Origin of the sequence: Micromonospora sp. CB01531 (genome assembly GCF_001905095.1) — a bacterium.
Taxonomy (GTDB): Bacteria; Actinomycetota; Actinomycetes; order Mycobacteriales; family Micromonosporaceae; genus Micromonospora.
The window spans coordinates 1-55,719 of the sequence record NZ_LWLS01000065.1 but is presented as its reverse complement, the minus strand read 5'-3'; the positions used below and the strand labels follow the sequence as shown (position 1 = coordinate 55,719).

56 protein-coding genes (1 of these 56 only partly in view) are annotated in these 55,719 nt (G+C 73.5%); 21 read left to right on the top strand and 35 right to left on the bottom strand.

The window, feature by feature from the left end; all coding sequences use genetic code 11:
• From A6A27_RS15870 to A6A27_RS15860, 3 genes are all read right to left on the bottom strand, one after another.
• Positions 1-200: the 5' portion of a VOC family protein gene (locus A6A27_RS15870; protein WP_073835387.1), read on the bottom strand. 187 nt of this gene lie to the left of the window's left edge; only the first 200 of its 387 coding nucleotides appear in the window; its start codon is at positions 198-200; its stop codon lies beyond the left edge, outside the window.
• A 217-nt stretch (positions 201-417) separates the two neighbouring features.
• Positions 418-1,569, bottom strand: a complete 1,152-nt coding sequence (locus tag A6A27_RS15865; RefSeq protein ID WP_198940316.1) for a sensor histidine kinase — start codon at positions 1,567-1,569, stop codon at positions 418-420.
• Positions 1,566-2,234, bottom strand: coding sequence for a response regulator transcription factor (locus tag A6A27_RS15860; RefSeq protein WP_073835386.1), 669 nt, complete (start codon positions 2,232-2,234; stop codon positions 1,566-1,568). Before A6A27_RS15860 ends, A6A27_RS15865 begins: the two co-directional genes overlap by 4 nt.
• Before the next feature lie 128 nt (positions 2,235-2,362).
• Between A6A27_RS15860 and A6A27_RS15855 the strand changes: the two genes are divergently transcribed.
• A complete protein-coding gene (locus A6A27_RS15855; RefSeq protein ID WP_143194014.1) occupies positions 2,363-3,556 on the top strand; it encodes a peptidase C39 family protein in 1,194 nt (397 codons plus the stop codon).
• Positions 3,557-3,616: 60 nt separating this feature from the next.
• Here the strand turns inward: A6A27_RS15855 and A6A27_RS15850 are convergent, their stop codons facing one another.
• The gene (locus A6A27_RS15850; RefSeq protein ID WP_073835438.1) at positions 3,617-4,900 is read right to left on the bottom strand and encodes an outer membrane protein assembly factor BamB family protein; all 1,284 of its coding nucleotides are present in this window, start codon (positions 4,898-4,900) and stop codon (positions 3,617-3,619) included.
• Positions 4,901-4,992: 92 nt separating this feature from the next.
• Between A6A27_RS15850 and A6A27_RS15845 the strand changes: the two genes are divergently transcribed.
• The gene (locus A6A27_RS15845; RefSeq protein ID WP_073835385.1) at positions 4,993-6,849 is read left to right on the top strand and encodes a hypothetical protein; all 1,857 of its coding nucleotides are present in this window, start codon (positions 4,993-4,995) and stop codon (positions 6,847-6,849) included.
• 22 nt (positions 6,850-6,871) lie between these two features.
• Here A6A27_RS15845 and A6A27_RS15840 read toward each other — a convergent pair whose 3' ends face one another.
• Positions 6,872-8,659 carry a hypothetical protein gene (locus A6A27_RS15840; RefSeq protein WP_073835384.1) on the bottom strand — a complete coding sequence of 596 codons (1,788 nt, stop codon included), beginning with the start codon at positions 8,657-8,659 and terminating at the stop codon, positions 6,872-6,874.
• Positions 8,617-10,488 carry a hypothetical protein gene (locus A6A27_RS15835; RefSeq protein ID WP_073835383.1) on the bottom strand — a complete coding sequence of 624 codons (1,872 nt, stop codon included), beginning with the start codon at positions 10,486-10,488 and terminating at the stop codon, positions 8,617-8,619. The genes A6A27_RS15840 and A6A27_RS15835 overlap by 43 nt, the downstream gene beginning before the upstream one ends.
• A 160-nt stretch (positions 10,489-10,648) precedes the next feature.
• Between A6A27_RS15835 and A6A27_RS15830 the strand changes: the two genes are divergently transcribed.
• Positions 10,649-11,842 (top strand): hypothetical protein, encoded by a 1,194-nt coding sequence (locus tag A6A27_RS15830; RefSeq protein ID WP_073835437.1) that lies wholly within the window; start codon positions 10,649-10,651, stop codon positions 11,840-11,842.
• A gap of 67 nt (positions 11,843-11,909) precedes the next feature.
• Here A6A27_RS15830 and uppS read toward each other — a convergent pair whose 3' ends face one another.
• The 4 genes from uppS to A6A27_RS15810 all read right to left on the bottom strand — a co-directional run bounded on the left by uppS (position 11,910) and on the right by A6A27_RS15810 (position 18,212).
• On the bottom strand, positions 11,910-12,692 hold the full coding sequence (gene uppS / locus A6A27_RS15825; RefSeq protein ID WP_083672631.1) for a polyprenyl diphosphate synthase: 783 nt from the start codon (positions 12,690-12,692) through the stop codon (positions 11,910-11,912).
• Positions 12,693-12,854: 162 nt separating this feature from the next.
• Positions 12,855-14,801 (bottom strand): 1-deoxy-D-xylulose-5-phosphate synthase, encoded by a 1,947-nt coding sequence (dxs, locus tag A6A27_RS15820; protein WP_073835381.1) that lies wholly within the window; start codon positions 14,799-14,801, stop codon positions 12,855-12,857.
• 118 nt (positions 14,802-14,919) lie between these two features.
• Entirely contained in the window at positions 14,920-16,161 is a 1,242-nt protein-coding gene (locus A6A27_RS15815) for a class I SAM-dependent RNA methyltransferase (RefSeq protein WP_073835380.1), read from the bottom strand.
• A complete protein-coding gene (locus tag A6A27_RS15810; protein WP_073835379.1) occupies positions 16,158-18,212 on the bottom strand; it encodes an APC family permease in 2,055 nt (684 codons plus the stop codon). Before A6A27_RS15810 ends, A6A27_RS15815 begins: the two co-directional genes overlap by 4 nt.
• A gap of 158 nt (positions 18,213-18,370) precedes the next feature.
• Here A6A27_RS15810 and A6A27_RS15805 point away from each other — a divergent pair, with 158 nt between their 5' ends.
• Both A6A27_RS15805 and A6A27_RS15800 read left to right on the top strand, forming a co-directional pair.
• Complete coding sequence (locus A6A27_RS15805) at positions 18,371-19,036, top strand: potassium channel family protein (protein WP_073835378.1); 666 nt, start codon at positions 18,371-18,373, stop codon at positions 19,034-19,036.
• A gap of 3 nt (positions 19,037-19,039) precedes the next feature.
• On the top strand, positions 19,040-19,729 hold the full coding sequence (locus tag A6A27_RS15800) for a potassium channel family protein (protein WP_073835377.1): 690 nt from the start codon (positions 19,040-19,042) through the stop codon (positions 19,727-19,729).
• Between the two features lie 48 nt (positions 19,730-19,777).
• Here the strand turns inward: A6A27_RS15800 and A6A27_RS15795 are convergent, their stop codons facing one another.
• The 4 genes from A6A27_RS15795 to dut form a co-directional block, all read right to left on the bottom strand.
• Positions 19,778-20,461: a DUF3159 domain-containing protein gene (locus tag A6A27_RS15795; RefSeq protein ID WP_073835376.1), complete on the bottom strand. Its 684-nt coding sequence runs from the start codon at positions 20,459-20,461 to the stop codon at positions 19,778-19,780.
• Positions 20,458-20,838 carry an OB-fold nucleic acid binding domain-containing protein gene (locus A6A27_RS15790; RefSeq protein ID WP_073835436.1) on the bottom strand — a complete coding sequence of 127 codons (381 nt, stop codon included), beginning with the start codon at positions 20,836-20,838 and terminating at the stop codon, positions 20,458-20,460. Before A6A27_RS15790 ends, A6A27_RS15795 begins: the two co-directional genes overlap by 4 nt.
• A 191-nt stretch (positions 20,839-21,029) precedes the next feature.
• Positions 21,030-21,713 (bottom strand): DUF3710 domain-containing protein, encoded by a 684-nt coding sequence (locus A6A27_RS15785; RefSeq protein ID WP_073835375.1) that lies wholly within the window; start codon positions 21,711-21,713, stop codon positions 21,030-21,032.
• Positions 21,714-21,738: 25 nt separating this feature from the next.
• Positions 21,739-22,236 (bottom strand): dUTP diphosphatase, encoded by a 498-nt coding sequence (dut, locus tag A6A27_RS15780; protein WP_073835374.1) that lies wholly within the window; start codon positions 22,234-22,236, stop codon positions 21,739-21,741.
• A gap of 92 nt (positions 22,237-22,328) precedes the next feature.
• On the opposite strand from dut, the gene A6A27_RS15775 reads away from it, so the two are divergent.
• Positions 22,329-22,823, top strand: a complete 495-nt coding sequence (locus tag A6A27_RS15775) for a DUF3093 domain-containing protein (RefSeq protein WP_338013287.1) — start codon at positions 22,329-22,331, stop codon at positions 22,821-22,823.
• 105 nt (positions 22,824-22,928) lie between these two features.
• Here A6A27_RS15775 and A6A27_RS15770 read toward each other — a convergent pair whose 3' ends face one another.
• The gene (locus A6A27_RS15770) at positions 22,929-23,807 is read right to left on the bottom strand and encodes a hypothetical protein (protein WP_083672630.1); all 879 of its coding nucleotides are present in this window, start codon (positions 23,805-23,807) and stop codon (positions 22,929-22,931) included.
• 133 nt (positions 23,808-23,940) lie between these two features.
• On the bottom strand, positions 23,941-24,237 hold the full coding sequence (locus tag A6A27_RS15765; protein WP_073835372.1) for a DUF4193 domain-containing protein: 297 nt from the start codon (positions 24,235-24,237) through the stop codon (positions 23,941-23,943).
• 435 nt (positions 24,238-24,672) lie between these two features.
• Between A6A27_RS15765 and A6A27_RS15760 the strand changes: the two genes are divergently transcribed.
• Positions 24,673-25,191 carry a LytR C-terminal domain-containing protein gene (locus A6A27_RS15760; protein ID WP_198940319.1) on the top strand — a complete coding sequence of 173 codons (519 nt, stop codon included), beginning with the start codon at positions 24,673-24,675 and terminating at the stop codon, positions 25,189-25,191.
• Here A6A27_RS15760 and A6A27_RS15755 read toward each other — a convergent pair whose 3' ends face one another.
• Positions 25,192-26,013, bottom strand: coding sequence for an inositol monophosphatase family protein (locus A6A27_RS15755; RefSeq protein WP_073835370.1), 822 nt, complete (start codon positions 26,011-26,013; stop codon positions 25,192-25,194).
• Between the two features lie 284 nt (positions 26,014-26,297).
• Here A6A27_RS15755 and A6A27_RS15750 point away from each other — a divergent pair, with 284 nt between their 5' ends.
• The gene (locus A6A27_RS15750) at positions 26,298-27,908 is read left to right on the top strand and encodes an RNA polymerase sigma factor (RefSeq protein WP_073835369.1); all 1,611 of its coding nucleotides are present in this window, start codon (positions 26,298-26,300) and stop codon (positions 27,906-27,908) included.
• A 247-nt stretch (positions 27,909-28,155) separates the two neighbouring features.
• On the top strand, positions 28,156-28,389 hold the full coding sequence (locus A6A27_RS15745; protein ID WP_073835435.1) for a DUF7455 domain-containing protein: 234 nt from the start codon (positions 28,156-28,158) through the stop codon (positions 28,387-28,389).
• A 264-nt stretch (positions 28,390-28,653) separates the two neighbouring features.
• Here A6A27_RS15745 and A6A27_RS15740 read toward each other — a convergent pair whose 3' ends face one another.
• The 3 genes from A6A27_RS15740 to A6A27_RS15730 form a co-directional block, all read right to left on the bottom strand.
• Positions 28,654-30,378: a DEAD/DEAH box helicase gene (locus A6A27_RS15740; RefSeq protein WP_073835368.1), complete on the bottom strand. Its 1,725-nt coding sequence runs from the start codon at positions 30,376-30,378 to the stop codon at positions 28,654-28,656.
• Positions 30,379-30,557: 179 nt separating this feature from the next.
• The gene (locus A6A27_RS15735) at positions 30,558-31,208 is read right to left on the bottom strand and encodes a trimeric intracellular cation channel family protein (RefSeq protein ID WP_073835367.1); all 651 of its coding nucleotides are present in this window, start codon (positions 31,206-31,208) and stop codon (positions 30,558-30,560) included.
• Positions 31,209-31,248: 40 nt separating this feature from the next.
• Positions 31,249-31,467 (bottom strand): DUF3039 domain-containing protein, encoded by a 219-nt coding sequence (locus tag A6A27_RS15730; RefSeq protein ID WP_073835366.1) that lies wholly within the window; start codon positions 31,465-31,467, stop codon positions 31,249-31,251.
• An 87-nt stretch (positions 31,468-31,554) separates the two neighbouring features.
• Between A6A27_RS15730 and A6A27_RS15725 the strand changes: the two genes are divergently transcribed.
• Both A6A27_RS15725 and A6A27_RS15720 read left to right on the top strand, forming a co-directional pair.
• Complete coding sequence (locus tag A6A27_RS15725; protein ID WP_073835365.1) at positions 31,555-32,490, top strand: pseudouridine-5'-phosphate glycosidase; 936 nt, start codon at positions 31,555-31,557, stop codon at positions 32,488-32,490.
• A gap of 13 nt (positions 32,491-32,503) precedes the next feature.
• A complete protein-coding gene (locus tag A6A27_RS15720) occupies positions 32,504-33,403 on the top strand; it encodes a carbohydrate kinase family protein (RefSeq protein WP_073835364.1) in 900 nt (299 codons plus the stop codon).
• 35 nt (positions 33,404-33,438) lie between these two features.
• Here the strand turns inward: A6A27_RS15720 and A6A27_RS15715 are convergent, their stop codons facing one another.
• On the bottom strand, positions 33,439-33,789 hold the full coding sequence (locus A6A27_RS15715) for a DUF3099 domain-containing protein (protein WP_073835363.1): 351 nt from the start codon (positions 33,787-33,789) through the stop codon (positions 33,439-33,441).
• A gap of 105 nt (positions 33,790-33,894) precedes the next feature.
• On the opposite strand from A6A27_RS15715, the gene A6A27_RS15710 reads away from it, so the two are divergent.
• Both A6A27_RS15710 and A6A27_RS15705 read left to right on the top strand, forming a co-directional pair.
• Positions 33,895-34,206 (top strand): hypothetical protein, encoded by a 312-nt coding sequence (locus A6A27_RS15710; RefSeq protein WP_073835362.1) that lies wholly within the window; start codon positions 33,895-33,897, stop codon positions 34,204-34,206.
• Positions 34,196-34,507: a hypothetical protein gene (locus A6A27_RS15705; protein WP_073835361.1), complete on the top strand. Its 312-nt coding sequence runs from the start codon at positions 34,196-34,198 to the stop codon at positions 34,505-34,507. The genes A6A27_RS15710 and A6A27_RS15705 overlap by 11 nt, the downstream gene beginning before the upstream one ends.
• A 91-nt stretch (positions 34,508-34,598) precedes the next feature.
• On the opposite strand, the gene A6A27_RS15700 is transcribed toward A6A27_RS15705, so the two are convergent.
• Both A6A27_RS15700 and A6A27_RS15695 read right to left on the bottom strand, forming a co-directional pair.
• A complete protein-coding gene (locus tag A6A27_RS15700) occupies positions 34,599-35,174 on the bottom strand; it encodes an HhH-GPD-type base excision DNA repair protein (RefSeq protein WP_073835360.1) in 576 nt (191 codons plus the stop codon).
• A gap of 110 nt (positions 35,175-35,284) precedes the next feature.
• Positions 35,285-36,505 (bottom strand): S8 family peptidase, encoded by a 1,221-nt coding sequence (locus A6A27_RS15695; RefSeq protein WP_073835359.1) that lies wholly within the window; start codon positions 36,503-36,505, stop codon positions 35,285-35,287.
• Positions 36,506-36,683: 178 nt separating this feature from the next.
• On the opposite strand from A6A27_RS15695, the gene A6A27_RS15690 reads away from it, so the two are divergent.
• Positions 36,684-38,168: a DUF7782 domain-containing protein gene (locus tag A6A27_RS15690; protein ID WP_198940315.1), complete on the top strand. Its 1,485-nt coding sequence runs from the start codon at positions 36,684-36,686 to the stop codon at positions 38,166-38,168.
• Complete coding sequence (dtd, locus tag A6A27_RS15685; RefSeq protein WP_073835357.1) at positions 38,168-38,590, top strand: D-aminoacyl-tRNA deacylase; 423 nt, start codon at positions 38,168-38,170, stop codon at positions 38,588-38,590. Before A6A27_RS15690 ends, dtd begins: the two co-directional genes overlap by 1 nt.
• A gap of 92 nt (positions 38,591-38,682) precedes the next feature.
• Here the strand turns inward: dtd and A6A27_RS15680 are convergent, their stop codons facing one another.
• Positions 38,683-39,471, bottom strand: coding sequence for a sporulation protein (locus A6A27_RS15680; RefSeq protein ID WP_073835356.1), 789 nt, complete (start codon positions 39,469-39,471; stop codon positions 38,683-38,685).
• A gap of 222 nt (positions 39,472-39,693) precedes the next feature.
• Between A6A27_RS15680 and sigB the strand changes: the two genes are divergently transcribed.
• The gene (gene sigB, locus A6A27_RS15675) at positions 39,694-40,710 is read left to right on the top strand and encodes an RNA polymerase sigma factor SigB (protein ID WP_073835355.1); all 1,017 of its coding nucleotides are present in this window, start codon (positions 39,694-39,696) and stop codon (positions 40,708-40,710) included.
• Positions 40,711-40,801: 91 nt separating this feature from the next.
• Here the strand turns inward: sigB and A6A27_RS15670 are convergent, their stop codons facing one another.
• From A6A27_RS15670 to A6A27_RS15660, 3 genes are read right to left on the bottom strand one after another with little or no spacing between them, the layout of a single operon-like run.
• Complete coding sequence (locus A6A27_RS15670) at positions 40,802-43,357, bottom strand: bifunctional acetate--CoA ligase family protein/GNAT family N-acetyltransferase (protein WP_073835354.1); 2,556 nt, start codon at positions 43,355-43,357, stop codon at positions 40,802-40,804.
• 24 nt (positions 43,358-43,381) lie between these two features.
• Positions 43,382-44,563 carry an acetoin utilization protein AcuC gene (locus tag A6A27_RS15665; RefSeq protein ID WP_073835353.1) on the bottom strand — a complete coding sequence of 394 codons (1,182 nt, stop codon included), beginning with the start codon at positions 44,561-44,563 and terminating at the stop codon, positions 43,382-43,384.
• A gap of 47 nt (positions 44,564-44,610) precedes the next feature.
• Positions 44,611-45,468 (bottom strand): sulfurtransferase, encoded by an 858-nt coding sequence (locus A6A27_RS15660; RefSeq protein ID WP_073835352.1) that lies wholly within the window; start codon positions 45,466-45,468, stop codon positions 44,611-44,613.
• Between the two features lie 160 nt (positions 45,469-45,628).
• Between A6A27_RS15660 and A6A27_RS15655 the strand changes: the two genes are divergently transcribed.
• On the top strand, positions 45,629-46,324 hold the full coding sequence (locus A6A27_RS15655) for a metal-dependent transcriptional regulator (RefSeq protein WP_073835351.1): 696 nt from the start codon (positions 45,629-45,631) through the stop codon (positions 46,322-46,324).
• Positions 46,325-46,357: 33 nt separating this feature from the next.
• Here A6A27_RS15655 and A6A27_RS15650 read toward each other — a convergent pair whose 3' ends face one another.
• The 5 genes from A6A27_RS15650 to A6A27_RS45895 all read right to left on the bottom strand — a co-directional run bounded on the left by A6A27_RS15650 (position 46,358) and on the right by A6A27_RS45895 (position 49,821).
• Positions 46,358-46,906: a hypothetical protein gene (locus A6A27_RS15650; RefSeq protein WP_073835350.1), complete on the bottom strand. Its 549-nt coding sequence runs from the start codon at positions 46,904-46,906 to the stop codon at positions 46,358-46,360.
• Between the two features lie 81 nt (positions 46,907-46,987).
• On the bottom strand, positions 46,988-47,230 hold the full coding sequence (locus A6A27_RS15645; protein ID WP_073835349.1) for a DUF5522 domain-containing protein: 243 nt from the start codon (positions 47,228-47,230) through the stop codon (positions 46,988-46,990).
• Positions 47,231-47,285: 55 nt separating this feature from the next.
• Positions 47,286-48,263 (bottom strand): asparaginase domain-containing protein, encoded by a 978-nt coding sequence (locus A6A27_RS15640; RefSeq protein ID WP_073835348.1) that lies wholly within the window; start codon positions 48,261-48,263, stop codon positions 47,286-47,288.
• Positions 48,260-48,916: a class I SAM-dependent DNA methyltransferase gene (locus A6A27_RS15635; RefSeq protein WP_073835347.1), complete on the bottom strand. Its 657-nt coding sequence runs from the start codon at positions 48,914-48,916 to the stop codon at positions 48,260-48,262. Before A6A27_RS15635 ends, A6A27_RS15640 begins: the two co-directional genes overlap by 4 nt.
• Positions 48,917-49,032: 116 nt before the next feature.
• Positions 49,033-49,821, bottom strand: a complete 789-nt coding sequence (locus A6A27_RS45895) for a hypothetical protein (protein ID WP_143194013.1) — start codon at positions 49,819-49,821, stop codon at positions 49,033-49,035.
• A 183-nt stretch (positions 49,822-50,004) separates the two neighbouring features.
• On the opposite strand from A6A27_RS45895, the gene A6A27_RS15625 reads away from it, so the two are divergent.
• Both A6A27_RS15625 and A6A27_RS15620 read left to right on the top strand, forming a co-directional pair.
• Positions 50,005-50,346 carry a YciI family protein gene (locus tag A6A27_RS15625; RefSeq protein ID WP_073835345.1) on the top strand — a complete coding sequence of 114 codons (342 nt, stop codon included), beginning with the start codon at positions 50,005-50,007 and terminating at the stop codon, positions 50,344-50,346.
• A 65-nt stretch (positions 50,347-50,411) separates the two neighbouring features.
• Positions 50,412-51,644: an RNA polymerase sigma factor gene (locus A6A27_RS15620; RefSeq protein WP_073835434.1), complete on the top strand. Its 1,233-nt coding sequence runs from the start codon at positions 50,412-50,414 to the stop codon at positions 51,642-51,644.
• A gap of 135 nt (positions 51,645-51,779) precedes the next feature.
• On the opposite strand, the gene A6A27_RS15615 is transcribed toward A6A27_RS15620, so the two are convergent.
• From A6A27_RS15615 to A6A27_RS15605, 3 genes are all read right to left on the bottom strand, one after another.
• On the bottom strand, positions 51,780-52,715 hold the full coding sequence (locus A6A27_RS15615) for a DUF2332 domain-containing protein (protein WP_073835344.1): 936 nt from the start codon (positions 52,713-52,715) through the stop codon (positions 51,780-51,782).
• Positions 52,712-53,440, bottom strand: coding sequence for a nucleotidyltransferase domain-containing protein (locus tag A6A27_RS15610; RefSeq protein WP_073835343.1), 729 nt, complete (start codon positions 53,438-53,440; stop codon positions 52,712-52,714). Before A6A27_RS15610 ends, A6A27_RS15615 begins: the two co-directional genes overlap by 4 nt.
• 162 nt (positions 53,441-53,602) lie before the next feature.
• The gene (locus A6A27_RS15605) at positions 53,603-54,229 is read right to left on the bottom strand and encodes a hypothetical protein (protein ID WP_143194012.1); all 627 of its coding nucleotides are present in this window, start codon (positions 54,227-54,229) and stop codon (positions 53,603-53,605) included.
• 372 nt (positions 54,230-54,601) lie between these two features.
• Here A6A27_RS15605 and A6A27_RS15600 point away from each other — a divergent pair, with 372 nt between their 5' ends.
• Positions 54,602-55,006, top strand: a complete 405-nt coding sequence (locus A6A27_RS15600) for a transposase (RefSeq protein ID WP_073835341.1) — start codon at positions 54,602-54,604, stop codon at positions 55,004-55,006.
• Positions 55,006-55,719, top strand: a 714-nt coding sequence (locus tag A6A27_RS15595; protein ID WP_073835340.1) for an IS3 family transposase, incomplete at its 3' end; no start/stop codon positions are given. The genes A6A27_RS15600 and A6A27_RS15595, both read left to right, overlap by 1 nt.

Here is a 55,719-nt window from a genome sequence, read left to right as displayed (position 1 = left end):
AACGCGCCCTTGCCGTGCCGCTCCCCGACCGACACGAAGAGCAGGTCGGGGCCGTGCCCGTCGGGCGCGACGAGCACCGCCTCGGGGTCGCCCGGGTGGTCGTCGTCGTGCAGCTTCCGGTCGAGCACCCTCGCCCACCAGCTCGCCAGGGCGTACGGGTCGTCGGTCTCGACAGTGACGCAGTGGATCTGTGCACTCACGGTGCTACCTCCAGGTTGGAGTGCGCCCCGCGAAGTTGGCGGACGTCAGCGGCGGCTGCGGGGCGCGGGATTCTTCACGGTGGACATCGACCACACCCCCTTCCGCATTTCGAGCTGACGCCGAGCATCATGTCACCGCCCCGGCCGTCCGCACAAACCCGCCGCCGGCCCGGCCCCTGAGCTGCGGGGCCGAGCCGGACGGCCGGACGCCCGCCGGTCAGGTGGCGGCGGGAGCGTCGGCGGACGGCAGGGTGACGGTCACCTCCAGGCCGCCGCCCGGCTGGGCCACCGCCGTCACCGTGCCGCCGTGCGCATCGCAGACCGCCCGGACGATGGAGAGCCCCAGGCCGGAGCCACGGGCGCCGGTGCGCTCCTGGCCGCCCCGCCGGAACGGCTCGAACAGCCCCGGCACGTCCGCCGGGGCGACCTCGAAGCCGGTGTTGCCCACCACCAGCCAGGAGCGCTGCCCGTCGGTGCCGGTACGCACCCAGAGACGCCCGTGCAGGTGGTTGTAGCGGACCGCGTTCTCCACCAGGTTGCCGGCGAGCCGGTCGAGCAGCCCCGGGTCGCCGACCACCGGGGCCGGGCGCAGCGCGGTGTGCACCTTCAGCCCGATCCGCTCCACCTCGCCGGACATCGCGGAGAGCGCGTTGGCGGTGCCGGCGGCCAGGTCGCACTCGGCCCGGCGGGCCAGCCGGCGACCCGTCTGGGCCTCGCTGCGGGCCAGCACCAGCAGCGCATCGACCAGGCCGTTGGCCCGCTCCGAGGCGTCCCGGACCACGGTGGCCATCCGCCGGTACTCGGCCCGGTCCGCCTCGTCGTCGCTGAGCGTCACGTCGATCTCGGTCCGCATCACCGCCAACGGGGTACGCAGCTCGTGCGAGGCGTTGGCGACGAACCGTTTCTGCGCCTCGAACGCCGCGGCGATCCGGTCCAGCATGGCGTCGAAGGTGCGGGCCAGCTCGGCGACCTCGTCGTCCGCGCCGGACCAGCCGATCCGCTGGTCCAGGGTGGCCTCGCCAAGCCGCCGGGCGGTGGCGGTCACCTGGTGCAGCGGGCGCAGCGCCCGGCCGGCCACCAGATACGCCCCGGCGACCCCGACCACGCTGATCACCAGCAGCGCCACCAGGCCCTTGACCAGAAGCTCCGTCGAAGCGGCGCCGACCAGATCATGCTGCCACTGCCCGGCGTCCAGGGTGCGGCCGTCGGCGAGCACCACCGTGGTGCCGGGCCGCAGCTCGTCGGTGGGGCGCAGCGCGTCGCGGACCAGCAGCCAGGCCAGCACCACCAGGATCGCCCCGGCGCCGACGAGCAGCACCCCGTTGAGCAGGGTGAGCCGCAGCCGCAGCGTGGGGCGCAGGCGGATCATGCGACGACCTCGGCGGTGCGGTAGCCGGCGCCGACCACCGTCTCGATCAGGGGCGGGTCGCCGAGCTTCTTGCGCAGCGTCATCACGGTGACCCGGACGATGGTGGTGAACGGGTCCGTGTTCGCGTCCCAGACCCGTTCCAGCAGTTCCTCGCTGGAGACCACCGCGCCGCGCGCCTTGAGCAGCTCGGCCAGCACGCCGAACTCCTTGTTGGTCAGGTCGACCGGCACCCCGCCGCGGGTGACCACCCGGCGGGCCGGGTCAAGCACCAGGTCGGCGACCGCCAGCACCGGCGGGGCGGCCGGGGTGGCCCGCCGGCCCAGCGCCAGCACCCGGGCGACCAGTTCGTCGAAGGCGAACGGCTTGGGCAGGTAGTCGTCGGCGCCGAGCTGCAGGCCCTCCACCTTGTCGGCGACGGTGCCGCTGGCGGTCAGCATCAGCACCCGGGTCAGGGTGCCGGAGGCGGCCAGGTCGGCGCAGATCTGGTCGCCGTGCACGCCGGGCAGGTCCCGGTCGAGGATCACCACGTCGTACCGGGTGACGAAGGCGGCCTCGTGCCCGGCGGAACCGTCGTAGGCGACGTCCACGGCCATCCCGCGCTTGCGCAACCCGCGCGCGATCGCGTCGGCGAGGTTCCGCTCGTCCTCGACCACCAGTACCCGCATCCCCGGCCTCCCAGCTCGTGACCTCCCGACAACCTAGTGCCGGCCACCAAACCAGCATCCCGCGCCGCCGTTGCAAAGAACCTTCGCGTACGCCATGCTTCCCGGCACCTGGCGACAAGGAGCTGCCGATGACCGCAACCCCCACCGGGCGGGACGTGGCCTACCACCGCTTCCGCTTCCCGCACGAACTGGGCCGCGGGGCGCCCGACGGGGTGATCGCCGGCCCGGGCGGCCTGCTGGTCGGCCCGGCGGCCGGCCGGATCGAGCACACCGATCCACACACCGGCGTCACCGCCGGCTACGACCTGGCGACCTGGACGTCCCCGCCGCTCCGGCTGGGTTTCCCGGCGGCCGAGATCGTCCCGTCGTGGACCGCGGACACCCCGCCGGGCTGCTGGCTGCGGGTGGAGCTGCGCGGCTGGGCCGAGACGGGCCCGTCGACCGGCTGGTACATGCTGGGTGACTGGGCGGCCGACGAGGCGACGATCCGCCGCAGCTCGGTGCCTGGCCAGGCGGGCGACGACGCGCGGGTGGCGGAGGACACCCTGCGGATCACGGACGCGGTGGTCACCGGCTGGCAGGTCCGGGTCAGCCTGTTCCGCCGCCCCGGCGCCCCGGCCGGCCCGGTGCTGCGCACGATCGGCGCGGTCGCCTCCGGCAGGGCCGCGGCCGGGTCGGTGGACGCTGCGGCACCGCCGCCGACCGGCGCCCGGGGGCGAGTGCTGGACGTGCCCCGCTACTCGCAGCGGCTGCACGCCGGCGGGGAGACCCGCTGGGGCGGCGGTGGGGACTCATGGTGCAGTCCCACCTGCACGTCGATGGTGCTGGACTTCTGGGGCACCGGACCCGCCCCCGACCGGTACGCCTGGGTCGACCCGCCCGGCCCGCGGCCGGTGGTGGTGCACGCTGCCCGGCACTGCTACGACCACGCGTACGCGGGGGCCGGGAACTGGGCGTTCAACACGGCGTACGCGGGGCTGCACGGGGTGGACGCCTTCGTCACCCGGCTGCGTTCCCTCGCCGAGGCGGAACGGTTCGTCGCCGCCGGCGTACCGCTGATCCTGTCGGCCGCCTTCGCGGCGGGGCAGGTGCCCGGGCTGGACTACGACACCCGGGGGCACCTGATGGTGCTGGTCGGCTTCACCGCCGACGGCGACCCGGTGCTCAACGACCCGTACGCCCCGGACGACGAGGGGGTCCGCCGGACGGTGCCCCGAGCGGCGTTCGAGGCGGCCTGGCAGGCGGGCAGCGGCGGCGTCACGTACGTGGTCCGGCCGGCGTCGGTGCCACTGCCACCGGCACCCGCCCAAGCCAACTGGTGAACGGCGGCCCACCGGCCGAGGCCGGCCCGGCACCGGCCGGTGCGGCGTCGGCGGGCCGAGTCAGGGCAGCCGCCACACCCCGAACCCACCGGCGCTGCGCCGGCAGACCAGCACCCGCCGGCCGTTCCGGCAGTCGCCGAGCACGTCGGGCAGCGCGTCGAACACCCTCGCCCGGGCGGCCGCCACGTCCAGCTCCGCCACGAGCAGTCGCCCGTCCCCACCCCGCCGGACGCCGATCAGCGGGTCGCCCGGTTCGTGCCAGCTCGCCAGTTCCCAACTGCCGAGGTCGGCGACCGGCTGGCCGGTCGCCGCGTCGGCCACCACGAACCGGGGCCCGCCAGGGTCGTCCGAGCCGACCAGGAACCGGCCCTGCTCCGCCCACAGCACCGCCTGCCAGCGCGGATTGCTCCACCGCACGGCGCCGGTCGCCGGGTCGAGCACCCACATCCCCCCGGTCTGCCGGTAGGCGCAGAGCAAGTCGCCGCAGTCGGTCAGATAGCCGACCTGGGCGAGCCGGGCCGTCCAGCGCTGGTCCAACCGATCCAGGCCGTAGCCGGTCACCGTGCCGCCGTTGTCACCGATCACCAGCAGCAGGTCGCCGACGATCTGGTTCCGCTGCCAGCTCGGCAGCTGACCGGGGCGGATGTTGCGGGCGGCCAGCAGGGAACCGCTGGCGGGGTCGCGCACCTCGACCTCGCCCGAGGGCGCCACCAGCACGATCCGGTCCACGCCGTCGGGGCCGAAGCGCAGGTTGGGGCCGTCCAGCGGGGTGGGCACCGACCACAGCGTCCGGCCGGACGCCGCGTCAACCCGGCGCAGCGAGCCCGCGCCGGAAACGTCGAGGTTCTGGAGGAGCACGCCGTCGCCCGCCGGGTAGCTGGCCCCGGGTTGCTGCCAGCCCGACCGGCCGGTGCCGGCGTCGAGGGCGGTCGTCCGGAACACGCCCTCGGGGCCGCCCACCGGGCGGCCGCTGACCAGCACCGTCCCGCCCTGCTGCAGCAGCCACACGTCGCCGCCGCCGGCCGGGAGCGAGGTGCGCCACAGGACGGCGGGCGGCCCCTGCGCCGGGATCCGGTACGCCACCAGCAGCCGCCCCGTACCCTGCTGCGGGTCCAGCGGATCCACCACGTAGAGGCGGTCGGCCGCCAGGAAGACGTCCGCGCCGAGCCGGGCCGGCACGATGGCCACCACGCGCTCCGGGCGCGGGGCTCCGCCGGCGACCACCCACAGGACGGCCAACAGCACGGCCAGCACCCGGTACGGCCGGCCGACGGCGCGCGGCGGGCGAGGCGGCGGTTCCGGCGCCGGGTCGCGGCGGAGCTCGCCCAGATCGATGACCGTCACGATCACCCCTTCCCGGGCAGCCGCCCGGCGCACCAGCGCCGGGCGTACCGGCCGGCCGGGGTGACGCCGGGTCGCCTGTACGATGGCCCGTCGTGGCTGTGCCGGTGGTAGACCCCTCGCTGAACCCCTCGCCCGTCGCGGTCGAGGCGGTCCCGCCACGCCGGCCGCGACGCCGGCCGGCCCGCGCCGACGTGCTGGCCATCGGAGCCTATGCGTTGCTCGGGGTTCTCGTCTGCCTCAACTACTGGGGGGACGTGCAGCACCGGGTCTCCTCGCACCTGCCGACGGACCACAGCTGGTTCGAGTGGCTCTTCGCGCACGGCGCCTACTCGTTGCGTCACCTGGAGAATCCGCTCTTCACCGCCCGGCAGAACGCCCCGGACGGGGTGAACATGATGGCGAACACCTCGCTGCTCGGGGTCACCCTGCCGCTCGCGCCGCTCACCCTGCTCCTCGGCCCGCAGGTGATGTACGCGCTCTACCTGGGCGCGGCCCTCTCGGCGACCGCGGCCACCTCGTACTGGATGCTCTCCCGGCACCTGGTCCGCTCCCGCGCGGCGGCCTTCGTCGGCGGGGTGTTCCTCGGCTTCGCCCCCGGCATCGTGCACCACGCCAACGGGCAGCCGAACTTCGTCTCCAACTTCCTGCTGCCGCTGATCGTGGCCCGGGTGCTGCGCCTCGGCGAGCCGGGCCGCCGGCTGCGCAACGGCGTCGCGTTGGGGCTGCTGGTGGCGTACCAGATCTTCATCAACGAGGAGATGCTGCTGCTGACCGCGCTGGCCTGCCTGGTCATCGTGGTGGCGTACGTGGTGCAGCGGCCACGCGCGGCGCGGGAGCGGGCGGCGACGTTCCTCGGCGCGCTCGGCGTGGGCGGCGGCCTGGCCCTGCTGCTGACCGCCTACCCGATCTGGTTCCAGTTCAACGGGCCGCAGTCCTACCGGGGCCTGCAGGGCGGGGTCTTCCACAACTGGGGCGAGGACCTGATGGCCTTCGTCACCTTCGCCCGGGACACGGTGGCCGGTGACGAGGCGGTCGAGCAGACCATCGGGCTGACCGAGCAGAACACCTGGTTCGGCTGGCCGCTGGTACTGGTCGCCCTGGTCGCCCTGGTGCTGCTGGTACGCCGGTCGCTGCCGGCCCGGATCGTCGCCGTGCTGGTGGTGGTCTTCGCGGTCGCCGCGATCGGCCCGAAGGTGCGCTTCGACGGGGTCGAGACCACTGTCGACGGCCCCTGGGCGTTCGTGCCGGACGACCTGCCGCTGGTCGAGATGATGATGCCGACCCGGCTGGCCCTGGTGGTGGCCGGCGCCGTCGGCGTGCTGCTCGCGCTGGCCTGGAACGCCCTGGCCGGGGCCGGCCGCCCGCCGGTGCCGAGGCCGCGCGCCGGGGCGGCCACCGGGACGCCGCCGGCCGCCGGCCCGCGTCGCCGCTGGCTGCGCGGCATCGGGTACGCGGCGATCGTGGCGGCCCTGCTGCCGCTCTTCCCGCGCCCGCTGCCGGCCGAGCGGATCGACCCGCCGCCGCACTTCATCACCGCGGGCGGCTGGCGGCCGTACGTGCCGGGCGGCCGGACGCTGGTCCCGGTGCCGATCCCGAGCAACGTGCACGGCCTGTCCACCCTGCGCTGGAGCGCGCTGACCGGGCAGGAGTTCCCCATCCCCGCCGGCTACTTCATCGGCCCGAACGAGAACGGTGCGGGGGTCTTCGGCGCGCCGAACCGGCCGACCAGCACGCTCATCTACACCACCATGGACGCGAACAAGGTCCCCGCGATCACCGCGGAGCACCGCCGTCAGGCGGTCGAGGACCTGCGCTTCTGGAAGGCGTCGGTGGTGGTCCTCGGCGCGAACCCGCGCGAGGCGGTGCTGCGCGACCTGATGACCGCGCTGCTCGGGCCGCCGCAACGGATCGACGACGTCTGGCTCTGGGACGTCCGCGACCGGCTCTGAACCGACCTCGCCATGCTCCCGGTCAGCCGACCAGGGGGCGGACGTCCCAGACGTACGCGCCGGCCACGTCGCGGCCCGGGCCGACGAGGGCGTCCACCGTGGTCCGGACCGGGTCGCCCGGGAACGAGCCGGCCTGCACCAGCACCGCCGCCCGCCAGTGCCGCAGGTCCGCGACCGCCTGGCGGCGCTCGGCGGCGCCCACCGGCGGCACCTGACCGGTCTCGGCGGCCCGCCGCAGCAGCAACGAGGTGGGGCGGTCCGGGGCGCCCCAGTGGGCGGTCGGGTCGTCCGCGCTCCGGGGCCCGATGAAGTAGCCTCCCGGCGCGTGGAACGCCAGCCCGGTGCGGGCCGACCAGAAGGTGGCCGGGCTCTTCGCCGCACCGGTCACCGGCGGCACCGGCACCAGCGTCCGGCCCGGCGGGACGTACGCCCGCCAGCTGCCGTCGGCGACGAAGGCCGGCACCGGCACCACCGGCACGGTCCGGATCGGGGTGGGGACCAGCGGCAGCAGGGCGGCGGCGACCGCCCCGGCCCAGGGTGCCCAGGTCCGGGCCGACCGGTGGCGGAGCCGGTCCAGCGCGAGGGCCAGCAGCACCCCGAGGACCGGTACGCAGACCAGCGCGAACCGGGCCGGCACCACCAGGTCGAGCAGCGGCACCCCGGCGACCAGCCGGTACGGCCCGGGCAGCCCGGTGTCGTTCCGGTTCACCACGATCGTGGTACCGAGGGAGAGCAGAGCGAACAGCAGCCCGCAGACGGCGAGGGCGCGGACCAGCGGCCGCCGCCACAGCCGGACCACCACCAGCAGGGCGAGCAGCGGCAGGAACGGCCCGAAGAAGGAGGTCTGCTCGGTGGCGTTCGGCGCCAGCAGGCGCGAGTGACGGTCGTCCCCGGCCACGCTCTGCCGGGCCCCCGCGGTGAACGAGGCGACGTCCAGCCGGTAGCCCTGGGCGAAGAACGGCATCCCCGCGTAGTGGCCCGGGCCGCGGAACTGGAACCACAGCGGGTACGCCAGCAGGGCCCCCGCCACCAGCGCACCGACCCCGAGCCGGCGCAGCACCACGGGTGCCAGCCGGCGCGCGGCCGCCCGGTCGGCCAGCGCGTACGCCCCGGCGACAACCCCGGCGGCCAGCGCCACGAAGACCAGCACCTCCTCGCCGAGGAAGACCTGGTAGGCGACGGCCAGCCCGAGCAGCACCCCGTCCCGGCGTACCCGGTCGGTGGCCGGGCGGAACACCAGCGCGAGGATCACCGGGACCAGGAACTGGGCGGCCATGTGCAGGTGCGCCCCGGCCTGCGACACCATGCCGGGCGCGAACCCGCAGAACAGCCCACCCAGTGCCGCGGCGGCCCGGGACCGGACCAGCCGGCGGGCCAGCAGCGCGTACCAGGCGGTGGCGGTGCCGGCGAGGCAGGCGACCACGGCGACGAGGAAGGCCGCCTGGGAGCCGAGCAGCAGGGTGATCGGGGTGAGCGGCAGGCCCAGCCCGAGCACCGAGGTGTTTGCCATCAGGTTCACCCCGTCCGGGGCGTTCAGCGCGGTGCTGTGCAGCGGGTTCTCCCCCGCGGTCACCGCCCGGGCCGCCCGGGCCAGCATCCACTCGAAGAGCATCTGGTCGCCGGCCTGGTGGAACAGCCGCTCCGGCCGCCGCCACTGGTCGCCGGTGAGCAGGATGGCCAGGCTGAGGTAGCCGACGACCACCAGGGCGTCGCCCAGGCGGAGACGCCGACGCCGCGACCGGGCCGCCGGCGGGTCCGGCGGGGCGGTCAGGCCGACCGGCTGGTCAGTGTCCGGACGTCCCACAACCACACGTCCAGCTCCTGCCGGGCCGGCCCGATCAGCTGCTCGACGGTCTGCCGCAGCGGGTCGGCGTTCGGCTGGTCGAGCGGCAGCACCACGACGGCGGCCCGCCAGTGCCGCAGCTCGTCCAGGAAGCGCCGGCGCTGCCGGTCGTCGAGTTCCGGCGTACGGCCGGTGGCGGCGACCTCCGCGAGCAGGTCGCCGATGCCGCTGGGCCGACCGCCGAAGCGGCCCGGGTCGCCGGTGACCCCGTTACGTGGGGCGAGGAAGTATCCGCCGGGGATCTTGAAGGCCAGGTCGGTGCTGGCCGCCCAGCGCATCGGGTTGGTGTTGCCCATGCTCGGCACCGGCACCGACACGAGCGTCTGGTCCGGGCCGACGTACCGCCGCCACCGGTCGGCGGTGATGAACCGGGGCACCTCCGGCCGGGTGGTGACCTCCAACGGCATCGGCGCGATGGGCAGCAGCGCCAGCACCAGACCGGCGACCGTCAGGGTCCGTACGGTCCGGTGTTCGGCGGTCCGCAGCGACCAGGCCCGCTCCACGGCGAGGGCCAGCAGGATCCCGATGACCACGGTGGTGATCAGGCCGAACCGGGTCGGCACCACCGCGTCGAGCAGCGGCAGCCGAACCAGCAGCTCCCACGGGCCGGTGAACAGCTCCCGGTCCCACCAGGACACCCGCTCACCGAGGGAGAGCACCGCGAAGAACAGCCCGGTCACCGCGAGCGCCCGGACGATCACCTCCCGGCGGAGCCAGACCACGATGCCGACGGCCAGCAGGGACAGGCTCCAGCCGAAGAAGGCGTTCTCCTCTGAGTAGTTCGGGGCGAGGTTGACGTTCGCCCGCTCGTGGCCGCCCAGCGTGGGCGAGCCGGGGGCGAAGAACGAGGCGATGTCGTTGCCGTAGTCGCGGACCGCGTCGCTGAGCCCGTGGTACGCCATCGGCCCGGCGAACTGGACCCAGAGCGGGTACGCCAGCAGCGACCCGGCGAGCACCGCGCAGACCGCCAGCCCGGTCCCCAGGGGACGCCACGCCGCGGCCCACCGCTCCCGCTGCTGCGCGACCACCGCCAGCAGGAACACGCCGCAGGCCAGCGCGGTGAAGAGCAGGATCTCCTCGTTGATGAACGCCTGCGCGGTGACCAGCAGGGCGAGCAGCGCACCGTCGCGGACCGGGCGGGTGGAGCGGGTCAGTACCAGCACCCGCCAGACGATGAACGGCAGCAGGAACTGGGAGATGATGTTGGGGTGCCAGTTGGCGTGCGACAGCATCGCCGGTGAGAACCCGCAGAACCAGCCGCCCACGGCGGCGGCCAGCCGGGTACGCACCACGTGCCGGGAGAGCACCCGGTACCAGGCGGCGGCCGTGCCGGCCAGGCCGAGTGTCACCAGCGTGATGAAGGAGACCGACGGTCCGAACAGGACGGTGATCGGCACCATCGGGATGCCGAGGGCCAGGATGGCGGTGTTCGCCATCAGGTTGACCCCGTCCGGGTAGTTGAACTGGTCGGTGTAGAACGGGAACTCGCCGTGCAGCACGACGCGTACCGAGTGGGCGAGGAAGAACTGCACCTGTGCCGGGTCGCTGCTGTAGAGGGCGGCCACCCGGCCGGCCGGGTCGACCCAGATCCGGCTGGTCACCCAGAGCGCGGCTAGCAGGAAGATGCCGTACATGGCGAGGTCCTGCCGGCGGGGCGTCCAGCGTGGGCGCGGCCGGGCGACCGGCCGGCCGTTGCCGGGGGCGGGGTCGGGCGGGGCCATGGTGGTGACGGAGGCGGAGCCCGTCGGGGCGTCGGCGTCCGCTGGCGAGTCGCCACGGGGCTCGGCAGGCGTCACAGTCGGCGGAGTCTACCGGAGCCGGAAATGGCCACGAAACGCACACCACCGTCCACTGTGGCGGGCGTCCAAAGGGGTGAGCCGGGCGCGGCCGGACGGCCGGGCGTCTCGTACCATGTGGCTCGCAAACACGACCAACGACGCGATCGGGGGCGTACAGGTGGCTTCAGTCCGCCGACGCGGCACGGTGGCCACCGCGCTGCTGACCCTGCTGCTGGCCGCACCCGGGTGCGGGCCCGTCGCCGGGCGCCAGTCGGCGGACCTGCGGGTCGGCTACGACAGCCTGGACGGGCCGCTGACCGTCTGGCCGGCGCGCGGCAGCCTGGCCGGCGACGCCACCGCGACCGCCGCGATCAGCGCGGCCGTAAGGGACTGGCGCTCGCCGGTCAACGACCGGGCGCACCTGCCCACCTCCGGCATCCTCTACTCCGGTGAGGTGGCCGGGTCAGCGCTCGCCCTGGTCGCCGCCGACGTGCCCGGCGAGAGCGCGTCCTGGCTGCTGCAGCTCGACCGCGCCGAGGACCACTGGCGGGTCGCCCACGCCACCGAGTACACCGACCCCGGCTACCTGGTCTACTCGGATGTGCTGCCGGTGCGGCTCCCGCAGGGCCGGCGCTACCTCACCTCGGCCCGGGTGGAGCGGCTGCTCGGGCCGGACGGCCGCGCGCTGGCCAGCATGGACGGCCTCACCGAGCCGCTCGCCGTGCCGGCCTGCCAGGCCGTGGAGCTGACCGCGGCGCTGCGCCCCACCCGGTCGCTGCCGCGCGGCCGGGCCGCCGACCGCGTCCTCGACCTGGGTACGGCCACCGCCGACCCCCGCTATCCCCTGGTACGTGACGAGACCGGCACCGGCAAGCGAGCCCTGGCCGGGCTGGACACCTGCGTTCTCGCCGAAACCACCGGACCGTTCGGCAGCGTGCCGCGCCGCATCGGCGATCGGCTGGCGCCCCGCTCCGCGCCGGAGTCCTGGCCGATGGCGAAGGTCGCCGTCCGGTCGCTGGGCGAGGTGGCGCTGGCCGGCGGCGAGCCGGGCGACCTGCAGCAGCTCACCTGGGAGAGCGCCACCGGCACGATGACCGCGCTGGTCTACCGCCCCGGCGACGGCGGCGCCCCGGTGGTCTCCGCCGCCGACCGGTCCACCACCCTGCAGGCGTACCACCTGCCGATGCCGGGCCAGCCGCTCGCGGCGCTGACCTGGCGGGCCAGCCGGGACACCTCGTTCGCCGCCCCGCCCGGGGCGTCGCGCCTGGTCGACCGGCCGGGCCTGGTCGTGATGCCGCAGCCGGGCTCTCGTCAGACGTTCAGCCTGGCTGGCACTGACAAGACCTGGTACCGCTCCGTGGGCGGACGCTGACCTTCGCGCCCCGAGCGCCACCCTGGGCCACACGCCCGTACTCCCGGGTTGCCGGCTCTCGTGATGATCATCCGCCGAATCGCCGGCTGCGTGCCGCGTAGGAACGCAGGGCGCGAAGGAAGTCGACCTTCCGGAAGCCGGGCCAGTACACGTCGCAGAAGTACAACTCGGAGTAGGCGGCCTGCCAGAGCAGGAAGCCCGACATCCGGCGTTCTCCACTCGTGCGGATGACGAGATCCGGGTCGGGCTGGCCGCCGGTGTACAGGTGCGCCGCGATGTCCTCGGCGGTCAGGCGCTGCGCGACGTCATCGACGGTAGCGCCGGTCTGCGCCTCCTCCTCCAGCAGCGAACGGACCGCGTTGACGATTTCTTCGCGGCCGTCGTAGCCGACGGCCACGGTGAGATGGAAGTTGCCGCCGCGCGCACCGGTCGCCTCCTCGGCCAGCTTCAGTGCGTGGCGCGTCGAGTCGGGCAGCACGTCCGGGCGACCGGCCACATGAAGCTGCCACGGGTTGCCCGGCCGCAGCAGTGGCTCCGCCACCACCTCCTCGATCATCCGCATCAGGTGCTCCACCTCGTCGGAGGCCCGCTTACGTACGTTGTCGACAGAGGCGACGAACAGGGTGACGTGCTGAATGCTCAACTCGGCGCACCAACTCAGCACCTCGTGCATGTGCTCCGCCCCGTACCGGTGCCCCAGTCGTGGGTCGTCGAAGCCCATCTGCCTGGCCCACCGCCGGTTCCCGTCCATCGCCATGGCAACGTGCCGAGGCAGTGAGACGTCGGCCAACTGCGCTCGCAGGCGGCGGGCGTACAGCTGATAGGCCATGCGACGAACGGGCTCGATCATGACCAGATGAAACCACGCGACGGCCCCTGCTGCCCGTGCACCTCCGGGTCGCGCTGCAATCTTGGTAGGAAATGGCTCCTCCAGGGGCCACTTCCTACCAAGATCTTCCCTAGCTGCGACGGGTGGCCTTGCTGCTGCAGGGCCACCCACTCGCGTGCCGAGTCAGTTCTTGGCGGTGGCCTCGGAGGCGGCCGGCTCGACGGGCTGGGCGTCCAGGCCGGAGATCCAGCCGGTGACGTCGCGGGCCACGTTCTGCGCGGTCAGGCCCAGGTCGGCCAGGATCTGCGCCCGCGTGCCGTGCGGATGCCAGTCGGCCGGCACCCCCAGGTCCTTCAGCGGCACCCGGACGTCGGCGTCCCGCATGGCCTGGCCGAGCGCGTCGCCGACACCGCCGACCCGGACACCGTCCTCGACGGTGACCACGAGCCGGTGCGCGGCGGCCAGCTCGACCAGCTCGGCCGGGATCGGGCGGACCCAGCGCGGGTCCACCACGGTGACCCCGTAACCCTGCTCGGCCACCCGGGCGGCGACCTCCATGCCGAGCTGGCCGAAGGAGCCGACCGCGACGAGCAGCACGTCGGTACGCGCCGACTCGGCCAGCACGTCGACCGCACCCACCCGGCGCACGGCCGGCAGGTCGGCGGCCACCGTGCCGGTCGGGAAGCGGACGATGGTCGGGCCGTCGTCCACGGCGACCGCCTCGCGCAGCTCCTCGCGGAGGCTGCCGGCGTCGCGGGGCGCGGCGATCCGCAGGCCGGGCACCACGCCGAAGACGGACATGTCCCAGACGCCGTAGTGGCTCGGGCCGTCCGGGCCGGTGATGCCCGCCCGGTCCAGCACGAAGGTGACCGGCAGCTTGTGCATCGCCACGTCCAGCAGCACCTGGTCGAAGGCCCGGTTGAGGAACGTGGCGTAGACGGCCACCACCGGGTGCAGGCCGCCCATGGCGAGGCCGGCCGCCGACGTGGCGGCGTGCTGCTCGGCGATGCCCACGTCGTACACCCGCTTCGGGTGCTTGCGGGCCAGCTTGGCGATCCCGGTCGGCTCGGCCATCGCGGCGGTGATGCCGACCACGTCCGGCCGCTCGTCGGCGATCTTGACCAGCTCGTCGGCGAAGACGTGGGTCCACTTCACCGAGGGCGCGGCGACCAGTTGACCCGTCTCGACGTCGAAGGCGCCGCCGGGGCCGTGCAGGCAGTCCGCCTCGTCCTCCTCGGCCGGGCGGTAGCCGTAGCCCTTGCGGGTGACCGCGTGCACTATCACCGGGCCGCCGAAGTTCTTCGCCGCGCGCAGTGCGGACTCGACCGCGGCGACATCGTGGCCGTCGACCGGGCCGACGTACTTGATGCCGAGATCCTCGAACATGGCCTGCGGCGCGACCGCGTCCTTGATGCCCTTCTTGACCGCGTGCAGCACCTCGTACATCGGCTTGCCGACCAGCGGGGTCGAGCCGAGGGCCTCCTTGACGGTGTCGAGCACCTTCTCGTAGCCGGGGTTGAGCCGCAGCGAGGAGAGGTGGTCGGCGAGGCCACCGATGGTCGGCGCGTACGACCGACCGTTGTCGTTCACCACGATCACCAGCGGGTTTCCGGCGGCGGCGATGTTGTTCAGCGCCTCCCAGCACATGCCGCCGGTCAGCGCGCCGTCGCCGACCACGGCGACCACGCTGCGCCGCTCGCCGCGCAGCGCGTACGCCTTGGCGAGCCCGTCGGCGTACGACAGGGCGGTGGAGGCGTGCGAGTTCTCGATCAGATCGTGCTCGCTCTCCGCCTGGCTGGGGTAGCCGGAGAGGCCGCCGCGCTGGCGGAGCTTGTCGAAGCCCTCCTGCCGGCCGGTGATGATCTTGTGCACATAGGCCTGGTGGCCGGTGTCGAACAGGAGCCGGTCCCGCGGCGAGTCGAAGACCCGGTGCATCGCCAGGGTCAGCTCCACCACACCGAGGTTGGGCCCGATGTGCCCGCCGGTGCGGGAGACCTTGGCGATCAGGAAGTCACGGATCTCGGCGGCGAGGATGTCCAGCTGCTCGGCGGTCATCCGCTTCACGTCCTGCGGACCCCGGACGGTGCCCAGCAGTCGGCCGTGGTTGGCCGTGCCCTCTTCAACACTCATGACCGAAGAGTCTATCGGCCGCCCGACAGCCCGCAGCTCGGCCGTGGATCACGGCAGCCGGATCGGGGGGTGCGAAGGCCCCCGCCGGCCGGCGGGAATCCTGACCCGCCGGCCTGGCTCAGGACGGCGGCAGGAGCAGGCCGACCAGCTCGACGTGCTGGGTCATCGGGAACAGGTCGAAGCCGCGCAGCGCGGCCAGCCGCCAGCCCAGGCCGGTGAAGGTGCGCACGTCCCGGGCGAAGGCGGCCGGGTCGCAGGCCACGTACGCCACCGCCCGCGGGCCGGCGGCCACGATGTCCCGCACCACCGGCGCGCCGGCGCCGGAGCGGGGCGGATCGAGGACCACCAGGTCGACCGGGCCGGTGACCCGGCGGCGGGCCAGCGCGGTCTCCACCCGGGCCGCGACCACCTCCACGGCAGGCAGGTCGGCCAGGTTCTCCCGGGCCGCGGCCACGCCCGGCTCGGCGGACTCGACCAAGGTGACCCGGGCCGTACCGACCCGGCCGGCGAGGGCCGCGGCGAACAGCCCGGCCCCGCCGTACAGGTCCCAGGCGGTCTCGCCGGGGCGCGGGTCGAGCAGGTCGAGGACCGCCCCGACCAGGGTGTCCGCCGCGGCCGGGTGAACCTGCCAGAAACCGGACGCGGGGAGCCGCCACTCCCGGCCGGCGGCCACCTCGCGGACCACCGCCGGACCGCGCACCGGGGTGGGCACCCCTTCGGCGTACGCCGTGACGCTGACGTCCCCGCCGGAGGCGGCGACCGTCTCGACCGCCTCCGCGTCCGGCCAGCGGGCCCCGGCGGGGGCGAGCACCGGCAGCTCCTGGATCGCCGGGTGCGCGATCAGGCAGCGGTCGATCGGCACCACCTCGTGCGAGCGGTGCTTGAGCAGCCCGGCCCGGCCGGCGCCGTCGACGGCGTACCGGACCCGGGAGCGCCAGCCCAGCGGCCCGCCGGGCAGCGCCTCGACCCGGACGCCGAGCGCCTCGACCTGCGGGTCGGTGAGGCCGCCGAGCCGGGTGAGCTGCTCGCGCACCACCGCGGTCTTCCAGTCGAGCTGGGCCTCGGGGGCGACGTGCTGGAGGTCGCAGCCGCCGCAGCGGCCCGGCTTCGCGTACGGGCAGGGTGGCTCTACCCGGTCCGGGGAGGCCGCCAGCACCTCGACCGCGTCGGCCCGGGCGAAGCCCCGGTGCAGCTCGGTCACCTCGGCGACCACCCGTTCCCCGGGCAGCGCGTGCCGGACGAAGACCACCTGGCCGTCGACCCGGGCCACGCAGTGCCCGCCCGGGGCGACCGCGGCCACGGTCAGTTCGACCCGCTCGGCCTCCTCCAGCCCGCGCCGCCCGTCGACTGGCGCCGTCACGCGCGGTCTCCGCTCTCGCCGGGCGGGGCGGGGGCCACCGGCGGGACAGTGGGTGGCAGGGTGCTGCGTGGGGCCACCCGGGGTCCCCGCGCCGGCCCGCGGCTGAGGTTGGCGTCCAGCCGGTCCAGGTTCTTGTTCGCGGTCGAGGCGAGCTGCCACGGCACGCTGGTCACCATCACCCCCGGCTCGAAGAGCAGCCGGCCCTTGAGCCGCAGCGCGCTCTGGTTGTGCAGCAGGTTCTCCCACCAGTGGCCCACCACGTACTCAGGAATGAAGACGGTGACCACGTCGCGGGGCGACTCGCGGCGGGTGGAGGCGACGAAGTTCAGGATCGGCCGCGTGATCTCCCGGTACGGGGAGTCGATCACGGTCAGCGGCACGGGCAGCTCCCGCCGCTCCCAGTCGGCCTGGAGGTTCCGGGTGTCCTTCTCGTCCACGTTCACGGTCACCGCGGTCAGCGTGTCCGGCCGGGTCGCCCGGGCGTACGCGATGGCCCGTAGCGTCGGCTGGTGCAGCTTGCTGACCAGCACGATGGCGTGGTTGCGGGCGGGCAGCACACCCCGGGTCTCGGTCGGTTCCAGCTCGGCGGCGACCCGGTCGTAGTGCCGGCGGATGGCCAGCATCAGCAGGTAGATCACCGCCATCGCGGCGATCGCGATCCAGGCGCCGAGCAGGAACTTGGTGATCAGCACGATGATCAGGACGGTGCCGGTGAGCGCCATGCCGAAGGCGTTGATCGCCCGGGACCGCACCATCCGGCGGCGCACCTCCGGGTCCCGCTCGGTGCGCAGGTGCCGGTTCCAGTGCCGGATCATGCCGGCTTGGGAGAGCGTGAACGAGACGAACACGCCGACGATGTAGAGCTGGATGAGCCGGGTCACCTCGGCCTGGAAGCCGACGATCAGCACCACCGCGAAGACGGCGAGGAAGACGATGCCGTTGGAGAAGGCCAGCCGGTCGCCGCGGGTGTGCAGCTGGCGGGGCAGGTAGCGGTCCTGGGCCAGGATCGAGCCGAGCACCGGGAAGCCGTTGAAGGCGGTGTTGGCGGCCAGGAACAGGATCAGCGCGGTCATCCCGGCGACCACGTAGAGCAGCACCCCGTTGCCGAAGACCGCCTCGCCGAGCTGGGCGGTGACGGTCTTCTGCACGTACCCGGGCGGGCCGGAGACGATCTGGCTCGGGGACTCGACGAACTGCAGGCCGGTCAGCCGGGCCAGCCAGATGATGCCGAACAGCATGCTCACCGCAATCACGCCGAGCAGCAGCAGGGTGGTGGCCGCGTTGCGACTCTTCGGCGCCTTGAACGCCGGCACCCCGTTGGAGATCGCCTCCACACCGGTGAGCGCGGCGCTGCCCGAGGAGAAGGTCCGCAACAGCAGGAAGATCAGGGCGAAACCGGTGACGCTGTGCTCCGCCTGGATCTCCAGGCCGGCGCTGGGCGCGCGCAGCTCGTCGCCGAGGATGAAGATCCGGACCAGGCCGGTGAGCAGCATGCCGCCGATCACGATCACGAAGCCGTAGGTGGGGATGGCGAACGCCGTGCCGGACTCGCGCAGGCCGCGCAGGTTCATCGCGGTGAGCAGCGCCACCGCGATGACCGCGATCAGCACCTTGTGGGTGGCCACGAACGGGAGCACGGAGCCGAGGTTGGCCACCCCGGAGGAGATCGAGACCGCGACCGTGAGCACGTAGTCGACCAGCAGCGCGCTGGCCACCGCCAGGCCGGCGCGCGGGCCGAGGTTGACCGTGGCCACCTCGTAGTCGCCACCGCCGGAGGGGTAGGCGTGCACGTTCTGCCGGTAGCTCGCCACGACGGTGAGCATCACCACGACGACCGCGAGCGCGATCCACGGCGAGAAGAAGAACGCCGACGCGCCGGCGATGGAGAGCGTCAGGAGGATCTCGTCGGGCGCGTACGCGACGCTGGAGAGCGCGTCCGAGGCGAATACCGGCAGCGCGATGCGCTTCGGCAGCAGGGTGTGCTGGAGGCGGTCGGACCGGAACGGTCGACCGACGAGGAGTCGCTTCAGCAGCGAGGTGGGTCTGGCCACAACCGCCAAGGGTACGACCAGTCCAGGGAATGCGGTGGGGTGGCTGATCACACCTCGCGCAGGTCCGCGCGGTACGGTCGGCTCCCCGCCGGCAACGGGGACGTGGCAGGCTCGCAGTCGACGGGTCCACCGGGCGGACCGTGGGAGGAGCGGACACCGTGCATGTCGTGATCATGGGCTGCGGCCGGGTCGGGTCGACCCTCGCCCACAGCCTGGAGTCCCGGGGGCACTCGGTGGCGGTGATCGACCAGGACGCGGACGCGTTCCGGCGCCTCGGCCCCGACTTCGCCGGCATCACCGTCACCGGCGCCGGCTTCGACGGCGAGGTGCTGCGCCAGGCCGGCATCGAGCGCGCCGACGCCTTCGCGGCGGTCTCCAGCGGCGACAACTCCAACATCATCTCGGCCCGGCTGGCCCGGGAGACGTTCGGCGTCTCCCGGGTGGCCGCCCGCATCTACGACCAGCGCCGGGCACAGGTCTACGAGCGCCTGGGCATCCCCACCGTCGCCACCGTCCGGTGGACGGCTGACCGGATGCTGCGGCATCTGGTCCCCGAGGGCAACGTCGAGATCTTCCGCGACCCGACGAGCACCGTGTCGATCATCGAGGTGCCGGTGCACAAGGACTGGATCGGCCGGTCGCTGCGGGAGCTGGAGGAGGCTGTCGGGGCCCGGGTCGCGTACCTGATCCGGTTCGGGATCGGCACGCTGCCCACCGCCTCCACCGTGGTGCAGGAGGGCGACCAGGTCTTCATGCTGGTGACCGACGACATCATCCCGTCGGTCACCTCGGTGGCGGCCGCGCCGCCGGAAGGGGGGCACTGAGCCATGCGCATCGCCATCGCCGGCGCGGGCAACGTGGGCCGGTCCATCGCCCAGGAGCTGATCGACAACGGGCACCAGGTGATGCTGATCGAGCGGCAGCCCAAGATGCTCCGGCCGGACCGGGTGCCGGCCGCCGAGTGGGTGCTCGCCGACGCCTGCGAGCTGGCCAGCCTGGAGGAGGCCAACATCGCCGGCTGCGAGGTGGTGGTGGCCGCCACCGGTGACGACAAGGTCAACCTGGTGGTGTCGCTGCTGGCCAAGACCGAGTTCGCGGTGCCCCGCGTGGTCGCCCGGGTCAACCGGGCGGAGAACGAGTGGCTGTTCACCGAGCAGTGGGGCGTCGACGTCGCGGTGAGCAAGCCGCGGGTGATGGCCGCCCTGGTGGAGGAGGCGGTCACGGTCGGCGACCTGGTCCGGCTGATGACCTTCCGGCAGGGCGAGGCGAACCTGGTCGAGATCACCCTGCCGCCCACCGCGCCGTACGTCGGTGAGCCGATCCACGCCGTGCCGATCCCCCGCGACGCGGCGCTGGTGGCGATCCTGCGCGGCAAGCGGGTGCTGGTGCCCAGCCCGGACGACCCCATCGAGGCCGGCGACGAGCTGGTCTTCGTGTGCACGGCCGCGGTGGAGGACGAGGTCCGGGCGGTGATCCTCGGGCCGGACAGCGTCGAGCGCACCCGCGACGGCGCCTGACGGCAGCCGTTCGGTCCCGCCGGCCGGGATTCGGTACGGCCGGCGGGCTCAGGCGCCCGGCAGCGGCGTCCGCGTGGTCTCCCGGGTCACCCGGCGCACCACCCAGACGGTGATCAGCAGCAGCAGCGCGTACGGCGGGTAGCCCAGGGCGAGCCGGGCCACGCCCAGCAGGGTGTCCTGGTGGGCCAGGTAGAGCCCCGCCTGCACGCCCACCTTGGCCAGCCACACCACGCCCCAGAGCACGGTCAGCTGGGTGAAGGTGCGCACCAGCCGCGGGTCGTCCCGCCACTCCGAGCGGCCCCTGGCGACCAGCACCGACCAGATCCAGCCCACCAGCGGCTGTTTGATGGCGGCCGACAGCAGCAGGGCCAGCCCGTAGCCGATCCCGTAGAGGATGCCGGGGAGGTAGAAGTCCCGCTCGTCGCCGGTCCGCCAGGCGATGGCGGCGCCGATGGCGATGCCGACCAGCCCGTTGACCGCGTGCCGGATCGGCCGGCGCTGGGCCAGGCGCAGCCCGGCGATCAGCAGCGCCACCGCCACCGAGGCGATCACCGCGGGGCGCAGCTCGCCCAGCACGTTGGCGATCACGAAGACCACCACGGGGATGCTCGACTCGACGAGGCCCCGCCAGCCGCCGAGCTGGTCGGCCATCTGCTCGGCGAGACTGGGCAGGCGCTCGTCGTCCTCCGGCCCGAGTTCCGGCCCGGCGGACCGATGCTGTCCGGTCGTCACTTCGGCGACTCCAGCTCGTAGTACGGGTTGTAGATCACCTTGCGGTCATCCCGGACGGCCAGCCGGCCACGGGCGGTGAGGTGCCGACCCGGCTCGATGCCGGCGATGTGCCGCCGGCCCAGCCAGACCAGGGTGACCACGTCGCTGCCGTCGTAGAGGTCGGCCTCCAGCGTTGGCAGGTTGGTCCGGGGCGTGTAGACCACCGTGCGGAGCCGCCCGTTGATCGACACCACCTGGCCCCGCAGGCACTGCTGGGCCGGCATGCCGCCGGACTCCGCGCTCTCCCGGCGCAGCTCCTGCGCCTCGATCTCGGCCTCGCTCGCGGTGAGCCGATGCAGCAGCCGTCGCAGCGACACCCGGCTCTCGTCGGTCATCATGACCTCCGCGTCACCCTCTCCACGCTGGCCGGCCGCGCCGGCACTGGCTCGGCCCCGGGATGCGGAACCGTCCCGCCAGCGTACGCCGGTCCGGCCGGTCCGCGGAGCCGGCGTCCGCCGGATGGCGCCGGACACGCGACGGGCCCGGCACCGTCGACGGGAGCCGACGGGCCGGGCCCGTGCGATACGGCTCAGGCCTCGCGCTGCCCCGGCGCGGCCTGCTGCGTGGCCGCCTGCTGCTCGGCCGCCTGCTGCTCGGCCACCTCGCGGGGCAGCCGCAGCGGAAGCGGCTCGCGGACCGGCTTGGCCTCCTGGCCCCGGTCCACCACCAGGCCGTCGAGGCAGGCCGCCAGCGGGCCGGCGACGACCGGGTTGCTGGCCGCCTCGCCCTGGTAGACGCCGCGGACCATCCAGCGCGGGCCGTCGATGCCGACGAAGCGCAGGTCGGTCAGCCCGTCCGGGGTGCGGACCCGGGCCTTCAGCTCGATGCCGTACTCCCCCTGCACCTCCTGGGCGGCCGCGCCGTCGTTGTACAGCGACTGCCGGATCTCCTCGCGCACCTCGTCCCAGATGCCCTCGGACCGCGGCGCCGCGAAGACGCCCAACTGCAGCGCGTTGTCGCCGTGCACCAGCACGACCTGCTGGATCACGCCCTGCGGGTCGGCCTGCACCCGCACCTCGACGTCCGGCACCGCCGGGATCTGGAGGCTGCCCAGGTCCAGCCGGGGCGCGTCGGGCGCCTCGGAGACGTCGTACGGGCCCCGGGACGCCGCCGGCGCGGTCGACTCCTCCGTCGCCGGGGAGTCGAGGACCTCGTCGGCCCGCTCGTCACGCGCGTGCCGCGCCTCGCCGGCCCGCTTTCGGGAGAAGATCACTGCGCCCGCCCTCCGCTGCTCACACTCACCCTGCCACCTCTTCCGTCTGCCCGCTCGCCGGGGCCGGGACCAGCCCGGCGTGCCCGCCGGTCGACCCGTGCCCGCCGGTCCCGCGCCGGGACGCGGGCAGCTCCGCCACCGGCTGGAACTCGGCCCGCGCGACCCGCTGGACGACGAGCTGTGCGATCCGGTCACCCCGGCTGATCTTCGCCGGTGTCTCCCGATCATGGTTGATCAGGTTGACCAGGATCTCACCCCGGTAGCCGGCGTCGACCGTACCGGGCGCGTTGAGCACGGTCACGCCGAGCCTGGCCGCCAGCCCCGATCGGGGGTGCACCAGCCCGACGTACCCCTCCGGCAGCGCGATGGCCACGCCGGTCGGCACCAGGGCGCGCCCGCCGGGCGGCAGCTCCACGTCCGCGGCGGCCACCAGGTCCGCGCCGGCGTCGCCGGGATGGGCGTACGCCGGCAGCGGCAGCTCCGGATCGAGCTGCCGTACGGGCACGGGTACGACGTCTGTCACGGTCTTCCTCTTCCGTCCGGTCCTTGCGGGGGTGACCCTGCCATCCTGCCGGTTGGCCGGCCGGTCGTGCGCCGTACCCTCGGACTGTGAGCCTGTCGTCGTCCTCGTCCGCCACGACCCCGCCCGTGGCCGCCACCCGCGAGTACGCGGAGCGGCTCGGGCTGCCGTGGTGGGCCTGGCCCGCCGGCCTCGCCGTCGCCGGGCTGCTCGCCACCGAGCTCTGGATGGGTGCCACGGGCATCCGGTCCTGGCTGCCCTTCGTGCTGCTGATCCCGGCGGTCCTGGTCGCGCTCTGGTGGCTGGGCCGGATCCGGGTCGCGGTCCGCGACGGCGAGCTGCGGGTGGACGACGCCCGCCTCCCGGTGCGATACGTCGCCGACGTGGTCCCGCTGGACGCCGCCGGCCGACGCGAGGTGCTCGGCGTCGGGTCGGACCCACTGGCCTTCGTGGTGCAGCGCCCGTGGATCGGCGGCGCGGTGCAGGTGGTGCTGGACGACCCGGCCGACCCGACCCCGTTCTGGGTGGTCAGCACCCGGCACCCGGTCGAGCTGGCCACGGCGATCCTCGCCGCCCGCGACGCCGCCTGACCCACCGCCCTGCTGCGGACAGATTCCCGGAACGAGTGGCTGTTCCCGCCGGAGAGTCCCGCTCTCCGTGCCTGAGGCGCCGGACCGGGCGGCACGCAGGCGCGGTCAGGGTAGGGCGGGCAGTTCCCGGCTCTTCCGGCGGAGGTCCTTGCGGAGCTGGTCGGCGAGGGCCCGGGTGGCCCGGCGGTTGAGGTAACCGGCCACGGCGGCACCGGTCAGGAACGGACCGAGCGTGGTCAGGTTGCGGCCGAAGCGGCGCAGCAGCCTGTCCCGCAGCTCACGGCGGGCGGCGGTGCCCAGTACCGCGCCCACCCCGACGCCGGGCAGCATCGGATTGATCCCCCGCTGGCTGGACCAGGACTGGATCAGGGCCACGGCCCGCTGGGTGCCGCCGGCGGGCAGCGGCACCCGGTGGATCTCGTGCAGCTCGCCGACCAGCTTCAGCTCGATCGCGACCACGGCGACCGTCTCGGCGGCCAGCAGCACCGGGGCGGTGAGCAGGGTCGGGGTGACCGTCCACTCGACCGCGGCGATCCCGCCGCCGGCCGCGCCGACTCCGGCGGTGGCCCGGGCCGCGTTGCGGATCAGCCGCTCGGCGAGCTCGTCGTCGGTCAGGCCGGGGAAGTGCCGCCGGAGCGTGGCCAGGTCGCGGACCGGTACGTGCGGGGCGACCTCGGCGACCGTGTCCGTGATCCAGCGCACCGCGGCCTTCGGCTTGAACAGGTCAGCGAGGCCACGGGCGCGGGCCTGGCCGACCAGTCGGGTGAGCAGCTGCCGGCGCCGGGCCGGGGCGATGTCGTCCGCGGTCAGCGCGGCGACGGTCGCGCCGAGCTGCTCCGTGTCACCGCCCCCGGCCGCCGGCGCCGAAGGCTCGGCCGCTCCCCCGACGGCCGGCGCGGACGGCTCGGCGGGCCGGTCGGTCGGCCCCTGGGCACCGGTCCCGGCGGCGTCCGGTGCCCCGGCCCGCCCGTTGTGCTCGCTCACCCGTCCGCCCTCCCGTCGCTGGGCGGCGTGACAGCCGCCGGTACGAGTCAAGCAGCTTCCCGCCACCGCCGCACGGCGGCTCGGACCGCGGCGGCCCCATCGAGGAGGCCGCCGCCGGTGAGACACGTCGTGGTCAGGCGCACTCGCGGCAGATCAGCTCGCCGTTGCGCTCGACCGCCAACTGGCTGCGGTGGTGGACCAGGAAGCACCGGGCGCAACGGAACTCGTCCTGCTGCATCGGCAGCACCTTGACCGTGAGCTCCTCGTCGGCCAGGTCGGCGCCGGGCAGCTCGAAGCTCTCCGCCACCTCAGCCTCATCGACGTCCACGGCGCCCGACTGTGAGTCGACCCGCCGGGCCTTGAGCTCTTCGAGGCTGTCCTCGCCGAGGTCGACCTCGTCGCGACGCGGGGCGTCGTAGTCGGTGGCCATCGGTTTCACTCTCCCATATCGATATGGTCACTTCCGGCTGTAACGCCGGAGGACGCTGTTTCGGTTCCACTGGCCGGCCACCACTTTGTGTCGGTCACCCGACCCGACGACCGGTGGGCCGAGTCCGCCAGAGAAGAACACCCCAGCGAGCGCGGAACCTTACCCCCCCATTGGGCGAGGCATGTATACCGCCCTCGTGGCAGAGATGTACGCCCCTGCGCCCGAAGTTGTTCCCAATGTGACTCAGGCGACACGAAGATAGGGGTAGTACTACCCGTTCCCTCGGTGGCGCGCCGGCATGTCGGGCTGTTTCCACGCCACGGCCGGACAACCGTTAACCTCAGCGGCGTACTTGACGGCTGGCGGGGCGGACCGACCGCCGACGGCCACCACCCAATCTCTGTACCGGGGAGCGCCCAGATGAGCTTTGCACGAGTGCGCGCACTCGTTGTCGTCGGTCTGCTGGCGGTCCTCGCCCTGGTCTTCGTCATCGTCGCGATGGTCCGCGACACCCAGGGCAAGGCGGGCACCGCTGCGGGCTGCCCGAAGGGCTGGCCACTGGCGGACGTCACGCTGCGCGAGCCGAAGGACGTCAAGATCAACGTCTACAACGGAACCGACGAGGTCGGCCGGGCCGGCAGCGTCGCGGACGACTTCCGCAACCGCAAGTTCCAGGTCAAGAAGGTCGGCAACGCCCCCAAGGCCGTGGACGAAGTCGCCGTGTTGCGGTTCGGCCCGAAGGGAGTCGGCTCCGCGCACCTGCTCCGGGCCTACTTCCTCGACAACGCCGAGCAGCAGTACGACGCGAAGCGCACGGACGACACGGTCGACGTAATCCTCGGCAACGCCTTCCAGCAGCTCGCCACGACCACCGAGGTCAACCAGTCCCTCGGCGACCTCGGCTCCCCGGAGGCCCCGACCGGCACCTGCCCGATATCGGAGAAGGTCAAGTAGTCAGGGACCGCCGGAGGCGTCCAGGGCGGCGAGCCGGGTGTGCAGCGGCTCGAAGAGCGCCGGCGGCGCGGCGATCACCAGGTCCGGGCCGGGCGGCCGCCCGGACAGACCGGTCACCCGCAGTCCCGCCTCGCGCGCCACCAGGCCGCCCGCCGCCAGGTCCCAGGCGGCCAGCCCCTTCTCGTAGTAGGCGTCGACCCGCCCCTCGGCGGCCAGGCAGAGGTCCAGTGCCGCGGCGCCCATCCGGCGGATGTCCCGGACGTGCGGGATCAGCTCGGCGACCACCCGGGCCTGGTGCGCCCGGCGGCCGGCGTCGTAGCCGAACCCGGTGGCCACCAGCGCCTGCCCCAGGTCGGTCTCGGCGGAGCAGCGCAGCCGCTCCCCGTCCCGCCAGGCGCCGCCGCCCGCGATGGCCGTCCACTCCTCCCCGGTGGCGACATTGCGCACCACCCCGGCCACCACCTCGCCAGCCACCTCGGCGGCCAGCGACACCGCGCAGTACGGCAGCCCGTACAGGTAGTTGACCGTGCCGTCGATCGGGTCGACGATCCAGCGCACCCCGCCGTCGGCGGCCGGCCCAGTCTCCCCCGCGCCGTACTCCTCGCCGAGCACCGCGTCGCCGGGGCGGAGGGTACGCAGGGCGGCCAGCACCTGGCGCTCGACGGCCCGGTCGGCGGCGGTGACCACGTCGGTGACCGTGCTCTTGGTCGCGGCGACCGACACCCCCTCGGCCCGCATCCGGTGTGCGGTGGCGGCGGCGTCCCGGGCCACCGTGATCGCGATCTCCAGCAGTTCCGGCGGAGTGGGCGCCGAGCCGATCATGTTCGTCCCCTTCCCGCACGACCGGGATCGGCCGGTCGAGCGCGGGTATCATCCTTACAAAGTCCACATCTGCGCCGAATCGGTGGTCCATACCGCCGATACGCCGTGCGGCGCGGGATGATCGCCGCAGACGGCGTTACAATTCACCCTGCCCACGCGCCACGGACCGCCAGCGACCGGCCGGCCCGGGACACGGGGGTCCCTCAACGACTCGCCCGGCACGGCGTTCCGTGCTGCGCCGGACGACCCGGCCGTGCTCGCTCTTCGCCTCCGGAAGGTCATTCGTGACAGAACCCCGCCAGACCGGCGCCGACGTTCGCTCGCTCACCGACACCCTGATCGCCCACGCGCAGAGCGCCGGCGGCCAGCTCACGTCGGCCCAGCTCGCGCGCACCGTCGAGTCCGCTGAGGTGACCCCGGCCCAGGCCAAGAAGATCCTGCGTGCGCTCTCCGAGGCGGGAGTGACGGTGGTCGTGGACGGCTCTGCCAGCACCCGCCGCCGGGTGGCCGCCGCCCGGTCCGCCACGCCGGCTTCCCGGGCCACCACCGCCAAGACCACCAAGAAGGCCGCCGCGCCCGCCCCGAAGCAGGCACCGGCCGCCGAAGAGGTCCCGACCCCCGCCCCGCGGAAGGCGACCGCGCGCAAGGCCGCCGGCACCACCGCGGAGGTGGCCGCCAACGCCGCCGCCCCGACGAAGGCCACCAAGGCGACCCGGGCCACCAAGGCGACCGTGGCGGCGAAGACCGCCGCCGCGAAGCCGGCGAAGGCCGGGCCGAAGGGCGAGGGCCCCGAGGGCGACATCGACCCGGAGGAACTGGCCGCCGAGATCGAGGACGTGGTGGTCGACGAGCCGGCCGAGCTGACCCGGGCCGCCGAGGCCGACGCGGCCAACTCCGCCAACGACAACGACTTCGAGTGGGACGACGAGGAGTCCGAGGCGCTCAAGCAGGCGCGTCGCGATGCCGAGCTGACCGCCTCCGCCGACTCCGTGCGGGCCTACCTGAAGCAGATCGGCAAGGTGCCACTGCTCAACGCGGAGCAGGAGGTCGAGCTCGCCAAGCGGATCGAGGCCGGCCTCTACGCCGCCGAGCGGCTGCGCGCCGCGGAGGAGGGCGAGGAGAAGCTCACCCGGGACATGCAGCGCGACCTGCTCTGGATCTCCAGGGACGGCGAGCGGGCCAAGAACCACCTGCTGGAGGCGAACCTCCGACTGGTCGTCTCGCTGGCCAAGCGCTACACGGGTCGCGGGATGGCCTTCCTCGACCTGATCCAGGAGGGCAACCTCGGCCTGATCCGCGCGGTCGAGAAATTCGACTACACCAAGGGCTACAAGTTCTCCACCTACGCCACCTGGTGGATCCGCCAGGCCATCACCCGCGCCATGGCCGACCAGGCCCGCACCATCCGCATCCCGGTGCACATGGTCGAGGTGATCAACAAGCTCGGCCGGATCCAGCGCGAGCTGCTCCAGGACCTGGGCCGCGAGCCCACCCCGGAGGAGCTGGCCAAGGAGATGGACATCACACCGGAGAAGGTGCTGGAGATCCAGCAGTACGCCCGGGAGCCCATCTCGCTGGACCAGACCATTGGCGACGAGGGTGACAGCCAGCTCGGTGACTTCATCGAGGACTCGGAGGCCGTGGTCGCGGTCGACGCGGTCTCGTTCTCGCTGCTGCAGGACCAGCTCCAGCAGGTCCTGCAGACGCTGTCCGAGCGTGAGGCCGGCGTGGTACGCCTCCGCTTCGGCCTCACCGACGGCCAGCCGCGCACCCTGGACGAGATCGGCCAGGTGTACGGCGTGACCCGGGAGCGGATCCGGCAGATCGAATCCAAGACCATGTCCAAGTTGCGGCATCCCTCGCGTTCGCAGGTGCTCCGCGACTACCTGGACTGACCGTACGCGTCAACCAGTCGTGTCGGTTTGATCACCAGCCGTAGAACACTCATTGGTGATCGGTCGGTTGCCTGTTTGTGATCGTTGACGTGGCACCCTTGAAGCACGGCACACTGTCTTCCGCGCCAGGTGTGACCTCGGTCCCCCGCGGGCACACAGGGAAGGCAGGGCCCGAGCTAGGTGTTGCACGATAGGTGAGCAAGGACCGAAGAGAGTGTTCATCGGTGACGACCAGAGGAGGAAGGCGATGACCCCGACCCTCACGCCGCCGCCCGAGACGGTGAGCCCCCCGGCCGCCGATGAACGGTGCGACCGCTGCAATGCTGCCGGCAAGCTCCGGATCACTCTGGCGGGTGGGAGCGAGCTGGTGTTCTGTGGGCACCACGCGAACAAGTACGCGGAGGATCTCGTGAAGATCACCGTGCGGTACGCGACGGACCCGGAGTTCAGCTGGCGTGGCGCCGATCTGATGGCGAACTGAGTCCGAGGAATCCGCAACCCGACATAAGCCGGCCGGAGGCACCGAAAGGTGTCTCCGGCCGGCTTTTTCGGCCCGATGTCCGCACCTGGACCCGATGTCCCGGTTGTCGCGCTATCCCACACTCACAAACAGCCCCGCCCATAGAACCCGGCCCCCACCGCCTGAGGGCCGCCCCGGCGTTGATCAAGAAGTTCGGTTCGGAACTCGCCCGGACCGGACGCAAACCTCTTGATCAAGCCGCTGGACGGGGGGTGGGGTGGATGGTTAGAGGGTTTGGACGGTGGCGATGCGCTCTTCGAGCTGCTCGATGGTGGCCTGGGCGCTCGGCGGGCCGCCGCAGATCCGGCGCAGCTCGGCGTGGATCTTGCCGTGCGGCTGCCCGGTGCGGTGGTGCTGGGCGGCCACCAGCGCGTTCAACTGCCGCCGCAGCGCGACCCGGCGGTGGGCGGCGCTCATCGGCGGCGCGGGCGCCTCGGCGGCCGGCTCAGCGGTCCGCTCGGCGGCCCTGCGCCGCTGCGCGGCCAACTGCTCGGCCTGCCGCTTGCTCAGCAGCATCGCGACCTGGTCCGCGGTGAGCAGCCCGGGGAGGCCGAGATATTCCTCCTCCTCCGGGGTGCCGGCCTGGGCGGCGGTGCCGAACGACGCGCCGTCGAAGATCACCTGGTCCAGCTCGGCGGTCGCGGAGAGCGCCGCGTACCGCTTCTCCAGCTCGCCGCTGGCCTGGTCGTCCCGCTGGGCGCGCTCCAGCAGGTCGTCGTCGAAGCCGTCGGGGTCCTTCGCCTTGCCGAGCACGTGGTCCCGCTCGGCCTCCATCTCGCTGGCCAGCCCGAGCAGGTGCGGCACGCTGGGCAGGAAGACCGAGGCGGTCTCGCCGGGCCGCCGGGCCCGGACGAACCGGCCGATGGCCTGCGCGAAGTAGAGCGGGGTGCTGGCACTGGTCGCATACACGCCCACGGCCAGGCGGGGGATGTCGACGCCCTCGGAGACCATCCGGACCGCGACCAGCCAGCGCTGTTCGGACGCCGCGAACGTCGCGATCCGCGCGGACGCTCCCTGGTCGTCGGAGAGCACCACGGCGGCCCTCTCGCCGGTCACCTGCTCGATCAGCTTCGCGTACGAGCGGGCGGCCTGCTGGTCGCTGGCGATCACCAGCCCGCCCGCGTCGGGCATGCCGGCGTTGCGCAGCACGGTCAGCCGGGCATCGGCGGCCCGCAGCACCTGCGGCATCCAGTCGCCGGCCGGGTCCAGCGCGGTACGCCAGGCCTGCGCGACGAGGTCCTGGGTCATCGGCTCGCCCAGCCGGGCGGCCAACTCCTCCCCGGCGTTGGTGCGCCAGCGGGTCTCCCCCGAGTACGCCAGGAACAGCACCGGCCGGACCACGCCGTCGCGTAGCGCGTCGGAGTAGCCGTAGACGGAGTCGGCGCGGGACCGCAGCAGCCCGTCCCCACCCCGCTCGTAGGCGACGAACGGGATCGGGTTGTCGTCGGAGCGGAACGGCGTGCCGGTGAGCATCAGCCGGCGTACGGCGGGCTCGAAGGCCGCCTTGACGCCGTCGCCCCAGGTCCGCGAGTCGCCGGCGTGGTGGATCTCGTCCAGGATGATCAGCGTGCGCCGGGTCATGGTGCGCCGCCGGTGCACCTGCGGTGCCATGCCGACCTGGGCGTACGTGACGACGGCGCCGTGGAAGTCGGCGGCGGAGTGCAGGTCGGCGTTGCGGAATGCGGCGTCGAGCTGGACGCCGACCCGGGCGGCGGACTGCGCCCACTGGGTCTTCAGGTGCTCGGTCGGGGCGACCACGGTGACGGCCTCGACGGTGCCGTCGTTCAGCAGTTCGGCGGCGATCCGCAGGGCGAAGGTGGTCTTGCCGGCGCCGGGCGTGGCGACCGCGGTGAAGTCCTCGGTGCGCCGACGCAGGTACTCCACCATCGCCTTGCGTTGCCAGGCACGCAGGGGCGGGAACGTCTCGAGCGCCGGCAACCGCGGTGCCACGCGTAGCTCCTCTCCGACCGCACGACGGCGGGCCCCGGCCGAGGGCCACGGGTTCCGTCGCCCATGAAAACGCCTCCGCGCAGAACGTGCCGCGAAGGCCGACTCAGCATAACCAGCGGGGCCCTTTCTCCCCACTCGACGCCACGCTGGTCACATCCGCCACCCCGCGCGGTGGCGGCTCAGCCCTGCGGGCCGCGGGTGCCGGTGCGGGGCGGGCGCAGCGTGGCGACCGGGGCGGACCAGCGCCGCCGCAGCGAGACCAGCCGCAGCACGAAGACGAAGGCGGCCGCGACGATCAGCCCGGCCGTGTGCGCCTGTCCGTACGCCGACAGCAGCGCCACCACGATCGACCCGGCCAGCGCGGTGAGGGCGTAAATCTCCCGGCGCAGCACCACCGGGATCTCGCCGGTGAGTAGGTCGCGCCCCAGACCGCCGCCGATCGCGGTGAGCATGCCGATCATGCAGGCGCCGACCGCCGGCACGTGCGCGTCGAGGGCCTTGAGCGTGCCGGTGACGGTGAACAGCCCGAGACCGGCCGCGTCGAGCACCAGCACGGTGGTGCGCAGCCGGGCGAGCTGCGGGTGCAGCCAGAAGACGGCGGCGGCGGTGGCCGTCGCGGTGACCGCGTACCGCCAGTCGGCGAAGGCCAGGGGCGGGACCTCGTTGATGACCAGGTCCCGGAAGATCCCGCCGCCGAGGGCGGCGACGACGCCGACGAAGGCCACCCCGAAGAGGTCGAGCCGTTTGGCCACGGCCGCCGAGGCCCCGGAGGCGGCGAACACCGCAACCCCGGTGAGGTCGGCGACGAGCAGGGCGGTGGAGGTGGTCACCGGCGAAGGTTACGTGGGCGGGCGGCGGAGCCGCCCGCGGTCACTCGGCCCAGGAGTCGTAGATCTCCTTGCACTTCGGGCAGACCGGCGAACCCGGCTTGGCCGCCTTGGTTACCGGGAAGGTCTCCCCGCACAGCGCGACGACGAACGTGCCCATGACCGCGCTCTCGGCGATCTTGTCCTTGCGGACGTAGTGGAACATCTCCGGGCCGGTGTCGGCGTCCTTCACCTCGGGACGCTCGAGAACCTGTGTGCTCACTGCTACACCTCCAAATTTCCAGTTTGGCAGCTTCTCCGGGGCCGGTCCACCGCAGGTCACCGGAGAGCGGCCCGTACCGTAACGGAAGTGACCAACTTTCACATCCATTTCGGGACCGAGGTGGCCGACGCCCTGCGCGCCGGACGCCCGATCGTCGCCCTGGAGAGCACCATCGTCTCGCACGGCCTGCCCCGGCCGGACAACCTGCTGGTGGCGCGGCAGATCGAGCAGGCCGTCCGGGACGCGGGCGGTGTCCCGGCCACCATCGGCATGGTTGCCGGCGAGCTGATCGTCGGCCTGGATGACGCGCAGCTGACCCGGCTCGCCACGGTCGACGGGGTGAGCAAACTGTCCGTACGCGATCTCGCGGTGGCCGCCGCGACCGGTGCGGACGGCGCCACCACGGTGGCCGCCACCAGCGCGGTGGCCGCGGCGGCCGGGATCGGGGTCTTCGCCACCGGTGGCCTCGGCGGGGTGCACCGGGAGGCGGCCCAGACCTTCGACGAGTCCGCCGACCTGGTCACCCTGGCCCGGACGCCGATCGCGGTGGTCTGCGCCGGCGTGAAGTCGATCCTCGACGTGGGTGCCACGCTGGAACGGCTGGAGACCCTGGGCGTGAGCGTGGTCGGCTACCGGACCCGCCGCTTCCCCGGCTTCTACCTCACCGACGCCGGCTTCGACCTGGACTGGTCGGTGGAGTCGCCGGAGCAGGTGGCCGACGTGCTCGTCGCCCGGGAACGGCAGGGCGTGCACCAGGGCGGGCTGATCGTGGCGAACCCGCTCCCGGTCGACCAGCAGCTCGACCCGGCGCTGCACGACCGTACCCTCGCCGAGGGGTTGGCCATGCTGGCCCGCGAGGGTGTGACCGGCAAGGCCGTGACGCCGTTCCTGCTCGCCCATTTCCACTCGGCCACCGAGGGCGCCAGCCTGGCGGTGAACGTGCGGATCATCCTGCGCAACGCCGACCTGGCGGCACGGATCGCGGTCGCCGCGGCGGCCCGGCGTACCGATTCCCCGGCATGAGCGAGGTGGCGGCATGAGCCGGGCACCCGGCATCGTCGTCGTCGGCGACGTGATCACCGACGTGGTCGCGGTGCTCTCCGGACCGCTGGCGACCGGCTCGGACACCGCGGCGGCGATCCGGTTCAGCGGCGGCGGGCAGGCGGCCAACACCGCCGCCTGGCTGGCCGGTCAGGGTGCCGACGTCATGCTGGTGGCCGCGACCGGCGACGACGAGGCGGGCCGCGACCGGGTCGCCGAATTGGAGCGGGTCGGGGTGACCTGCGCGGTCGAGCGCCACGAGGGTTACCCGACCGGCACCGTGATCGTGCTCGCCCACGACGGGGACCGCACCATGGTCAGCCAGCGCGGGGCGAACCTGCGGCTGACCGCCGGGCACGTCGACCGGGCCCTGGCGGCGGCGCCCGACGCCGGGCACCTGCACCTGTCCGCGTACACCCTGCTCGACGCCGGGTCGCGCGGCGCGGGACTGCGGGCGCTGGCCGTCGCCCGCGAGCGCGGGCTGACCACCAGCGTCGACGCGGCCTCCGCGGCGCCGCTGCGGCGCGTCGGTGCGGCGGCCTTCCTGGCCTGGGTACGCGACGTCGACCTGCTGCTGGTCAACCGGGACGAGGCGACCGTGCTGGCCGGCGGGCTGGACCCGGCGGCGCAGGCGCGGGCGCTGACCGCGGTGGCCCACCGGGTGGTGGTCAAGCGGGGCGCGGCCGGGGCGGTCTGGGTGGACCGGACCGGGCGGGTCGAGGCGGCCCCCGCGCGCGGCGTGCCCGTGGTGGACGTCACCGGGGCCGGGGACGCGTTCGCCTCCGGGCTGCTCCTCACCTGGCTGGGCGGTGCGGACCCGCGGGCGGCCCTGTCCCGGGCCGGCGACCTCGGCGCACTCGCCGTCTCCTCGGTCGGCGCCCGCCCCACCCCCTGACGGCGGGCCGGTCCGGGTGTGGGCGCCCGGACCGGTCAGGGCTCGGCGTCGATGACCTTGTGCGGGCCTTCCTCGGCCGGGAGCGCCATCGGCGGTGGCTCGTGCCGGGCGTGCAGCTTGTTGGCGAGCCGGTGCTGCTCCTTCGGCGGGCGGTCGTTGGCGAGCAGCACCGCCAGCCACGGAATGAGCACCATCCCGAGGCCGCACAGCGGCAGCCAGAGCCAGAGCAGGGGTGCCTTCGCGCCGACCAGGATCGCACCGACCACCAGGCACGCGACCCGGATGCCCATCATCAGCACATAGCGCTTCTGCCGGCTGTTGAGCTGGTCGTCCTGGCTGCGCGCGGCGTCGGTGATCAGGATCGGCTCGTACGCCTGACGCTTCACCACGACCTCCTCAAGGGGTTACCCCTCATCCTGTCACTCGGGACGGATGATCGGCGAAAATCGCCTCGAGCCGGGCGCGTGTTACGCCCGTGGTACGCTCGGGCCATGGCCAACCGGTTCAGCTTCACCGACGAGGCGCTGGCCAACCTGCGGGTCTACGACGTCACGCCCGGGGAAGTCTGGGAGGCCCTGCACAGCACGCGACGGGTCATCCGGCACCTCGGGGACGACGTGATGGTGGTCTACGCGACCGACCACCGGGGGCGACGCCTCGCCGTACTGCTGGCCGAGGCGGACGGCACCGACAACGACTGGGACATCCTCTCCGCCCGCGAACTGAGCGACGTCGAGGCCAAGCGCTACGACGACGCGGTACGGAGATCACGCCGACGAGGAGGCGGTCACGATGCACCGTAACGAGGCGACCAAGCGGTTCCACGACGGCGGCGACGCCCTCGCCGACCTGATCGACGAGACACAGCCGGCGGAGCTGCCCACCCCCGACTCCGACGTGCCGATGGTCAGCCGCTCGGTACGCCTTCCGCTGGAGACGTACGAACGGGTCCGCACGGCCGCCGAGGCGCGCGGCATCGGCGTGACCACGCTGATGCGGCAGTGGATCGAGGCCGGCCTGGCCGACCTGGACGACTCGGCGACGGTCTCCCTGGCCGACGTCCGGCGGGCGCTCGCCGCGCTCTCCCACCCGACCGCCGCCTGACCGCCGTCCGACCCGGCTGACCACGGCCCCGACGCTGCCTGACGCGGCCGTCAGATCGGCGGCGCGGGCTGCTCCGGCGGCCGGCCCCGCGTCAGCTCTTCGCCGCCTTCGCCTCAGCCTTCATCCGCTGCTTGTACTCCCGGACCCGGCGCAGCGACTCGGGATCGGTCACGTCGGCCACCGACCGGTACGCCTCCGCGTCGCCGTACCCGCCGGCGGCCTCCCGCCAGCCGTCCGGGGTGATGCCGAACCGCTTACCGAGCAGGGCCACGAAGATCTGCGCCTTCTGCTTGCCGAAGCCGGGCAACTCGCCGACCCGGCGCAGCAGATCCCGGCCGTCGGTCACGTCGGACCAGAGCCGGGCCGGGTCGCCGTCGTACCGCTCGACCAGGACCTGGCACACCTCATGGACCCGGGCCGCCATGGCCTTGGGGAACCGGTGCAGGGCCGGCGGCTGGGCGAAGAGGGCGACCAGGGCCTCCGGGGCGTACCCGGCCAGCTCCCGGGCGTCCGGCTCGTGGCCCAGCCGCTGCGCGAGGACGTACGGGGAGGAGAACGCCTTCTCCATCGGCACCTGCTGGTCGAGCACCATGCCGAGGAGCAGCGCGAGCGGGCTGCGGGCCAGCAGTTCGTTGGCCTGCGGGTCGATGGGCAGGGAGAGCGTCATGCCTCCATCCTGCCGGTCGGGCCGCCGCTCGCCGAGCCGACTCCCCGCGCCACGCGACGCGGCCCGGTGGACAGGGGTGAGGTCCACCGGGCCGCTGGCGGGGCGGGTCGTCAGTTGACGACGAACAGCAGCCGGTTCGGCGAGCCGGTGCCGGGGTTGGTCACCTTGCTGGCGGTGGAGTTGGTGGTCAGGTAGCTGGTCACCTGCGCCGGGGTGTACGACGGGTTGGTGCTGAGCACGAGCGCCGCCGCGCCGGCCACGTGCGGCGTGGCCATCGAGGTGCCGCTGATCGTGTTGGTGGCCGTGTCGCTGGTGCTCCAGTCCGAGGTGATCGACGAGCCGGGCGCGAAGATGTCCAGGCAGGAGCCGTAGTTGGAGTACGAGGCGCGGGCGTCGGTGCTGGTCGTGGCGCCGACGGTGATCGCGGAGGCGACCCGGGCCGGCGAGTAGCTGCACGCGTTGGCGCTGGAGTTGCCGGCCGCGATGGCGTACGTGACGCCGGAGGCGATCGAGTTGGCCACCGCGTTGTCGAGGCTGGTGCTGGCGCCGCCGCCGAGGCTCATGTTGGCCACGGCCGGCTTGACCGCGTTCGCGGTCACCCAGTTGACGCCGCTCACCACGCCGGTGGTGCTGCCGCTGCCGGCGCAGTTGAGCACCTTCACCGCGACCAGTCGGACGCCCTTGGCCACGCCGTACGTGTTGCCGCCGACCGTGCCGGCGACGTGCGTGCCGTGGCCGTTGCAGTCGGTGTTGTTGGTGTCCACCGTGTTGGTGCCCCAACTCGCCCGGCCGCCGAAGTCGCTGTGCGTGATCCGGATGCCGGTGTCGATGATGTACGCCCGCACGTTGGTGGCCGTGTTCGGGTAGGTGTAGGTGCCGTTCAGCGGCAGGTTGCGCTGGTCGATCCGGTCCAGCCCCCACGTCGCGCCGGTCTGGGTGCCCTGGGTGGTCACCACGCGGTCCTGCTCGACGTACGCCACGGCCGGGTCGGCGGCGAGGCGACGGGCCTGCGCGGCGCTCATCTTCGCGCTGTAGCCGGTCAGCGCGGCGCTCCAGACCGTGCCGACGTTGCCCCCGTAGCGCTTCGCCAGGGCGGCGGCGCGGTCCGGGACCGCGGAGCGGGCGGCGAGGCTGTTGGCGGCACCGACCGCGTCGCCCTTGAGCACCACCAGGTAGCTGCCGCTGATGGCGTCCGGGGCGCCGGCGTAGCGAACGTCGCCGGTCGGCGCGGCGAGGGCGGGGGTGGAGGCTGCGGCGGCGAGGGCCGCGGCGGCGGCCGTGACGGCGAGCGCGCGCAGCGCGCGACGCCGAGGAACGGACACGTCGGACATCGTCTGGCTCCCTACCGGGCGCCCGCGCTCGTGACCCGGGCACCCATCGAAGATGTTGGGGGAGATGGTAGCCAGGCATCGACAACCATGAAAGAGATAATCTCCAATCAATTCGTCGCGCGATATGGATCTCGTGGGTGCCGGGCCATCGGCGCCGCCGGGGAGGCAGGATGGCGACGTGGACCGTCATGACATGCTGCTCTCCCCCGCGGGCGTCGACGCGCTGCGCACCGCGCTGACCCGGGCGCGTTTCACCGCCAACGGCATCGCCGACCGGCTCGGCCCGCAGGCCACCGGCGGGGTGGCCCGCAACGACTTCCGGGCGGCGCTGCGCGCCACCGAGGACCGGGACCCGCTCGCCACCCTGATCCGGGTCTTCATCTGCGACCAGACCGAGCCGGAGCCGGCGGTGGCCGCCGCGCTCGCCCCGCTGGCCGTCGAGGAGGCCGTCGCCGGCGGGATCGTCGAGCGGCACGGCGACGGCCTGCGCGCCGGCGTCGACCTGGAGCCGTACGGGGACGAGTGGTGGGTGCTCGCCGACGTGCCGGCCAGCGCCCGGCCCGGCAAGCCGCTGCACGCCGAGCACGTGCTCGGCATCGGCGGGGCCACCCAGACGCTGATCGGCGCGACCGTCCGCCGTCCGGTGGAGACCGCGCTGGACCTGGGCACCGGCTCCGGCGTCCAGGCCCTGCACCTGTCCACCCACGCCCGGAAGGTCACCGCCACCGACGTCGCGCCGCGGGCGCTGCGCTTCGCCGCCACCACTGCCGCCCTCAACGGGCAGGACTGGGAACTGCTCCAGGGCGACCTGGTGGCCCCGGTGGCCGGACGCCGGTTCGACCTGGTGGTCAGCAACCCGCCGTTCGTGGTCGGGCCCGGCACCACCACACACGTCTACCGGGACTCCGGGCGGGTCGGCGACGCGATCGGCGCCGAACTGGCCGCCGCCGCCCCGCACCTGCTCACCGAGGGCGGGACGATGCAGTACCTGGCCAACTGGGTGCACGTCACCGGCGAGGAGTGGGACGAGCGGGTGGCCGGCTGGTTCGCCGGCACCGGGCTGGACGCCTGGGTGATCCAGCGGGAGGTGGCCGACCCGATGGCGTACGTCAACCTGTGGCTCACCGACGTCGGGGAGGCCGCCGACCCACACCGGATGGCGGCCTGGCTGGACTGGTTCGACGCGCACAAGGTGGAGGCGATCGGCTTCGGCATCATCTCGCTGCGCCGCGCGGGCCACGACCAGCCGGCCGTCCGGGTGGAGGACCTGCGCCAGCGGGTGGAGCCACCGATGGGCGACCGGATCGCCGAGTGGTTCGACCGCCAGGACTGGCTGCGGACCCGCGACACCGACGGGCTGCTGGCCGCCCGCTACCGGGCCGCCGAGGGGCTCCAGCTGCGGCAGGAGGCGACCATGGGCGACGAGGGCTGGGCGGTGGAGCGGCAGGTCCTCGCCATGCCGCACGGGCTGCGCTGGTCCGAGGAGATCGATCCGCTGGTGCTCGCCCTGGTCGGCGGCGCGGACGGCAAGCTGCCGCTGCGGGACCAGCTCGCCCTGCTCGCCGCCGCGCACGACGTCACCCCCGACGAGCTGGCCGAGGCGGCCGGCCCGATCGTGGCGCACCTGGTCGAGCGCGGCATCATCGAGCCGGTGGTGGCCTGATGCGGGCGGTGGTGCAGACGGTCGGCCGGGCCGGCGTGACCGCCGACGGTGAGGTGGTCGGCGAGATCGCCGACGGTCTGCTGGTGCTGCTCGGGGTCACCCACACCGACACCCGACAGGTGGCGGCCACCATGGCCCGCAAGATCCACGAGCTGCGCATCCTGGACGACGAGCGCAGCGCCGCGGACACCGGTGCACCCATCCTCGTAGTCAGCCAGTTCACCCTGTACGGGGACGCCCGCAAGGGCCGCCGGCCGACCTGGACGGCGGCCGCCCCCGCCGAGCAGGCCGAACCCCTGGTGACCGCGGTCGTGGAGGAGCTGCGCTCCCGGGGCGCCAAGGTCGAGACCGGCAGGTTCCGCGCGCACATGCTGGTCGAGAGCGTCAACGTAGGCCCCCGCACCATCATCCTGGACCTCTAGCCCCTCCGCCCACTCCGTCGATCACGAGGTTGGCGGTCGGTTTGATCTCCGTGGCTGCCGCCAACCTCATGATCGACACGGATCTCGGCGGGTCAGGAGAAGAGGCCGCGGCGGCGGAGGGACTGGCGGAGCCAGGCGTCGAGCTGGGCGGTCCAGTCGGTGCGGTCGACCGTGGCGTGCTCGACGGCGAAGCGGCCGAAGGCGTCCCGGCCCTCGGTGAACAGGCCACCCCGCTTGTCGAGCTCCAGCACCACCTGCACCTGGTGCGGATCCGTCACGAAGGTGACCTCCAACTGGTTGATCGCGTGCGCGTACTGCGGCGCCGGGTGGAACTCGATCTCCTGGTAGAACGGCAGGCGCTGGTGCACGCCGTAGAGGTGCCCGCGCTCCACGTCCGCCCGGGCGAACCGGAAGCCCAGCCGCAGCAGCGCCTCCAACAACCGCTCCTGGGCCGGCAGCGGGTGCACCGCCACCGGGTCCAGGTCACCCTTGTCCACCGCCCGGGCCACCTCCAGCTCGGTACGCAGCCCCATCGTCATGCCGTGCAGGTGCTGGCCGTACAGGTCGGTCAGCGGGGTCTCCCAGGGCACCTCGAAGCGGAACGGCACCTCGTACCGCTGCCCCGGGTCCAGCCGGAATCCGCCGGTCACCTGACGGCGGCCGAACTCCTGGGTGGTGTCGTACTCGTTGTCGCCGCTCTCCACCTCGACCCGGGTGACCAGGCCGAGCGCCACGTACGTGACCTCCACCGGGTGGTCCCCGCCGACCACCTGGATCCGGCCCTCCAGCTGCCCGCCGGGGCGGCAGTTCGGGTTGGCCAGCACCGTCTCCACCGACGGACCGCCCACGCCCATCGCCTGCATGAGCCGCTTGAAGACCACCGCGTCCTCCGATCGCCTGCGCTGCCGGACCCCGGTGGCCGGCCGCTGGCACGGTAACCGGGTCGGACAACCGACACCGGACGTTCCGCACGGATTGCTGTCGGTTCCCCGATCGCCTCACTCCCGTTTCACGCCCCGACCGCCAAGCTGTTTCGTACCGGCGCCGCCGCGGCACGCGGCACGGAACCGGTACGGCACGAAGGACCACGGGGAGAGACAGAGATGGCCCAGCAGATGATCGAGCACCAGACCCGCCCGGCTGCCACCATCGACGCCGAGCACGGCACCGACACCCTGACCGACCTGGACGCCACCGACGAGCGCGGCGTCTCCACGGACCTGGTCCGGGCGTACCTGAACGGCATCGGACGCACCAAGCTGCTCACCGCCGCGCAGGAGGTCGAGCTCAGCAAGCGCATCGAGGCCGGCCTGTTCGCCGAGGAGAAGCTGGCCACCTGCACCCCGGTCTCCGCCGAGTTGCGCGCCGACCTGGAGCTGATCGTGGCCGAGGGCCGGGCCGCCAAGGACCACCTGCTGGAGGCGAACCTGCGGCTGGTGGTGAGCATCGCCAAGCGCTACACGGGTCGCGGGATGGCCTTCCTCGACCTGATCCAGGAGGGCAACCTCGGCCTGATCCGCGCGGTCGAGAAATTCGACTACACCAAGGGCTACAAGTTCTCCACCTACGCCACCTGGTGGATCCGCCAGGCCATCACCCGCGCCATGGCCGACCAGGCCCGCACCATCCGCATCCCGGTGCACATGGTCGAGCAGGTCAACCGGATGGTCCGGGTGCGCCGCGAGCTGTCGGCCACGCTGGGCCGGGAGCCCACCGTCGCCGAGGTGGCGCAGGCGCTGGAGATCCCCGATTTCCAGGTGATCGAGCTGATCTCGTACGACCGGGAGCCGGTGAGCCTGGACCAGGCGGTCGGCGACGACGGCGAGAGCGCGCTCGGTGACTTCGTCGCCGCGGTGGACCCGCGCGAGGAGCCGGGCGACGCCGCCGCCAACGGCGAGCTGCGCAACGAGGTACGGATCGTGCTGGCCACCCTCTCCCAGCGGGAGCAGGCGGTGATCCGGCTCCGGTTCGGCCTGGACGACGGCCGGCAGCGCACCCTCGACGAGGTGGGCCGCGAGTTCGGCCTGTCCCGGGAGCGGATCCGGCAGATCGAGAAGGTCACCCTGCTGAAGCTGCGCGCCCCGGAGCGGGCCAACCGCCTGGAGGCGTACGCCTGCTGAGCGGGCCAATCCCAGCGGAGGCCCCGGCGGTTCGCCGGGGCCTCCGCTGCCTGTCCCGGCCGTTCACCGGGGTGCTCGCCCCGGCCCTGCCCTACAAGCGGCGCGGGCCGGTGTCCGGGCGGGGCGCCTCGAGACCGGTGCGGACGGTGGCGTGCAGCACGGAGATGCCGTCCGGGCGGGCCAGCACCGGGTTGAGGGCAAGCGAGCGCACCCGGGGCTGCTCGTCGGCGAGCCGCCCGACCCGCACCAGCAGGTCGACCAGGGCCGCCCGATCCACCGGCACGCCGCCCCGGTGCCCCCGCAGCAGCGGCGCCGCCCGGGGCTCGTCGACCAGCTCGGCGGCGTCCCGGTCGGTCAGCGGCACCGCGCGCCAGGCCCGGTCGCCGAGCAGCTCGGTCGCCACGCCGCCCAGCCCGAAGCCGACCACCGGGCCGAACGCCGGGTCCTCCACCAGCTCCACCACACAGGCCACGCCGGGCGGGACCATCGGCTGCACCAGGACGTCCAAGCCGAAGGCGGGGGCCAACTCGGCGTACGCGCGGCGCAACGCGGCCGGGTCGGCCAAGTCGAGGCGGACCGCGCCGAGGTCCAGGCGGTGCCGCAGCCCCGGGGCGGCGGCCTTCAGGGCGACCGGGTAACCGAGGCGCTCGGCGGCGACCTCGGCCTCGTCGGCCGAGCGCGCCGGCACCGACTCCACCAGGTCGATCCCGTACGCCCCGAGCAGCGCCGCCGGATCCGCACCGTCGATCCGCAGCGCGGCCTGCCCGGCCGCCCGGTCCACCCGGTTCAGCTCGGGCAGCACCCCCGGCGGGCGGCGCAGCCAGTCGGCGTACGTGGTGACCCGGGCGAGGGCCCGGACCGCCTCCTCCACGCTCGGGTACGCCGGCACCCCGACGGGCACCCGGCCGGCGAGGAAGGTCGCCACCACCGGCTTGCCGACGGTCGCCGCATCGGGCAGGGCGGCGGTGAAGTCGGCCTCCGGGTCGGTGAGCTGGCCGGGCAGCGGCGGCGCGAAGACGGCCACCACGGCGTCCACCCGCTCGTCGGCGGCGGAGGCGGCGAGCGCGGCGGCGTACTCGGCGGCACCAGCCCGGGGGCCGACGTCGTGCGGGTAGCCGTCGGCCACGGCGAGGCCCTGGGCGGCGCACGCGGTGGCGGCCAACCCGGTCAGCGCCGACGAGTTGCCCACCACGGCGACCCGGCGGCCGGCCGGTAACGGCTGGTGGGCCAGGAGCACACCGACGTCGAGCAGCTCGGCGACGGTGTCCACCCGGATCACCCCGGACTGGGCGAAGAGCGCGCTGACCGCCGCTGCATCCAGCCCCGGCCCGTCACCGAGGCCCGGCGGGCGGGCCAGCGAGGCGAGCGCCACGATCGGCTTGCTCCGGCCGATCAGCCGGGCCAGCCGGGCGAACTTGCGCGGGTTGCCGAAGGTCTCCAGGTAGAGCGTGATGACGTCGGTGCCGGGGTCGTCCTGCCAGTACTGGAGCAGGTCGTTGCCGGAGACGTCGGCGCGGTTGCCGGCGGAGACGAAGCTGGACAGGCCGAGCCCGCGCCGGGACGCCTCGGCGAGCAGCGCCACCCCGAACGCGCCGGACTGGCTGAATACGCCGACCCGGCCGCGGGCCGGCAGCACCGGCGCGAGCGTGGCGTTGAGCCGTACCGCCGGGTCGGTGTTGGCGACGCCGAGGCAGTTCGGGCCGACCACCCGCATGCCGGCCAGGTGCGCGGCGCGGACCAGGGCGCGCTGGGCGGCCGCGCCCGCCGGCCCGGCCTCGGCGAAGCCGGCCGAGATCACCACGAGGCCGTGCGCGCCGGCCCGCGCCGCGTCGGCGACCACCTCGGTCACCGCCTCCGGGGCCACCGCCACCACCGCCAGGTCGACGTCGAGCCCGGCGTCGGCCGCCGACGGGTACGCGGGCAGCCCGGCCACGGTCGCCGCCGTCGGGTGCACCGGGACGACCGCGCCGGTGAACCCGCCGTCGCGCAGGTGCCCGAGCAGGGCCGCGCCGACGCCCTGACCAGTGGTGCTCGCGCCGTAGACGGCGATGCCGCGTGGGGCGAGCAGCCGGGCGATCGAGCGGGCCTCGGTCCGGTGCTCGCGGCCGCGCTGCACCTCCAGGGTCGCCTCGGTGGGGGCGATCGGGAAGCTCAGATGCACCACGCCGTCGGCGTACTGGCGCTGGACCTGGTAGCCGAAGTCGGAGAAGACCCGCAGCATCGCCCCGTTGGCGGGGAGCACCTCGGCGACGAAGTGCACGATGCCGAACCGGCGGGCCGTATCGGCCAGGTGCTCCAGCAGCACCGACCCGATCCCCCGGCCCTGGTACGCGTCCTCCACCACGAAGGCGACCTCGGCCTCCGGCGACCCGGGGCCGAGCCGCTCGTACCGGCCGACCGCGACGATCCGGTCGCCGGCCAGCACCACGAACGCCTCCCGGTCGCGGTGGTCGACGTTGACGAAGCGTTGCAGGTCCCGCTCCGGGATGCGCGGGTACGGCGAGAAGTAGCGCAGGTAGCGGGTGCGCTCGGAGAAGCGCGCGTGCATCGCCACGATCCCCAGCCCGTCGTCGGGCCGGATCTGTCGCAGCTGAACGGTCGTGCCGTCGCTGAGCAGCACGTCCACCGGTTGCTCGACTGTGGTCACCGGTCGGTCCTCCCCTACCGCCGGTCAGTCGCGAGGATCGTGCGGATCGAGCCCAAACAGCGGGAAGACCGACCGGCGACTGGCCGCGATGGCCCGGTCCACCGCGTTCGGCTCGCCGTTCGGCTGCCACGGCTGATACGCCGGGTCGACGTCGTCGGTCATCCGCAGCGGCACCTCACGCCCGGGCCGCCGCTTCGCCGCCAACTCGCGCCAGGCGGGCGGGGTGAGCGTGGCCGGGTCGAGGGGCTCCCCGGTGGCCACGGCCAGCAGGTGCGTCCACGCCCGGGGCACCACCTCGACCAGCGCGTACCCCCCGCCGCCGGTGGCCACCCAGCGGCCGTCGCACAGCCCGTCGGCGAGCGCCCGCAGCGCCAGGTAGGTGGCCCGCTGCCCGTCCACGGACAGGCGCAGGTCGGCCAGCGGGTCGAGCCGGTGGCCGTCGGCCCCGCACTGGGTGACCAGGAGCTGGGGCCGGAACGCCCGCAGCACCGAGGGCACGATGGCGTGGAAGGCGCGCTGCCAGCCGGCGTCGCCGACGCCCGGCGGCAGCGGCACGTTGACGGCGGTCCCCTCCGCGCCCGGCCCGCCGGTCTCGTCGGGGAACCCGGTGCCCGGGAAGAGCGCCAGCGGGGTCTCGTGCAGGCTGATCGTGAGCACCCGCGGGTCGTGGTAGAAGATTTCCTGCACGCCGTCGCCGTGGTGCACGTCCACGTCCACGTACGCGATCCGCTCCGCGCCGAGGTCGAGCAGGCGGGCGATGGCCACGGCGGGGTCGTTGTAGACGCAGAACCCGGCGGCCCGGTCCGGCATGGCGTGGTGCAGCCCGCCGGCCACGTTGACCGCCCGGCGGGCCTCCCCGCGCCACACCGCCTCGGCGGCGGCCACGCTCGCCCCGGCGACCAGCGCGCTCGACTCGTGCATGCCGTCGAAGACGGGATTGTCCGAGGTGCCCAGGCCGAAACCGGCGAACAGCGGATCGCGCGGGGCGGCCCGCACCGCGTCCAGGTAACGGGGGTCGTGCACCCGGCTCAGCAGCTCGTCGTCGGCCGGTTCCGGCTTGACCAGCCGCACCCCGGGCCGGTCCAGCACGCCGAGTTCGCGAGCCAGCGCGATGGTCAACTCCACCCGGACCGGGTCGAGCGGATGGTCACCCATGTCGTAGGCGAGCAGGGCCTCGTCCCACACCACCACCGTGTCGTCGGCCATGGGCTCATCGTCGCACGGGTCCAAGACCCCGCCCACCGTCCGCACCGCTAGCGGCCGGACGGCCCACCGGTGGCCACCGGACGGTCCGGGTCGGCCACCCAGTTGCTCCACGAGCCGACGTACAGGGCGGCGTCCGGCCGACCGGCCAGGTGCAGGGCCAGCACCGCCTGCGCGGCGGTCACCCCGGAGCCGCAGTACGCCCCGACCGACGCACCCTCGGCAACCCCGGCGGCGGCGAACCGCTCGCGCAGCGCCTCCGCGGTGGGGAACCGGCCGTCGGTGACGTACTCCGGGGCGGGCAGGTTCACCGCGCCCGGCACGTGCCCGGCGACCGGGTCGATCGGCTCGGTCTCGCCCCGGTAGCGCGGGGCGGCCCGCACGTCCAGCAGCACCCCGGCGTCCGCGGCGGCCAGCCGGGCCGCCTCCCCCGCGTCGAGCACGGGCAGCGCGCCCGGCGCGACGGTGACGTCGCCCGGAGCCGGTGTGGGCGCCTCGGTGGAGACGGGCAGCCCGGCGGCGACCCACCCGGGGAAGCCGCCGTGCAGCACCCGCACCGCCCGGTGGCCGGCCCAGCGCAGCGTCCACCAGGCCCGGGCGGCGGACATGCCGTCGCCGCCGTCGTACACGACGACGGGGTGACCGGCGCGGACCCCGGCGGCCCGCAGCGCGGCCTGGAGCGCGGCGGGGTCGGGCAGCGGGTGCCGGCCGGCGGCACCCGGTCGGCCGCACAGCTCGGTGTCCAGGTCGACGAAGACGGCGCCCGGCAGGTGGCCGGCGGCGTAGTCGTCCCGGCCGGGCGGCCCGACGAGCCGCCACCGGACGTCGAGCAGGGTGGGCGGGTCGGCACGGTCGAGCTCGGCGGCGAGCCGGTCGGGCTCGATCAGCAGATCATCGGTTCCGGACATGCGGTCCAGTCAACACCATCCGGGCATCGACCCCACGGTTCGGCGTCGGCCGATCGTCGCAGCTCCGGGGTAACATCGATCACCGGGAGGCCGCTGACGTGAAGCATGACCTGGTCGACACGAGTGAGCGCGGAACTACCTCCGCCGAGAGGAGGCAGTGATGCGCCACGATCGACATGATCTGGTCGACACGACCGAGATGTACCTGCGCACCATCCTCGAGCTGGAAGAGGAGGGGGTGCCGCCGCTGCGCGCCCGGATCGCGGAGCGGCTGAAGCAGAGCGGCCCCACCGTCAGCCAGACCGTCGCCCGGATGGAGCGGGACGGCCTGCTCACCGTCGAGGGCGACCGGCACTTGGCGCTCACCCCGCTGGGCCGCGGCACCGCGGTGTCGGTCATGCGCAAGCACCGGCTGGCTGAGCTGCTGCTGGTGAACGTGATCGGGATGCCCTACGAGGAGGCCCACGACGAGGCCTGCCGATGGGAGCACGTGATGAGCGACGCGGTGGAGAAGCGGGTCTACGACCTGCTCAACCGCCCCACCCGCTCGCCGTACGGAAACCCGATCCCAGGGCTGGAGGAGCTGGGCGAGCCGGGCCAGCCGGAGGCCGAGCCCGCCGAGACCGAGCGCAACCTCGCCTTCCCCGGCCTCGCCGGCCCGGTGGTGGTGCGGCGGATCTGCGAGAGCGTGCAGACCGACGCGGACGTGCTCCGGCAGCTGCACGCGGCCGGCGTCGACCCGGGCGCCACGGTGACCGTGGCCCAGGAGCGCGACGGCGTCTCGATCGACCGCTCCGGCGACCGGGTCCGGCTCCCCCGCGAGGTGGCCTCCCGGGTGTTCGTCGCGGCCCGCTGACCCGCCGGTCAGGATCTTCACCGACCCCGCCGGTCACAGCCGGCGGGTGTCCACCGCCTTGGCCAGGTTGACCAGCTTGCCGGTCATCTGCTCGGCCTCCGCCGGGTCGGTCCCCGCCGGGCAGGTCCAACGCAGGGTGGCCAGCCGCCCCTCGGTGGCGAGCCAGCCCACCTCCGCCCCCGGGCCGGCCTTGCCGCTCTTCGGCAGCTTCTGCCGGTAGGCGATCTTCCCCAGCTTGCTGACCTTCGTGGCACCCCGGGGCAGCACGTCCTGGGTGAACCCCGACGTGTCGATCGACGTGTCGGTGACCGTGAGGGTCAACTCCGGCAGGAGTTTCCGCTCGGCGCGTACCACGCAGACGTGCGTGTCCCCCTGCTCCACGGCGGCGGCGACGTCGAACCGCGCCCCGGTGTGCTTGGCGATCACCCCGAAGTCGAGCAGCCGGCACGCGCCGCCGGAGGACGCCGCCGCCACCTCCACCGGCGCCGGTGCCGCGGGCGGCAGCGCCACCGGGGTGGCCTCCGCGGCACAGCCGGCGGTCAGCAGTACGGCCGAAGCGGCCAGCCAGGTCCGGGCGCCCACGTCATCCCCCCACCTCGCCGGCGGGATGCCGCCGGACGTCCGTCGGACACCGTACGGCGTGCCCGCGTGGGAGGGAAGTCCTCAATCGTCCACGTACGGACAGTGCCGGCAGCCACGGCCACAGCAGGTGCCCCGTCGGGCGAGGAACCCGGCGCTGAGCACGAAGAGCCCGCTCTCCGGATCGAGGTAGCCGGCCTCCCCGGCGGCCAGCGCCGCCGCGTGGGCGGCCAGGATCCGTTCCCGGTGCGGGTGCTCGGGCGACAGCCGGGACGGGTGCGGCTCGGTCAACGGCCGCGCCGCCAAGGGTCGTCGCTCTCCGCTCACCGGGCGAGTCTACGGAGAGCCGCTTCGCGCCCGTCCCGGACGGTTCGGTGCGGGATCACCCGTACCGGTGGAAGGCGGCGTGGACCTCGGCGCGGTCGGCGCCGCCGGCCAGCAGGAGCCGGAGCAGCACCTTCGCCTTGTACGGGTCGAGCAGCCCGCCGCAGACCAGCCCCCGCCGGAGCAGGTCGGTCTCCGAGCCGACCGCCCCGTACGTGTGCCGCAGCACCGAACCGGCCCCGGTCCGCGAGGTGAGCACCACCGGCATCCGTTCCGCCAGCGCGCCGAGCGCCGGGGCGAAGTCCGGCGACACGTGCCCCACCCCGAAGCCGGCGACCACCAGCCCGTCGAGATCGCGGGCCACCGCTTCGAGCAGCGCCACGTCGTCGTCGAGGGTGACGGTGTGCAGCGCCACCCGGGTGGCGGCGAGCCGGTCGACGTCCACCGGCGGCAGCGGGGCGCGCCGGGGCGGCCGGGTGAGCAGCCGTACCTCTCCCTCGATGACGTGGCCGAGCGGGCCGGCGTTGGGCGAGGCGAAGGTGGCCGTACTGGTGCTGTGGGTCTTGCGGACGTGCCGCGCGGCGTGGATCTCGTCGTTGAACGCGACCAGCACGCCGAGGTCGCGCGCGGCCGGCGCGGCGGCGACCCGGGCGGCGGCGAGCAGGTTCGCCGGGCCGTCCGGGCCGGCCAGGGTGGGGTTGCGCATCGCGCCGGTGAGCACCAGCGGCGCCTCGTGCGGCCAGACCAGGTCGGCCAGGAACGCGGTCTCCTCCAGGCTGTCGGTGCCCTGGGTGACCACCGCGCCGGTCGCCCCGGCCGCCACCGCCGCGCCCGCCGCGTCCACCAGATCCAGGACCTGCCGGTACGTCAGCGCGGCGCTCGGCACCGCCTGCACGTCGTGGACATCGAGCGGGATGTCGGCGAGCCCCGGCACGGCGGCGGTGAGTTCGGCCCCGGTGAGCCGGTTGACCACCCCCTGGCCGCCGGTCCCGGCCATGGCGATCGTGCCGCCGAGGGTGAACAGCGCGACGGTCATCGGTCCACCCCGCCGTCCAGACGGGTGGCCAGGAGGAACGCCTGCGGTCCCCGCTCGAAGCCGGCCTCCGCCTCGCGGACCAGCGTGGCCCGCACGGTCAACCCGGCCTCGGCCAACTGGTCGGCGAGCCGGTCCGGCGGCAGCCAGTGCACGTCGTACGAGACGGTGTGGCCGTACGCCTGCTCGAGGCGGATCCGCTGGTCGCCGGCCTTGACCGCGAGCAGCAGGTGCCCGCCCGGCGCGAGCACCCGGTGAAACTCGGCGAACACGACGGGCAGCAGTTCAGGCGGCAGGTGGATGATCGAGTACCAGGCGACGAGCCCAGCCAGCCGGGCGTCCGGCATCGCCAGGTCGGTCATCGAGCCGATGTCGAAGCGCAGCTCCGGGTACGTCCGGCGGGCTACCTCGACCATGCCGGGCGAGAGGTCGACGCCGGCCACGTCCAGCCCGAGGTCGCGCAGGTGGGCGGTGACCCGGCCGGTCCCGCAGCCCACCTCCAACACCGGTCGGCCGGGCCCGACCTGCTCGGCGAACGCGGTCAGCATGCCCCGGTCGAGCGGGCCCTCCACCACCTCGGGGAGCAGCCGGGCGTAGTCCACCGCGACCGTGTCGTACGCGGCGCGGGTCTCGGTCAGCCAGGTCGGTTCGGTCACGACCGGAAACCCTAGTCGCCGGCCGGATCCGTCCCGGCCCCGAGCCGGGTCAGGTACGCGACGAACGGCTCCGGCCTTCGCGGCCAACGCCTGACGTACCCGGCGTCCGGGAGGCGTCAGCTCCAGCGCAAACTGGCGATCTCCTGCTTGAACTGCTTCAGCGTGAACGTGCCACCCTCGGCTGGCTCCAGCCGCAGGGAGTAGGTCACCTTGCCGACCTCCCACCACACCGTCCATGACCTTCCTGGATCACCAGTGACGGTGCCGTGACGCGAGCCGATCGAGAAGGTCCCGACACGGTCGGGGAGGTTCACTCCCGCAGTGCGCTGCGCGCTCACGAGCAGCGCTGAGCCGCCGGGGCCGTTGTAGCCCTGATGCCAGCCCTCGTCGGTCGACATCCAGTGTGACGAGAACGGACGCCACCGCTTGTCCGAGCGCAGGTCCGGCAGATCACGCTCGAAGTAGATCGGCGGGGTCAGTCCGGTGGCGGCGTCGCGGAGCACCCGGCCACCGAGCGGCTTCGGCAGCGAGACGACGACGGGAACGGCACCACCGCTGGCGGCACAGTCGACTGCACCAATGATGCGAGCGTTCACCGAGATGATCACCTGGGCGTCCTTCTGCTCAGTGATCGTGGCCTGCGGTTGCCAGAGCTCCTTGCATGGGACGTCGCCCGGACCGCTGTACACGGTGATGTCGGTGCCATTTCGAGCCACCATCGCCGACGCCCAGGGCAGCGTGGCAGGCCCATCCGACGGTGCCGCCGCGGCTGTCGAGGTTCGGGGTGCCGCCTGGTCGGCCGCACGTCGCTGGAGAGAACAACCGCTGGTGAGTGCGAGGGTTACGGTGACCGCTACTGCCACAACGGTGACCCGGCGCTGGCCGAGCCCATCATTGATCGCCATAGCCGCCTTCGCCTTGTCGTCGGACGCGCCGGACGGCAGCGTACGTGATCATCCGCTGCCCCGGCGGCCCCCGCACCCGCCGCACAGCCCGGGCAAGAAAATTTCCCCGGGGTGTTGTCGAATCGGGCGGGAACCGTCCGTCGGTGAGGCAGCAGAGGGAAACGACAACCCGAGGAGAATCCGATGACCCAGTACGCAGTCCTGATCTACTCGCCCGCGCCGGCCGACCCGACGGAGATCACGCCCGACTACCTGGCGCTGCTTGAGCGCTACCCGGCTCAGGTCGAGGAGCTGGGCGGCCGGATCGTCACGGGGTTCGCGCTGCAGCCCAGCACCACCGCCACGGCGGTCCGCGGCGACCTCGTCACCGACGGCCCGTTCATCGAGGCCAAGGAGGTCGTCGCCGGGTTCTTCGTCCTGGAGGCGCCCGACCTGGACGTCGCTTTGAAGATCGCCAAGCTGAACCCGGCAACCATCGACGGCGGCGTCGAGGTCCGGCCGCTGTTCGTCCCGCCGGCCGAGTGACCGACGCCGGCACGACCGCGGCCGAACGCGCCGTGGCGGACGCGCACCGTCGCGAGTGGGCCTTCGTGCTCGCCGCGACGGCGCGCGTCGCCGATGACCTCGACGTCGCCGAGGAGTGCGTGCAGGACGCGTACCTGGCCGCGCTGGACGCCTGGGCGCGAGACGGCGTACCCCACAAGCCGGGCGCCTGGCTGACCGCGACCGCGAAGCGCAGGGCCCTCGACGTGCTGCGGCGGCAGAAGGTGTTCCGGTCCAAGCTGCCGCTGCTGGTGGAGCCGGTGGAGGCCGAGGTGGCGGACGAGCCCGGCGAGGACGCGGTGCCCGACGACCGGCTACGGCTGGTCTTCACCTGCTGCCACCCGGCGCTGGCCCGGGAGGCCCAGGTCGCGCTGACCCTGCGCCTGGTCTGCGGGGTGAGCACCGGCGACATCGCCCGGGCGTTCCTCGTCTCCGAGTCGACCATGGCCGCCCGGGTCACCCGGGCCAAGAAGAAGATCGCCGCCGCCCGGATCCCCTACCGGGTGCCGGAGGCCGCCGAGCTGCCCGAGCGGCTGGACGCGGCGCTGACCGTCATCCACCTGCTCTACACGACCGGGCACACCGCCCCCTCCGGCACCGAACTGGTCCGGGCCGACCTGGTGGACCGGGCGCTGCACCTGACCCGCATGCTGCTGGCCCTCATGCCCGACGAGCCGGAGGTACGCGGGCTGCTCGCGCTGCTGCTGCTCACCGACGCCCGGCGGGCCACCCGTACCGACGCCGAGGGGCGGCTGCTGGTGCTGGCGGAGCAGGACCGGTCCGCCTGGGACCGGGCCGCCATCGAGGAGGGCAACGGCCTGGTCCTCGGCGCGTTCCGGACCGGCCGCGTCGGCCGGTACGCGCTCCAGGCGGCCATCGGCTCGCTGCACGCCGTCGCGCCCAGCTACGCCGCGACCGACTGGCCCCAGGTGGTACGCCTCTACGACGAGCTGTCGAAGCGCTGGCCGTCGCCGGTCGTCGCGCTCAACCGGGCCGTGGCGGTGTCGATGGCCGACGGCCCAGCGGCCGCCCTGGTCGAGGTCGACGCGCTGGCGCGGGACGCCCGGCTGGCCGGCTACCACTACCTGCCGGCGATCCACGCCGACCTGCTCCGCCGCCTCGACCGCCACCAGGAGGCGGCGGAGGCGTACCGGGCGGCCCTGGCCCTGGTCGACAACGACACCGAACGCGCCTACCTCGCCACCCGCCTCGCCTCCCTCACTCCCGACGAGGGCGAGGAGAGGCCGGCGCGCGGCGCGGGCGGGAAGGCGGCGCGGTAGGGCGCGGGGTGGGACGCCGACGAGCTGGCGGAAGGCGGTCGGGGAGGCGAAGCCGACGAGCGTGCCGACCCGTTCCACCGGCTGGTCGATGCGTTCCAGCACCTGCTGGGGCCGCCAGCCCGGGCGCCGGAGGCGCTACCCGAACCAGGTGATCGCCTGGCCGTGCCCGCGGGTCCAGGCGAGCGGCCTGCCGTCCAACGCGAGCACGTTGTGATGTACCTCGGTCGGCGGCGCCGGCAGGGCGTCGTAGCGCAGCACGTCCGGCGCCTCGTTCGCGATCCAGTGGCCGGGCAGCGCGCGTACCACCTCGGCGAACGCGGCCCGGCGGGACGCCGGCACCAGATACAGCACCGAGGTGTGGAACACCACCAGGGTGGCGCCGGCTGGTGCCTGCGCGGCCAGCGCCGGCAGGTCGTCCACCAGGTCACCCCGGACGAGCAGCGGCGGGTCGGCCGCGGCGACCGCCGTGGCGGCCCGCAACCGGATACGGCGGTGGGTGTGCTCGGGCCAGATGAGGGCGTCCAGCCACGCCACGTCCGCCGGGTCGGTCACGTCGAGCGGGTTCAGATCCAGGCCGGCCCGCCACACCACCTCGGGCAGGCGATCCGGCACCACTATTCCCGTGGCCGCGCAGTCGAGGACCGGCTCGCCCCCGCCGAGCAGGTGCTCGCCGTAGCGGTAGGCGTAGCGGTCCGGGTAGAGGCACAGGCCGGCGGACGCGCCGACCTCCAGCAACGCGAGCGGCTGCGGCAGCGCGGCGAGCACCGGCAGCAGTACGGCGCACCGGCCGGCCTCGTTCGTCTGGGTCGACCGGGTACGCAGCTCCGCCTCGATCGCCGGCCAGTGCGCCAAGGTGTAGGCGTGGAACGCGGCCGGATCCTCGACCGGCCCGCCGAGGAGGCGGACCACGGCGAACAGCAGGTTCGGCTGCCGCTTGGCGGGTGGAAGCGCCTCCAGCAGGGCGAGCAACTCACCGTCCTGGGACACCGCCAGGGCCAGCCGCTCGTACGCGGGGGACACCCCGTACGCCTCGCGGGCGCCGAACCTCGCGTAGGTGGCCGCGGTGGTCATTGCCCCTCCCTTCGTGCCCGGGCGACGGTCCGCCGGGCGTCCCGCCAGGCGATCAGGGCGGTGCGGAGCCGGGGCGAGGGCATGCTCTCCCCTCGGCGTCGGGCGGCAAGTTGCTCGATCAGCCAGGCCGGGGCGGCGGCCTGTTGGACGGCTCCGGACTTGGTGAGCAGTTCGCCGGTGCCGAGCGCGTGGCGCCCCCGGGCCATCGAGGTGAGACCGAGGTCGGCGATGACGGGGTCCCACCACAGCCACGGACGCCGGGCGGCCCAGGCCCAGTAGCCGGTGAGTTCGGCGTGCGCGGCGGCCCGTACGTCGTCGTTGCTCATCGGGGGGAAGATGTCGCGGGGAACGGGGCCGAAGATCGGGTACCCGTGCCGGACCAGCTCGGCCCGGGTGATCCCGGAGAGGATCCGCTGGACGAGCTGCCCGTGGGTCCAGGTCGGATGCCGCACCCCGACGTCGAGCGCAATCGCGGTGTCGACGTAGACGCAGCCGAGGTTCAGCCCTGAGCCGGTGCCGGCGTCGAGGCGCCGGTGCACGTCGGCGAGCGCGGCCTGCCGGGCTTCCTCGACGGGACCATCGACCAGGGCGACCAGGTCGAGGTCGCTGACCCGGGGTATGTAGTCGCCGGTCGCCAGCGATCCGGCGACCAGCAGCCCGCTGACCCAGCCGAGCGCCGCGAGTTCCCGGCCGAACTCCTCGACGACGGGCGGTGACGTCACCATGACGGCAGTCTATGGAGCTTTCGCGCCGCCACCTGCCCCGTGCCGGTGTGAGCGTCGCCATCATCCGCCGCCATCGCTCGGCTGGCGGGACAAGAACCAATCCGGGCCGACTCTCCGCTTTGGCGGTCGAGCCTGGTCGGCCATCCTCTCCCGGTTGAGGCGTTAATCGGCTGCTTGCTGGTGGGTACGCCAGTCAAGGCGATCCAGCAGCGCCGCCGTCAGGGCGGTTCGATTTCCCGCGCCGATCCCTTCCAGCGCCTTGTTCACCACCGCGCCGGCGTCATCTGGAAGCTCCTGCGGACCGAGCATCGGCAACATCAGCATGAGGCGCTGCGCCCACGTCAGCCGGTCGTCCGGCAGCGCGGCCGCGGCCAGTAGCTCCGCCCAGGTCATGGCGGATGAGAATCCATGGCCCTCGACCGAAGCGACCAGCTCCACCGGTCGGTCCGGCCGCTGCTCCACGAAGTCGAGTCCCATCTCCTCCTCGAGGTTGCGGTACACGATCCTGAGCCAGCGATCCTCGGCGAGCCGCACCGAGATCACCAGCCACCGCTCGGGGTCGCAAAGCGCGGCGAGCATTGCGTCGTATTCCACGCGGGCGACCTGGAAGGCCCTCTCCGCCTCCCGTACCTTGCCGAGGGGATCGGACAGGTAGTGGAACCAGAAGGCCGGATGCCTTACCGCGTCGTCCGCGCCGTGAACGGGCGCGTCGTACTCGTTGTCGTGATCCGGCGAAGCAATGGTCGTGTAGCCGGGGATGGTGAACGCGGGTCCGATCGTCAGCGGCATCATCCGTATTCAACCCGACCCGTCCGACACCATGCTCGCCTGCGAAGAACGGGCCCTGGTAAGCGTTCGCCTGACCGGCCGCAAGCTCGCTCGATAAACGAGGGGACAGGACCTTCTCCCTGAGGCACTACGAACTTGATGTCGTAGACGATTCATCGACATCGGCGGCGGCAGCGCGCCGCCCCGGCTGAATCGTCTGCGTCATCAAGTTCGTAGCGTGTGAACCACCATCGGTCAGGCTGCCCGGACCCTGTCTGCCAGGGTGAGTTGAGGCCAGCGGCTCGTAGCAAGTTCCGCTGACAGGGCGAGATCAGGGATTGAGAAGCGTTGAGCGTTTCTGTTGGTACCGCGTCGGCCCAGGATGATGGGGTCATGAGTCGTAAGCGAGGTCCGCGGTCGGACGGGCCGCGGGCACGTCGGTCGTTCACGCCGGCGCAGAAGCTGGACCTGTTGACCCGTTACGAGCAGGCCGTGGCTGGGGGTGAGGGTGGCGCGTTCCTGCGTGAGCAGGGGTTGTACTCGTCGTTGATGAGTGAGTGGCGCCGGGCCCGTGACGCGGGTTTGTTGCAGGGCAAGCCGGCTGGGGAGACGGTCGGGAGGCCGTCGGCGGAGCAGGCCGAGATCGCCCGGTTGCGCCGTGAGCTGGAGTTGGCGCAGGCGAAGCTGGCGCGGACCGAGACGGCGTTGACGATCATGGGAAAAGCGCGCGAGCTCTTGGAGGACATCTCCAGGAGCGAGCCGGACGGTCCGGACGTGTTCGGGCTCGGCAGGCACTGATGGCCGCCTATCATGCGCTGACCGCCGGCGGGACCTCGACGCGTGCTGCGGCGCGGGTGACCGGTATCGCCCGCGCGAGCGTGGATCGGGACCGGCGGCGGCCAACTGGGCTGCGTCCGGTGCGGCGGGCGCCGGCCAACGCGCTGTCCGCGGTCGAACGGGCGGCGGTGTTGCAGGTGCTCGACAGTCCGCAGTTCGTCGACGCCGCCCCGGCGCAGGTGTACGCGGTGTTGCTGGACCAGGGCCTGTATGTCGGGTCGATCGCCACGATGTACCGGATCCTGCGGGAGCACCGTCAGGTTCGTGAGCGCCGCCGGCAGGCCCGGCATCGTCCCCGGACCCGTCCGGAGTTGGTGGCCACCGGCCCGGGGCAGGTGTACTCGTGGGACATCACCAAACTCGCCGGCCCGGTCAAGGGCGTGTACTACGACGCCTACGTGATGATCGACGTGTACTCCCGCTACATCGTCGGAGTCCGGGTGCACTCCCGCGAGTCCGGACCCCTGGCCGAGGACATGATGCGCCAGGTGTTTACCGTGCACGGGGTGCCACACGTGGTCCACGCCGACCGGGGCACCTCGATGACCTCGAAGTCCGTGGCCGATCTGCTGGAGGACCTGGGCGTGACCCGGTCGCACTCCCGACCGAAGGTCAGTAATGACAATCCCTTTAGCGAGGCGTGGTTGCCGGGTAGCGGGCAGGAATCGCACCTG

Excerpts from the sequence above, each read along its gene's own strand:
- A6A27_RS15865 (WP_198940316.1), bottom strand. The coding sequence starts at position 1,569 with ATGATCCGCCTGCGCCCCACGCTGCGGCTGCGGCTCACCCTGCTCAAC.
- A6A27_RS15860 (WP_073835386.1), bottom strand. The coding sequence starts at position 2,234 with ATGCGGGTACTGGTGGTCGAGGACGAGCGGAACCTCGCCGACGCGATC.
- A6A27_RS15855 (WP_143194014.1), top strand. The coding sequence starts at position 2,363 with ATGACCGCAACCCCCACCGGGCGGGACGTGGCCTACCACCGCTTCCGC.
- uppS (WP_083672631.1), bottom strand. The coding sequence starts at position 12,692 with ATGATCGAGCCCGTTCGTCGCATGGCCTATCAGCTGTACGCCCGCCGC.
- dxs (WP_073835381.1), bottom strand. The coding sequence starts at position 14,801 with ATGAGTGTTGAAGAGGGCACGGCCAACCACGGCCGACTGCTGGGCACC.
- A6A27_RS15800 (WP_073835377.1), top strand. The coding sequence starts at position 19,040 with ATGCGCATCGCCATCGCCGGCGCGGGCAACGTGGGCCGGTCCATCGCC.
- A6A27_RS15790 (WP_073835436.1), bottom strand. The coding sequence starts at position 20,838 with ATGATGACCGACGAGAGCCGGGTGTCGCTGCGACGGCTGCTGCATCGG.
- A6A27_RS15765 (WP_073835372.1), bottom strand. The coding sequence starts at position 24,237 with ATGGCCACCGACTACGACGCCCCGCGTCGCGACGAGGTCGACCTCGGC.
- A6A27_RS15755 (WP_073835370.1), bottom strand. The coding sequence starts at position 26,013 with ATGATCGGCTCGGCGCCCACTCCGCCGGAACTGCTGGAGATCGCGATC.
- A6A27_RS15745 (WP_073835435.1), top strand. The coding sequence starts at position 28,156 with ATGACCCCGACCCTCACGCCGCCGCCCGAGACGGTGAGCCCCCCGGCC.
- A6A27_RS15720 (WP_073835364.1), top strand. The coding sequence starts at position 32,504 with ATGAGCCGGGCACCCGGCATCGTCGTCGTCGGCGACGTGATCACCGAC.
- A6A27_RS15710 (WP_073835362.1), top strand. The coding sequence starts at position 33,895 with ATGGCCAACCGGTTCAGCTTCACCGACGAGGCGCTGGCCAACCTGCGG.
- A6A27_RS15705 (WP_073835361.1), top strand. The coding sequence starts at position 34,196 with ATGCACCGTAACGAGGCGACCAAGCGGTTCCACGACGGCGGCGACGCC.
- A6A27_RS15700 (WP_073835360.1), bottom strand. The coding sequence starts at position 35,174 with ATGACGCTCTCCCTGCCCATCGACCCGCAGGCCAACGAACTGCTGGCC.
- A6A27_RS15695 (WP_073835359.1), bottom strand. The coding sequence starts at position 36,505 with ATGTCCGACGTGTCCGTTCCTCGGCGTCGCGCGCTGCGCGCGCTCGCC.
- dtd (WP_073835357.1), top strand. The coding sequence starts at position 38,168 with ATGCGGGCGGTGGTGCAGACGGTCGGCCGGGCCGGCGTGACCGCCGAC.
- sigB (WP_073835355.1), top strand. The coding sequence starts at position 39,694 with ATGGCCCAGCAGATGATCGAGCACCAGACCCGCCCGGCTGCCACCATC.
- A6A27_RS15665 (WP_073835353.1), bottom strand. The coding sequence starts at position 44,563 with ATGGCCGACGACACGGTGGTGGTGTGGGACGAGGCCCTGCTCGCCTAC.
- A6A27_RS15660 (WP_073835352.1), bottom strand. The coding sequence starts at position 45,468 with ATGTCCGGAACCGATGATCTGCTGATCGAGCCCGACCGGCTCGCCGCC.
- A6A27_RS15655 (WP_073835351.1), top strand. The coding sequence starts at position 45,629 with ATGCGCCACGATCGACATGATCTGGTCGACACGACCGAGATGTACCTG.
- A6A27_RS15640 (WP_073835348.1), bottom strand. The coding sequence starts at position 48,263 with ATGACCGTCGCGCTGTTCACCCTCGGCGGCACGATCGCCATGGCCGGG.
- A6A27_RS45895 (WP_143194013.1), bottom strand. The coding sequence starts at position 49,821 with ATGGCGATCAATGATGGGCTCGGCCAGCGCCGGGTCACCGTTGTGGCA.
- A6A27_RS15625 (WP_073835345.1), top strand. The coding sequence starts at position 50,005 with ATGACCCAGTACGCAGTCCTGATCTACTCGCCCGCGCCGGCCGACCCG.
- A6A27_RS15615 (WP_073835344.1), bottom strand. The coding sequence starts at position 52,715 with ATGACCACCGCGGCCACCTACGCGAGGTTCGGCGCCCGCGAGGCGTAC.
- A6A27_RS15610 (WP_073835343.1), bottom strand. The coding sequence starts at position 53,440 with ATGGTGACGTCACCGCCCGTCGTCGAGGAGTTCGGCCGGGAACTCGCG.
- A6A27_RS15605 (WP_143194012.1), bottom strand. The coding sequence starts at position 54,229 with ATGCCGCTGACGATCGGACCCGCGTTCACCATCCCCGGCTACACGACC.
- A6A27_RS15600 (WP_073835341.1), top strand. The coding sequence starts at position 54,602 with ATGAGTCGTAAGCGAGGTCCGCGGTCGGACGGGCCGCGGGCACGTCGG.